This is a genomic window from Pseudomonas sp. ANT_H4, assembly GCF_008369295.1.
GTDB lineage: Bacteria > Pseudomonadota > Gammaproteobacteria > Pseudomonadales > Pseudomonadaceae > Aquipseudomonas.
The window spans coordinates 112,646-170,316 of record NZ_VOBG01000003.1; the positions used below are offsets into that span (position 1 = coordinate 112,646).

Annotated in this window: 52 protein-coding genes and 2 pseudogenes (2 of these 54 running past the window's edge); 19 read left to right on the top strand and 35 right to left on the bottom strand. The window is 60.4% G+C overall.

What is annotated here, in order from left to right; all coding sequences use genetic code 11:
* Positions 1–42 carry the 3' portion of a phasin family protein gene (locus tag FQ182_RS05150; protein ID WP_149411268.1) on the top strand. Its footprint begins 786 nt before the window's first position, so only the last 42 of its 828 coding nucleotides appear in the window; its start codon lies beyond the left edge, outside the window; its stop codon occupies positions 40–42.
* Between the two features lie 145 nt (positions 43–187).
* Here the strand turns inward: FQ182_RS05150 and FQ182_RS05155 are convergent, their stop codons facing one another.
* From FQ182_RS05155 to FQ182_RS05200, 10 genes are all read right to left on the bottom strand, one after another.
* The gene (locus tag FQ182_RS05155) at positions 188–811 is read right to left on the bottom strand and encodes a TetR/AcrR family transcriptional regulator (protein WP_149411267.1); all 624 of its coding nucleotides are present in this window, start codon (positions 809–811) and stop codon (positions 188–190) included.
* 33 nt (positions 812–844) lie between these two features.
* A complete protein-coding gene (gene phaC, locus FQ182_RS05160) occupies positions 845–2,527 on the bottom strand; it encodes a class II poly(R)-hydroxyalkanoic acid synthase (RefSeq protein ID WP_149411266.1) in 1,683 nt (560 codons plus the stop codon).
* A gap of 101 nt (positions 2,528–2,628) precedes the next feature.
* Positions 2,629–3,486: a poly(3-hydroxyalkanoate) depolymerase gene (phaZ, locus tag FQ182_RS05165; RefSeq protein ID WP_149411265.1), complete on the bottom strand. Its 858-nt coding sequence runs from the start codon at positions 3,484–3,486 to the stop codon at positions 2,629–2,631.
* A gap of 92 nt (positions 3,487–3,578) precedes the next feature.
* Complete coding sequence (phaC, locus tag FQ182_RS05170; RefSeq protein ID WP_149411264.1) at positions 3,579–5,258, bottom strand: class II poly(R)-hydroxyalkanoic acid synthase; 1,680 nt, start codon at positions 5,256–5,258, stop codon at positions 3,579–3,581.
* A 249-nt stretch (positions 5,259–5,507) separates the two neighbouring features.
* A complete protein-coding gene (locus FQ182_RS05175; protein ID WP_149411263.1) occupies positions 5,508–5,885 on the bottom strand; it encodes a gamma-butyrobetaine hydroxylase-like domain-containing protein in 378 nt (125 codons plus the stop codon).
* Positions 5,886–5,970: 85 nt separating this feature from the next.
* Positions 5,971–7,308, bottom strand: coding sequence for an ATP-dependent protease ATPase subunit HslU (hslU, locus tag FQ182_RS05180; RefSeq protein ID WP_149411262.1), 1,338 nt, complete (start codon positions 7,306–7,308; stop codon positions 5,971–5,973).
* Between the two features lie 37 nt (positions 7,309–7,345).
* Positions 7,346–7,876: an ATP-dependent protease subunit HslV gene (gene hslV, locus FQ182_RS05185; RefSeq protein ID WP_133101311.1), complete on the bottom strand. Its 531-nt coding sequence runs from the start codon at positions 7,874–7,876 to the stop codon at positions 7,346–7,348.
* Between the two features lie 144 nt (positions 7,877–8,020).
* Positions 8,021–8,713 carry an SPOR domain-containing protein gene (locus FQ182_RS05190; RefSeq protein ID WP_149411261.1) on the bottom strand — a complete coding sequence of 231 codons (693 nt, stop codon included), beginning with the start codon at positions 8,711–8,713 and terminating at the stop codon, positions 8,021–8,023.
* A 1-nt stretch (position 8,714) separates the two neighbouring features.
* Complete coding sequence (gene argS, locus FQ182_RS05195) at positions 8,715–10,451, bottom strand: arginine--tRNA ligase (RefSeq protein WP_149411260.1); 1,737 nt, start codon at positions 10,449–10,451, stop codon at positions 8,715–8,717.
* A gap of 167 nt (positions 10,452–10,618) precedes the next feature.
* Complete coding sequence (locus FQ182_RS05200) at positions 10,619–12,838, bottom strand: primosomal protein N' (RefSeq protein ID WP_149411259.1); 2,220 nt, start codon at positions 12,836–12,838, stop codon at positions 10,619–10,621.
* A 223-nt stretch (positions 12,839–13,061) separates the two neighbouring features.
* Here FQ182_RS05200 and rpmE point away from each other — a divergent pair, with 223 nt between their 5' ends.
* From rpmE to FQ182_RS05215, 3 genes are all read left to right on the top strand, one after another.
* Positions 13,062–13,301 (top strand): 50S ribosomal protein L31, encoded by a 240-nt coding sequence (rpmE, locus tag FQ182_RS05205; RefSeq protein ID WP_133101315.1) that lies wholly within the window; start codon positions 13,062–13,064, stop codon positions 13,299–13,301.
* Between the two features lie 10 nt (positions 13,302–13,311).
* A complete protein-coding gene (locus FQ182_RS05210; protein ID WP_149411258.1) occupies positions 13,312–14,130 on the top strand; it encodes a thermonuclease family protein in 819 nt (272 codons plus the stop codon).
* Positions 14,131–14,312: 182 nt separating this feature from the next.
* Entirely contained in the window at positions 14,313–15,581 is a 1,269-nt protein-coding gene (locus tag FQ182_RS05215) for a malic enzyme-like NAD(P)-binding protein (protein ID WP_149411257.1), read from the top strand.
* A 210-nt stretch (positions 15,582–15,791) separates the two neighbouring features.
* On the opposite strand, the gene FQ182_RS05220 is transcribed toward FQ182_RS05215, so the two are convergent.
* Positions 15,792–18,233 carry a penicillin-binding protein 1A gene (locus FQ182_RS05220; RefSeq protein ID WP_371923853.1) on the bottom strand — a complete coding sequence of 814 codons (2,442 nt, stop codon included), beginning with the start codon at positions 18,231–18,233 and terminating at the stop codon, positions 15,792–15,794.
* Between the two features lie 220 nt (positions 18,234–18,453).
* Between FQ182_RS05220 and pilM the strand changes: the two genes are divergently transcribed.
* From pilM to FQ182_RS05285, 12 genes and pseudogenes are all read left to right on the top strand, one after another.
* Complete coding sequence (gene pilM / locus FQ182_RS05225) at positions 18,454–19,107, top strand: type IV pilus biogenesis protein PilM (RefSeq protein WP_149411368.1); 654 nt, start codon at positions 18,454–18,456, stop codon at positions 19,105–19,107.
* Positions 19,107–19,652 (top strand): PilN domain-containing protein, encoded by a 546-nt coding sequence (locus FQ182_RS05230; RefSeq protein WP_149411255.1) that lies wholly within the window; start codon positions 19,107–19,109, stop codon positions 19,650–19,652. The genes pilM and FQ182_RS05230 overlap by 1 nt, the downstream gene beginning before the upstream one ends.
* The gene (locus tag FQ182_RS05235; protein ID WP_149411254.1) at positions 19,649–20,269 is read left to right on the top strand and encodes a type 4a pilus biogenesis protein PilO; all 621 of its coding nucleotides are present in this window, start codon (positions 19,649–19,651) and stop codon (positions 20,267–20,269) included. The genes FQ182_RS05230 and FQ182_RS05235 overlap by 4 nt, the downstream gene beginning before the upstream one ends.
* Positions 20,266–20,793 carry a pilus assembly protein PilP gene (locus FQ182_RS05240; RefSeq protein WP_149411253.1) on the top strand — a complete coding sequence of 176 codons (528 nt, stop codon included), beginning with the start codon at positions 20,266–20,268 and terminating at the stop codon, positions 20,791–20,793. Before FQ182_RS05235 ends, FQ182_RS05240 begins: the two co-directional genes overlap by 4 nt.
* 151 nt (positions 20,794–20,944) lie before the next feature.
* Positions 20,945–22,204: pseudogene (locus tag FQ182_RS05245) on the top strand (type IV pilus secretin PilQ); the annotation flags it as partial.
* 4 nt (positions 22,205–22,208) lie between these two features.
* Positions 22,209–22,727, top strand: a complete 519-nt coding sequence (aroK, locus tag FQ182_RS05250) for a shikimate kinase AroK (protein ID WP_149411252.1) — start codon at positions 22,209–22,211, stop codon at positions 22,725–22,727.
* A 148-nt stretch (positions 22,728–22,875) separates the two neighbouring features.
* Complete coding sequence (gene aroB, locus FQ182_RS05255) at positions 22,876–23,976, top strand: 3-dehydroquinate synthase (RefSeq protein ID WP_149411251.1); 1,101 nt, start codon at positions 22,876–22,878, stop codon at positions 23,974–23,976.
* A 10-nt stretch (positions 23,977–23,986) separates the two neighbouring features.
* Positions 23,987–25,525, top strand: a complete 1,539-nt coding sequence (locus FQ182_RS05260; RefSeq protein WP_149411250.1) for an SPOR domain-containing protein — start codon at positions 23,987–23,989, stop codon at positions 25,523–25,525.
* Between the two features lie 349 nt (positions 25,526–25,874).
* The gene (gene gltB / locus FQ182_RS05270) at positions 25,875–30,320 is read left to right on the top strand and encodes a glutamate synthase large subunit (RefSeq protein ID WP_149411249.1); all 4,446 of its coding nucleotides are present in this window, start codon (positions 25,875–25,877) and stop codon (positions 30,318–30,320) included.
* A gap of 32 nt (positions 30,321–30,352) precedes the next feature.
* Positions 30,353–31,771: an FAD-dependent oxidoreductase gene (locus tag FQ182_RS05275; protein ID WP_149411248.1), complete on the top strand. Its 1,419-nt coding sequence runs from the start codon at positions 30,353–30,355 to the stop codon at positions 31,769–31,771.
* 187 nt (positions 31,772–31,958) lie between these two features.
* Positions 31,959–33,026, top strand: coding sequence for a uroporphyrinogen decarboxylase (gene hemE / locus FQ182_RS05280; protein ID WP_149411247.1), 1,068 nt, complete (start codon positions 31,959–31,961; stop codon positions 33,024–33,026).
* Positions 33,027–33,138: 112 nt separating this feature from the next.
* Positions 33,139–33,489 carry a YgiW/YdeI family stress tolerance OB fold protein gene (locus FQ182_RS05285; protein ID WP_149411246.1) on the top strand — a complete coding sequence of 117 codons (351 nt, stop codon included), beginning with the start codon at positions 33,139–33,141 and terminating at the stop codon, positions 33,487–33,489.
* A gap of 28 nt (positions 33,490–33,517) precedes the next feature.
* On the opposite strand, the gene FQ182_RS05290 is transcribed toward FQ182_RS05285, so the two are convergent.
* On the bottom strand, positions 33,518–34,792 hold the full coding sequence (locus FQ182_RS05290) for an MFS transporter (protein ID WP_149411245.1): 1,275 nt from the start codon (positions 34,790–34,792) through the stop codon (positions 33,518–33,520).
* 124 nt (positions 34,793–34,916) lie between these two features.
* Between FQ182_RS05290 and FQ182_RS05295 the strand changes: the two genes are divergently transcribed.
* On the top strand, positions 34,917–35,810 hold the full coding sequence (locus FQ182_RS05295; protein WP_149411244.1) for a LysR family transcriptional regulator: 894 nt from the start codon (positions 34,917–34,919) through the stop codon (positions 35,808–35,810).
* Positions 35,811–35,897: 87 nt separating this feature from the next.
* Complete coding sequence (locus tag FQ182_RS05300; RefSeq protein WP_149411243.1) at positions 35,898–36,281, top strand: type II toxin-antitoxin system PemK/MazF family toxin; 384 nt, start codon at positions 35,898–35,900, stop codon at positions 36,279–36,281.
* A gap of 221 nt (positions 36,282–36,502) precedes the next feature.
* Here FQ182_RS05300 and FQ182_RS05305 read toward each other — a convergent pair whose 3' ends face one another.
* From FQ182_RS05305 to FQ182_RS05400, 20 genes and pseudogenes are all read right to left on the bottom strand, one after another.
* Entirely contained in the window at positions 36,503–36,967 is a 465-nt protein-coding gene (locus tag FQ182_RS05305; RefSeq protein ID WP_149411242.1) for a hypothetical protein, read from the bottom strand.
* Between the two features lie 27 nt (positions 36,968–36,994).
* Positions 36,995–38,220, bottom strand: a pseudogene (locus FQ182_RS05310) (beta-ketoacyl-ACP synthase).
* Positions 38,220–38,948, bottom strand: a complete 729-nt coding sequence (gene fabG, locus FQ182_RS05315) for a 3-oxoacyl-ACP reductase FabG (RefSeq protein ID WP_149411241.1) — start codon at positions 38,946–38,948, stop codon at positions 38,220–38,222. Before fabG ends, FQ182_RS05310 begins: the two are co-directional and overlap by 1 nt.
* On the bottom strand, positions 38,945–39,406 hold the full coding sequence (locus tag FQ182_RS05320; RefSeq protein ID WP_133101334.1) for a hotdog family protein: 462 nt from the start codon (positions 39,404–39,406) through the stop codon (positions 38,945–38,947). The genes fabG and FQ182_RS05320 overlap by 4 nt, the downstream gene beginning before the upstream one ends.
* Entirely contained in the window at positions 39,403–40,581 is a 1,179-nt protein-coding gene (locus tag FQ182_RS05325) for a beta-ketoacyl-[acyl-carrier-protein] synthase family protein (protein WP_149411240.1), read from the bottom strand. Before FQ182_RS05325 ends, FQ182_RS05320 begins: the two co-directional genes overlap by 4 nt.
* Positions 40,578–41,060 carry a hypothetical protein gene (locus FQ182_RS05330; protein WP_149411239.1) on the bottom strand — a complete coding sequence of 161 codons (483 nt, stop codon included), beginning with the start codon at positions 41,058–41,060 and terminating at the stop codon, positions 40,578–40,580. Before FQ182_RS05330 ends, FQ182_RS05325 begins: the two co-directional genes overlap by 4 nt.
* Positions 41,057–41,791, bottom strand: coding sequence for a class I SAM-dependent methyltransferase (locus FQ182_RS05335; RefSeq protein WP_149411238.1), 735 nt, complete (start codon positions 41,789–41,791; stop codon positions 41,057–41,059). Before FQ182_RS05335 ends, FQ182_RS05330 begins: the two co-directional genes overlap by 4 nt.
* Positions 41,788–43,035 carry an NAD(P)/FAD-dependent oxidoreductase gene (locus tag FQ182_RS05340; RefSeq protein WP_149411237.1) on the bottom strand — a complete coding sequence of 416 codons (1,248 nt, stop codon included), beginning with the start codon at positions 43,033–43,035 and terminating at the stop codon, positions 41,788–41,790. The genes FQ182_RS05335 and FQ182_RS05340 overlap by 4 nt, the downstream gene beginning before the upstream one ends.
* A 57-nt stretch (positions 43,036–43,092) precedes the next feature.
* On the bottom strand, positions 43,093–45,405 hold the full coding sequence (locus tag FQ182_RS05345) for an MMPL family transporter (protein WP_149411236.1): 2,313 nt from the start codon (positions 45,403–45,405) through the stop codon (positions 43,093–43,095).
* Complete coding sequence (locus FQ182_RS05350; protein WP_149411235.1) at positions 45,395–46,096, bottom strand: outer membrane lipoprotein carrier protein LolA; 702 nt, start codon at positions 46,094–46,096, stop codon at positions 45,395–45,397. Before FQ182_RS05350 ends, FQ182_RS05345 begins: the two co-directional genes overlap by 11 nt.
* Positions 46,093–46,518 (bottom strand): thioesterase family protein, encoded by a 426-nt coding sequence (locus FQ182_RS05355; RefSeq protein ID WP_149411234.1) that lies wholly within the window; start codon positions 46,516–46,518, stop codon positions 46,093–46,095. The genes FQ182_RS05350 and FQ182_RS05355 overlap by 4 nt, the downstream gene beginning before the upstream one ends.
* Positions 46,511–48,052 (bottom strand): histidine ammonia-lyase, encoded by a 1,542-nt coding sequence (hutH, locus tag FQ182_RS05360; protein ID WP_149411233.1) that lies wholly within the window; start codon positions 48,050–48,052, stop codon positions 46,511–46,513. Before hutH ends, FQ182_RS05355 begins: the two co-directional genes overlap by 8 nt.
* The gene (locus FQ182_RS05365) at positions 48,036–48,971 is read right to left on the bottom strand and encodes a glycosyl transferase (RefSeq protein ID WP_149411232.1); all 936 of its coding nucleotides are present in this window, start codon (positions 48,969–48,971) and stop codon (positions 48,036–48,038) included. Before FQ182_RS05365 ends, hutH begins: the two co-directional genes overlap by 17 nt.
* On the bottom strand, positions 48,968–49,702 hold the full coding sequence (locus FQ182_RS05370) for a glycosyltransferase family 2 protein (RefSeq protein ID WP_149411231.1): 735 nt from the start codon (positions 49,700–49,702) through the stop codon (positions 48,968–48,970). Before FQ182_RS05370 ends, FQ182_RS05365 begins: the two co-directional genes overlap by 4 nt.
* Entirely contained in the window at positions 49,695–51,365 is a 1,671-nt protein-coding gene (locus tag FQ182_RS05375; protein ID WP_149411230.1) for an acyl-CoA synthetase family protein, read from the bottom strand. The genes FQ182_RS05370 and FQ182_RS05375 overlap by 8 nt, the downstream gene beginning before the upstream one ends.
* Entirely contained in the window at positions 51,362–51,907 is a 546-nt protein-coding gene (locus FQ182_RS05380; protein WP_149411229.1) for a hypothetical protein, read from the bottom strand. The genes FQ182_RS05375 and FQ182_RS05380 overlap by 4 nt, the downstream gene beginning before the upstream one ends.
* Positions 51,904–52,158: an acyl carrier protein gene (locus tag FQ182_RS05385; RefSeq protein WP_133101347.1), complete on the bottom strand. Its 255-nt coding sequence runs from the start codon at positions 52,156–52,158 to the stop codon at positions 51,904–51,906. The genes FQ182_RS05380 and FQ182_RS05385 overlap by 4 nt, the downstream gene beginning before the upstream one ends.
* Before the next feature lie 9 nt (positions 52,159–52,167).
* On the bottom strand, positions 52,168–52,437 hold the full coding sequence (locus tag FQ182_RS05390) for a phosphopantetheine-binding protein (protein ID WP_149411228.1): 270 nt from the start codon (positions 52,435–52,437) through the stop codon (positions 52,168–52,170).
* Positions 52,415–53,227 (bottom strand): 1-acyl-sn-glycerol-3-phosphate acyltransferase, encoded by an 813-nt coding sequence (locus FQ182_RS05395; RefSeq protein WP_149411227.1) that lies wholly within the window; start codon positions 53,225–53,227, stop codon positions 52,415–52,417. The genes FQ182_RS05390 and FQ182_RS05395 overlap by 23 nt, the downstream gene beginning before the upstream one ends.
* On the bottom strand, positions 53,203–53,937 hold the full coding sequence (locus tag FQ182_RS05400; RefSeq protein WP_149411226.1) for a beta-ketoacyl synthase chain length factor: 735 nt from the start codon (positions 53,935–53,937) through the stop codon (positions 53,203–53,205). Before FQ182_RS05400 ends, FQ182_RS05395 begins: the two co-directional genes overlap by 25 nt.
* 349 nt (positions 53,938–54,286) lie before the next feature.
* Here FQ182_RS05400 and FQ182_RS05405 point away from each other — a divergent pair, with 349 nt between their 5' ends.
* Positions 54,287–55,057 carry a ParA family protein gene (locus FQ182_RS05405; RefSeq protein ID WP_149411225.1) on the top strand — a complete coding sequence of 257 codons (771 nt, stop codon included), beginning with the start codon at positions 54,287–54,289 and terminating at the stop codon, positions 55,055–55,057.
* Positions 55,058–55,168: 111 nt separating this feature from the next.
* Here the strand turns inward: FQ182_RS05405 and trxC are convergent, their stop codons facing one another.
* The 3 genes from trxC to mscK all read right to left on the bottom strand — a co-directional run.
* The gene (gene trxC / locus FQ182_RS05410; RefSeq protein WP_149411224.1) at positions 55,169–55,603 is read right to left on the bottom strand and encodes a thioredoxin TrxC; all 435 of its coding nucleotides are present in this window, start codon (positions 55,601–55,603) and stop codon (positions 55,169–55,171) included.
* A gap of 112 nt (positions 55,604–55,715) precedes the next feature.
* On the bottom strand, positions 55,716–57,179 hold the full coding sequence (gene selO, locus FQ182_RS05415) for a protein adenylyltransferase SelO (protein ID WP_149411223.1): 1,464 nt from the start codon (positions 57,177–57,179) through the stop codon (positions 55,716–55,718).
* A 48-nt stretch (positions 57,180–57,227) separates the two neighbouring features.
* Positions 57,228–57,671 carry the 3' end of a mechanosensitive channel MscK gene (mscK, locus tag FQ182_RS05420; protein WP_149411222.1) on the bottom strand. 2,940 nt of this gene lie beyond the right edge of the window, so the window shows 444 of its 3,384 coding nt (coding positions 2,941–3,384); its start codon lies beyond the right edge, outside the window — the gene reads right to left on this strand; the stop codon is at positions 57,228–57,230.

Consider the following 57,671-nt stretch of genomic DNA (forward strand, 5'->3'; position numbering starts at 1 on the left):
ACTGCAACTTCGGTAACCCCGACGCCTACCAGTCAGTCCTGATTTTCACGGGACACGCAAAAACGCCCGGCCTGCAAAGGCCTGTAGGAGCCGGGCTTGCCCGCGATAGCATTAACCTCAGTCTGACTGTGTTAGCGAGGTGACTGCATCGAGGGCAAGCCGGCTCCCACATTTGGCCGGCGCTTTTTCACAGATCTGCTTCATCCAGGTAGTGCAGTGCCAACCGCTCTGTCGCCAGCCGTGCCGGCAACAGAAGATGTGGCGCCACCAGCATCATGATCTGGTACACCACCACCCGCACCTCACCTTCGCGGTCGAGAATCCGCTGGTAATCCAGGGAAAACAGCAGGGTCATGGTGATCTGCTCCACCAGTTGCCCCAACGCCTGGGTATCGCTGACCAATTGCCCCCCCGTCTTGAGTCGTGCCAGCAGCGAGGCCAGCGTTCGTTTCAACGCATTCAGCAGGTTACGGATGCCCTTGGCCAGTTTCGGCAAGCGCCCCGCCAGGTTCGACAGGTCCTGGAGCAGAAACCGGTAGTGGGCCATGCGCTCCACGATCAGGTGCAGGAACAACCAGTAATCCTCAGCGGCCAGTTGCACATCCGGCGGCGGATCGAGCAGCGGTGCCAACTCACCCTGAAAACGCTCAAACAAGCCGAGCACCAAGGGCTCCTTGCCGTGGAAGTGGTAGTAGAGGTTGCCGGGGCTGATCCCCATTTCATTGGCCACCTCCATGGTCGATACGTTCGGCTCGCCCTTGTGGTTGAACAACTGCAAGGCACATTCAAGGATACGGTCGCGGGTTTTCATCCAGTCTTCTTAAGTAATCGGTGAGTCAAGTTATCAACGGACCCGCACATAGGTGCCGGGCGCAGCTTCCATTGGTGGGTAATTTTGGTTGCCCAGAGCAGTCAGCGTTTCGCGCTGGACCCCTGAGCGTTGCTGTATCCACTCCAGCCACTGCGGCCACCAACTGCCCTCGATGTGGTTTGCATCGTAGTACCAGGCGCGCGGGTCGCTGCTCAGCTTGATGTTTTCGACGAAGTTAGCCTTGGGGTTGCTCGGCGGGTTGAGGATGCTCTGGATATGCCCGCTGTTGGACAGCACGAAGCGTTTTTCGCCGCCCAGCAGCAAGGTCGAGCGGTAGACCGCGTCCCACGGGGTGATGTGATCGTTGATCCCGGCCACGCTGAAGCTGTCCACCGTGACCTTCTGCAAGTCGATAGGTGTGCCACAGACTTCCAGGCCGCCAGGGTGGCTCAGTGGGTTGTGCTTGAAGAAATCCAGCAGGTCGCCGTGCAGGGCAGCGGGAAGGCGGGTGTTGTCGTTGTTCCAGTACAGGATGTCGAACGCCGGCGGTTCCTTGCCCAGCAGGTAGTTGTTGATCCAGTAATTCCAGATCAGGTCGTTGGGGCGCATCCAGGCAAACACCTTGGCCATGTCCCGGCCGTCCAGTACGCCCTGTTGATAGGAGTGGCGCTTGGCGGCTTCCAGGGTTTGCTCGTCGGCGAACAGCGTGGCGGGGCTGTCGATCTGGCTATCCAGCAAGCTCACCAGATAGCTGGCGCTGGAGATGCGCCGCAGCTGCCGCTTGGCTTGCAGATGGCCTTGCAACGCAGCAATGGTCAGGCCGCCGGCGCAGGCGCCCATCAGGTTGACTTCGCGGGCGCCGGTGATCGCCCGGCAGATGTTCAGCGCTTCTTCCAGTGCCGCCACATAGGTGGACAGGCCCCATTCCCGATGCCGCACGTCCGGGTTACGCCAGCTGACCATAAACACTTGCAGGCTATTTTTCAGGGCGTACTGGACGAAGCTGTTGGCCGGGCTCAGGTCAAAGATGTAGTACTTGTTGATTTGCGGCGGTACCACCAGTAGCGGCTTGGCGTACTGTTTTTCACTCATGGGCTTGTACTGGATCAGCTCCAGCAACTCGTTGCGAAACACTACCGAGCCAGGAGTGGTGGCGACGGTCTTGCCGACCTCAAAGGCCTGCTTGGTGACTTGCCGAGGCAAGCCGTTGTTGTGCAGCAGGTCGTCAAACAAATTACTGACGCCGCGCACCACGCTGTTGCCGCCGGAGTTGAGCAGCTCCTTGATCGCCAATGGATTGAGCAGGGTGTTGGACGGCGATACGGCGTCGTTTATCAGGGAAAAGGCAAAGTGCGCTCGCGCCCGATCATCGGTGCTCAGGTTACTGTCGTCGATCCAGCGCTTGGTCTGCTTTTGCCAGCTCAAATAGGCTTGCAGGCTGCGCCGGTACAGCGGGTTGAGCTGCCAGGTGGGGTCGGCGAAGCGGCTGTCGTGGGGGTTGGGTTCATGCACGGTTTCCCCCAGCAACGCCCGGCCCAACTGCCCACCCAGGGCCAAGGCATGCCGCGCGCTATGTAGCGGGTTGCGCAGGCCATGGGCTGCAACGCTGCGCAGGGTCGACAGTAAATCCCGACCACGCAGGCCAGTGATCGCGCTTTGTGCATTGATGAACGCAGCAGGTGTGGGCACCGGGCTCGTCACGGGTCTGTCTCGCATGAGTCAACACTCCTTCGTCAATCCGCTAACGTGCACGCCAATTCAGAACCATAGTCGGTTCTGGCCAAGTTGCGCGGAGGATCGTCCTGACCCGATGCGCCTCAGGTGTTGCTTAACGGCGCCGGTTGCGGGTGGATCACCGCGGGCAGGCGCTCTTCCTGGAGAAACTTCATGATGATCGGCGCCACTGCTTCAGCGCGGGTAATCAGGAACAAATGACCGTCGTCGATGATGTGCAACTGAGCATTGGGGATACGCCAAGCCAGCATGCGCATGTTGACCAGCGGGATCAGTGGGTCGTCGTCGCCCGCCAGCACCAGGGTCGGCTGCTTGATCTTGTGCAGCCAGTGGATGCTGGTCCAGCCAAGGCCGGCGAACAGTTGCCAGTAGTAGCCCAACTTGCCGGCCGAACGCACTTTGCTGGCGTGTTCGGCGGCCAGTTTTGAATCTCGGCGGAACGAGCCGCCATAGATCATCGGGGCAATGCGCACTACATGAGACGGTTGGATGTAACGCCGTGGGCTTGCCATCAGCCACAGCACTTTCGGTTTGCCGGGCACCATGAACGCACCGGCGGCGGTGGCCGCGAGGATCAGTTTCTTGCAGCGTTCCGGGTAGTCATAGGCAAACTGCTGGGCCAGGGCACCGCCCCAGGAAACCCCAACCACGTTGACCTGGCCATAGTCCAGGTAATCGAGCATGCGTGCGGTGAGTTTTGCCAGGCCGGGAAAGCGATAGGGTCGTCTGGGCGTCGAGGAACCGCCGACACCGGGAACATCAAAGGCAATCACCTCCAGATCGGGGTCCAGGGCCTGGACGAACGGAAACACTAGCTCAAGGTTGGCGCCGATGCCGTTGAAAATCAGCAGCGGCGTCAAGTGAGACTTGCCCGGTCGCACCGCCGTGCGGATGGTCTGGCCATTCAGGTCGATGGTGCGGAAGATGAACGGTTGCGGCATGGGCTTACCCTGCGGGTGAGTGGAGGCAGCTTCAGGCCGCAAGCTGCAAGATGAGTGCAATCACCTTGCAGCTTGTGATTTGAGGCTTGCCGCTATCGTTCGTGCACATAGGTTCCGGGTGCCGCTTCAGCAGCGGCGTACGTTTTATTGCCTAGCGCCGCCGGTGCTTTTTTCAACTTCCCCGACCGCTCTGTCTGCCACACCTGCCAATGCAGCCACCACGAATCAGTGTGCTTGGTGGCATTTTCCTGCCAGTCCAGTGCTTTGCTTGGCATGGTGTCGCTGGTCTGGTAGCGCGACTTGGGATTGCCCGGCGGGTTGAGGATGCTTTGGATATGCCCGCTGCTGGACAGCACGAACTCGACCTTGCCGCCAAACAGCTGCGCCGACTTGTAGCAGGACTGCCACGGGGTGATGTGGTCGTTGGTGCCAGCGAGGGAATAGATATCGGTGGTGACCTGTTTCAAGTCAATCGGCGTACCGCACACTTCCAGGGCATTGGCGCGTATCAGCGGGTTGTTCTTGAACAACTCGATCAGGTCGCCATGAAACGCTGCCGGCAAACGGGTGGTGTCGTTGTTCCAGAACAGGATGTCGAAGACCGGCGGCTCGTTGCCCAGCAGGTAATTGTTGACCCAGTAGTTCCAGATCAAATCATTGGGGCGCATCCAGGCGAACACCTTGGCCATGTCCCGGCCTTCCAGCACGCCGGCCTGATAGGAGTGGCGCTTGGCCGCTTCCAGGGTCTGTTCGTCGACGAACAGCGCCACCTGGGTGTCCAGGGTGGTGTCCAGCACGCTCACCAACAGAGTCAGGGCGTTGACCTTTTTCTCCCCCAGCGCCGCGTAGTGGCCCAGTAGGGCGGTGCAGGTGATGCCGCCGGAGCAGGCCCCGAGCATGTTCACGTCTTTGCTGCCGGTGATCGCGGTGACCACATCGACCGCTTCTTTCAGCGCTTCGATATAGGTCGACAGGCCCCACTCGCGCTGGGCCTTGGTGGGGTTGCGCCAACTGACGATAAAAGTCTGCTGGTTATTGCGCAGGCAGAAGCGCGCCAGGCTCTTATCCGGGCTCAGGTCGAAGACATAGAATTTGTTGATCTGTGGCGGTACCACCAGCAGCGGGCGTTCGTGCACTTGCTCGGTGATTGGCTTGTACTGGATCAACTCCAGGACGTCGTTGCGAAACACCACGGCGCCTTCGGTGGTGCCCAGGCTCTTGCCCACTTCAAAGGCACCCATGTTGACCTGGCTCGGCATACCGCCGTTGTGGACCATGTCCTTGGCCAAGTGCGAGAGACCGTCCAGCAGGCTTTTGCCGCCGGTTTCGAAGAAGCGTTTGACGGCGGCCGGGTTGGCGGCGCTGTTGGTCGGGGCCATGGCTTCGGTCATCAGGTTGATGACGAAGTGGCCGCGGCTGATGTCCTGCTCCGATAGGTTGCTGTCGCCGATCCAGTCGTGCAGTTCCTTGCGCCACGCCAGGTAGGTTTGCAGATAACGTTTGTAGAGTGGGTTCTGGCTCCACGCCGGGTCGTTGAATCGACGGTCGTCGCTCTCGGGCGCAAGCTCGGATTTGCCAAATACCACGTTCTTTAACTCGGCGCCAAAGTGGGCGACGTGCTTGACGCTGTGCAACGGTTGCTTGATGGCCTGGGTCAGCACCATTCGAGCAGAAGCCAGTAAATCCTTTTTACGCAAGGCGATGATCGGGTTCAGCCCCAAGGTGTTTTCCGAGGCCTGGCGTTTCAAGTCATCGTTATTCTTGTTACTCATCTACGACGCTCCATTGTCCGAAAGACGAGTACCGGGTACCGCTGTGCACCCATTCTCGGCACACAACACAAGCCTGGTACTGCTGCTCGGGTCACCGTTAATACCGCATCATCAAATGCAGGGAACTTGCCAGTTACATTGGTTACCCGAGTTTAATTTTTTTCGCAAGCAGGCCAATCGCTGACCCTGAGACAGGGCATTCAAGCAGATGGAATTAGAAAATGCCCACTAATGAGCAGGAGGTGCGGGCTAGAGCATTAGTCTGACGACTGACTGACTCGGGTCGCGGGTTTTTCCGGCGACTTTGAGTTCGGCAAGATATTCGGTCCACAGATCATCCTGGCGCACGGCGAGCTGGTAGAGGTAATCCCAAGTGAACAGTCCGCTGTCATGACCGTCGTCGAAGGTCAATTTCAGTGCGTACTGGCCGGCAGGTTCAATCTTGCTCAAGCCGACATTGAGCTTGCCAAATTGCAGGATCGGTTTGCCGTGGCCCTGGACCTCGGCGGAAGGCGAATGTACTCGCAGTAATTCGGCGGGCAGGTGATAGACCTCATCCGGACCGTAGGTCAGGGACAGGGTCTTGGAGGCTTTGTGCAGGTTGATGGAGGTAGGTAGTTTGGTCATGGGAACGCCTTGGGCGGTAAGCTTTAAGCTACAAGCCGCAAGTTGAACACAATCAACTTACAGCTTATAGCTTGCCGCTTGAAGCTTACAGAATGTAACGAGACAGATCTTCGTTCTGCGCCAATTCGCCAAGGTGGCCGTTGACGTAGTCGGCGTCGATCTTGATGGCCTCGCCATTCTGGGTGCCCGCTATGTCGCCGGCACTGAAGGACACTTCCTCAAGCAAACGCTCAAGCAAAGTGTGCAGGCGGCGGGCACCGATGTTCTCGGTCTTCTCGTTGACCTGCCAGGCGATCTCCGCCAGGCGCTTGATACCGTCCGGCAAAAACTCGATGGCCAGGCCTTCGGTTTTCAGCAGCTCGCGGTATTGCTCGGTCAGCGATGCGTGCGGCTCGCTGAGAATGCGCTCGAAGTCGCCCGGGGTCAGCGCCTTGAGTTCTACGCGAATCGGCAGGCGGCCTTGCAGCTCCGGCACCAGGTCGCTTGGTTTGCTCAGGTGGAACGCGCCGGAAGCGATAAACAGAATGTGGTCGGTCTTGACCATGCCCAGCTTGGTGTTGACGGTGCAGCCTTCGATCAGCGGCAGCAAATCGCGCTGTACGCCTTCACGGGAAACGTCGACGCCACCGGAGTTACCGCGCTTGGCGACTTTATCGATCTCGTCGATAAACACGATGCCGTGCTGTTCGACCGCTTCCAGAGCCTTGGCCTTGAGTTCCTCCTCGTTGACCAGGCGCCCAGCTTCTTCGTCACGCACCAGTTTCAGCGCGTCCTTGACCTTGAGCTTGCGGCTTTTCTTCTTGCCCTTGCCCATGTTGGCGAACAGGTTTTGCAGCTGGTTGGTCATTTCTTCCATGCCAGGCGGCGCGGAGATGTCGACGCCGGAGATTTCGGCGACTTCTATCTCGATTTCCTTGTCGTCCAACTGGCCTTCACGCAGACGCTTGCGGAACAGCTGGCGGGTGTTGGAGTCCTGGCTTGGCGCGGCATCTTCGTTGAAGCCCATGCGTGCCGGTGGCAGCAGAGCGTCGAGGATGCGTTCTTCGGCGGCGTCTTCGGCGCGGTGGCTGACCTTGGTCATTTCCTGTTCGCGCAGCAGTTTCAGGGCAGCGTCGGCCAGATCACGAATGATCGACTCGACGTCACGGCCCACATAGCCGACTTCGGTGAACTTGGTCGCTTCGACCTTGATGAACGGCGCGTTGGCCAATTTGGCCAGGCGACGGGCGATTTCGGTTTTACCGACACCTGTAGGGCCGATCATCAGGATGTTCTTGGGGGTTACTTCAACGCGTAGTTCTTCGGGCAGTTGCATCCGGCGCCAGCGGTTACGCAGGGCGATGGCAACGGCGCGCTTGGCATCGTCCTGGCCGATGATATGGCGATTGAGTTCATGGACGATTTCGCGGGGAGTCATGGACATAATAATTGACGGTCCTCAAGCCTGAAAAGCCAGCGGCTTATTCGGCGAGGTCCTGCTCCTCAATGGTGAAGTTGTGGTTGGTAAAGACGCAGATATCGCCAGCGATACCGAGGGCGGTTTCAACGATTTCACGGGCCGACAGATCGGTTTTTTTCAACAGTGCGCTGGCTGCGGCCTGGGCGTAGCCGCCACCGGAGCCCATGGCGATCAGGCCGTCTTCCGGTTCTACCACATCGCCGTTGCCGGTGATGATCAAGGACGCGTCCTTGTTGGCGACGGCGAGCATGGCTTCCAGGCGGCTCAGGGAACGGTCGGTGCGCCATTCCTTGGCAAGCTCGACGGCAGCACGGACCAGATGGCCCTGGTGTTTTTCCAGCTGGCCTTCGAAACGCTCGAAAAGGGTGAAGGCGTCAGCGGTGGCGCCGGCAAAGCCTGCGATGACCTGGCCGTGGTACAGGCGACGTACTTTTTTCGCGTTGCCTTTCATCACGGTATTGCCAAGGGAAACCTGGCCGTCGCCGCCCATGACGACTTTGCCGTGGCGGCGAACTGAAACGATGGTGGTCAAGGGGAGAGTCTCCACGCAGCGGGGCGAAAATGCCCTGATGGAACTCATATGGGGGTGGCGGGGAGTATTTCAACCGTAGGACTTGTGGCGAGCGGGCTTGCCGCCTCGCCACAATAGGTGTTCGCCATAGGATCGGCGTTCCGATCAGCGGCTTTGGCGTTGCTGTAACAACAGGTTGCTAAACCCTGCGCCGGCCAGCTGTTTCTGAGCCACGGTCAACTGTTCACGGTTGCTGAACGGACCTACCAGTACGCGATACCAGGTCGCATCCTTCACCGTTCCCGATTCCACTGTCACCGCCTGCCCGAGCAGAATAATTTGCGCCCGCACACGATCAGCATCCGCCTGCTTGGGGAATGAACCCGCCTGCAGGAAGAACTTGGTCACTGGCGCTGCCTTGGTGGTAGCGACCGGTGGCGGCGGTGGCGGAGTGATCCCCGCCAGAGCAGCCTGGGCCCGTGCGGTGTCGATCTTCGCCGCTTCGGCCGGGGTTACCGGAACTTGTGGCGTAGGCAGGGTTTTTTCCGGTACGGCGTCTTGCGGAACAATCACTTCCGATTCCGGCAGCAGGGTGTAGAAGTCATATTTAGGCTTCACTGGCGCAGTAGGGCTGGGCGGTGTCTTGTTCGCTTCGGCGATCCTGCTGGCCTTCTGTTGCTCCTGCTTGACCCGTTTGACGTCATCGCCCTGGCCCGGCTCCAGCTTCATCAGAAACACAATAAACGCACCGACCGTCAGGCCGATGGCCAGCCACATCCAGCCCGGAATCGGTTTCTTTGCCGGTGCCTGGTAGCGGCTGGCGCCACGCTTGGGTGCAGGTTTTTTCTTGGCAGCCAACTTACATACGCTCCAGAGTTTCCAGGCCCAACAGTTCCAGGCCTTGCTTGAGGGTCCGTCCAGCCAGTGCGGCGAGGCGCAAGCGGCTTTGCTTTTGGGCTTCGTCGTCTGCGCTCAGGATCGGGCAGTTCTCGTAGAAACTGGAGAACAGCCCTGCAACTTCGTACAGGTAAGTGCAGAGCATATGCGGCGTGCCTTTCTCGCCGACGTTGTTGAGCACTTCGCCAAATTGAGCGAGCTTGGTGGCCAGCTCATGTTCCTGAGGCGCCTGCAGGTTGATCTGGCCTTCGACTTCGCTGAAGTCCTTGCCCAGCTTGCGAAACACACCGGCGACCCGAGTGTAGGCATACAGCAGGTACGGCGCGGTGTTGCCTTCGAAGTTGAGCATCAACTCGAAGTTAAAGCTGTAGTCGCTGGTGCGGTGCTTGGACAGATCGGCGTATTTCACCGCGCCAATGCCGACGACCTTGGCGATGTTACGCAGGTCGGCTTCGGCCAGCTCCGGGTTCTTTTCCTTCACCAGGGTGTAGGCGCGTTCCTGGGCTTCGTTCAGCAGGTCGATCAGCTTCACGGTGCCGCCATCGCGGGTCTTGAACGGACGGCCATCGGCGCCGTTCATGGTGCCGAAGCCCATGTGCTCCATGTGCATCGGGTGGGTGACGAACCCGGCCAGGCGGGCCACTTCGAACACTTGCTGGAAGTGCAGGGCCTGGCGCTGGTCGACGAAATACAGGGCACGATCAGCCTTCAGAACACCGCTGCGGTAGCGCACGGCCGCCAGGTCGGTGGTGGCGTAGAGATAGCCGCCATCGGCCTTGACGATGATTACCGGCAGCGGCTCGCCGTCGGCGGTCTTGAAATCGTCGAGGAATACGCACTGGGCGCCGTTGCTTTCCACCAGCAGGCCCTTGGCCTTGAGGTCGTTGACCACGTTGATCAAGTCGTCGTTATAGGCGCTTTCGCCCATCACGTCGGCCATGGTCAGCTTGACGTTCAGCCGCTCGTAGATTTCCTGGCAGTGGGACAGGGAGATATCGCGAAAGCGTGCCCACAGTTCCAGGCATTCCTTGTCGCCGGCCTGCAGCTTGACCACCAGGCCACGGGCGCGGTCGGCGAATTCTTCGGATTCGTCGAAGCGCTTTTTGGCGGCACGGTAAAAGTTTTCCAGATCGGCCAGCTCGTTGCTGGTGATTGGGTTTTCCTGCAGGTACGCCATCAGCATGCCGAACTGGGTGCCCCAGTCGCCTACGTGGTTCTGGCGAATCACGGTGTCGCCGAGAAACTCCAGAACCCGTGACACGCCGTCGCCAATGATGGTCGAGCGCAAGTGGCCGACGTGCATTTCCTTGGCGAGGTTCGGTGCCGACAGGTCGACGACCACACGCTGCACGGGACCAGCCTTGCGCACGCCGATTTTGGCGTCGGCAAGGCTCGCATCCAGGCGCGAAGCCAGGGCTTGGGTGTTCTGGAAGATATTGATAAAGCCGGGGCCGGCGATTTCGGCCTTGCTGACTTGCGGGTCGGCTGGCAGCGCGGCGATGATTTTTTCCGCCAGGTCGCGAGGCTTCAGGCCGGCCGGCTTGGCCAGCATCATGGCGATGTTGCTGGCGAAGTCACCGTGGGTCTTGTCTCGGGAGTTTTCCACCTGAATCGCCGGCGTCAGGCCTTCAGGTAAAACACCTTCGTTGACGAGTTGGGTGAGGGCTTGTTGGATCAACTGGCGGATGGCGTCTTTCATGGTGTTCTCTTTCGACCGCAAGCAGCGGCGCGCGATGCGCAGGTGGAAAAACTGGACATTATCCGTTGCGAGGGCGTGCTTGCCAACCGCTCAGACAGGTTGGCGGACCTTCAGGCTCTATCGGGAGAACCCAACCCCCAAGGAGTAAGCTTGCTCCTGCAAGGGGGTTAGTACAAATCTACCGGGTCCACATCCAGCGACCAACGTACTTGCCGCCCGCTGGGCATTTGCTCCAGGGCCAGCAGCCAACTGCTTAATAAACGATGCAACGGCGCGCGGGCGTTAGCCTGCAAGAGTAGCTGCGCGCGATAGCGACCGGCGCGGCGTTCCATCGGGGCTGGCACGGGGCCCAGTAATTCAATGCCGGTCAACCCCAGCTCACCGAGCAAACGTTCAGCCAGGCTGCACGCTTCATCGAGAAAACCCTCGGCCTGCCCAGGTTTATGGGCTTCAGCCCGCAGCAAGGCCAAATGGGAAAACGGCGGCAGCCCGGCGCAGCGGCGTTCGCTCAAGGCCTGTTCGGCAAACGCGAAATAGCCTTGTGCGGTCAGTTGAATCAGCAGCGGATGGTCGGCCAGGTGGGTCTGGATGATCACTTTACCCGGCTCCTCAGCACGCCCGGCACGCCCGGCGACCTGGACGATCAACTGGGCCATGCGCTCGCTGGCACGAAAATCCCCGGAAAACAGCCCGCCATCGGCATCCAGGATCGACACCAAGGTCACCCGTGGAAAGTGGTGCCCTTTGGCAAGCATCTGCGTACCCACAAGAATGCACGGCTGGCCCTTCTGGATAGTGGCGAACAGCTGATTCATCGCATCCTTGCGCGACGTACTGTCGCGGTCGACGCGCAGCACCGGATAGTCCGGAAACAGAATCCCCAGGCGTTCCTCAGCCCGCTCGGTGCCTGCGCCAACAGGACGCAGGTCGACTTTGCCGCACTGCGGGCAATTGCGCGGAACGCGTTCGACATGGCCGCAGTGATGGCAGCGCAACTCGCCGGAACGTTGGTGCACGGTCATGCGCGCATCGCAGCGGTTGCACTCGGACATCCAGCCGCAGTCGTGGCACAGCAAGGTCGGCGCAAAGCCTCGGCGATTGAGGAACACCAGCACCTGCTGGCCAGCGGCGAGGGTCTGGCCGATGGCTTGCTGCATCGGCCCGGAAATCCCGCTGTCCAGCGGACGACTTTTCACATCCAGGCGCAGGAAGCGCGGCTGCTTGGCGCTACCGGCCCGCTCATTCAGGCGCAGCAGGCCATAACGCCCGGTGTAGGCGTTGTGCAGGCTTTCCAGGGATGGCGTGGCCGAGCCCAGCACAATCGGAATGTTCTCCTGGCGCGCTCGCACCAGGGCCAGGTCGCGGGCGTGATAGCGCAAACCTTCCTGCTGTTTATAGGAGCCGTCGTGTTCTTCGTCGATGATGATCAGCCCGGGATTCTTCATCGGGGTGAATAGCGCCGAACGGGTGCCGATAATAATGTCGGCCTCGCCATCCCTTGCCGCCAACCACGACTCCAGGCGCTCGCGGTCGTTGACCGCCGAGTGCACCAGGGCGATGCGCGCATTGAAGCGCTGCTCGAAACGCGCCAGGGTTTGCGGGCCGAGGTTGATCTCGGGGATCAGCACGAGTGCCTGTTTACCGGCTTCCAGGGTTTCGCGGATCAGTTGCAAATAGACTTCGGTCTTGCCGCTGCCGGTGACGCCTGCCAGCAGGAAGGCATGGAAACTGTCGAATCCTGCACGAATGGCTTCATAGGCGGTGCGCTGTTCCGGGTTTAGCGGCAGTTCCGGCTGGGCCAGCCAGTGTTCATGGCGTTCGCCGGGGGCGTGCTTGCGAATTGCTACTTGGACCAAACCCTTGGCCAGCAGCAAGTCCAGGCTGTCCTTACTTAACAGCAGCTTGCTCAGTAACTGATGGGCGACGCCGTGTGGGTGCTGGGCCAGGGTCGCCAGGGCTTCGCGCTGGCGTGGGGCGCGGGCGATGCGCGGGTCGTCCAGGCGTGCGCCGGGTGTCATTGACCAGAACCGTTCCTGGCGGGCCTCGGCCAGTTCGCCCTGGCGCAACAGCACCGGCAATGCCCAACTGAGAGTGTCGCCCAAGCTGTGCTGGTAATACTGGGAAGTCCACAGGCACAGCTTGAACAATGAGGGTGGTAGCGGCGGGGTGGCGTCCAGCATGGCCAGAGCGGCCTTGAGTTTTTCCGCCGGTACTTCGCTGTGGTCGGCGACTTCCACCAGAATGCCGATCATCTCTCGCCGACCAAATGGCACCCGCACGCGCATCCCCGGTTGCAGCTGCGACCGCAGCACGCCGGTAGGTGCGCGGTAGTCGAACAGGCGGCGCAGGGGCGAGGGCAGGGCGAGGCGCAAAATGGCGTCGGGCACGCGGGGGTTCTCATATGACAGGCGGTGAAGAAGGGCGCGAGCCTAGCAGACGAGTAGGGTGTTGGGTATGGCACGGTTTTCTGATGAAAGGGGCCTTTCTGATGGAAAACGACTTATGGTGCCGCTTGCGCGTTTAAAAAGGTCTGGTAGAATCCGCGGCCTAATTACGTGCGGTATTCAACAATAGTGTTGACTGGCGGCACGCTAGCCTGAGGAATACACCATGAAAGCCGATATTCATCCAAATTACGTTGCCATCGACGTTACCTGCAGCTGCGGTAACAAGTTCGAAACTCGTTCGACCTTCGGCAAAGCTCTGCCAATCGACGTGTGCAACGAGTGCCACCCGTTCTACACCGGTAAGCAGAAGACTCTGGATATTGGCGGCCGTGTTGACAAGTTCAAGACCCGTTTCGGTGCTTTCGGCGCTGCTAAAGTTGCTCCTGCTCCAGCAGCAGAGTAAGGCAAACGACGTGGAAAGCCTGCCGGGCTTCTCCTCGTTGATAAAAAAGGCGTCCCTTGCGGGCGCCTTTTTTGTGTCTGCGATTTGGCTGGCGCCCGTTCAGGCCGAGGTATTTTGCCCCGCGCCGGCGGCTCTCGGTACCTTCGAGGTACAGCGGGTGGTCGATGGCGACACGGTTCGGCTCAAAGACGGCCGCAGCGTGCGCATGATCGGTGTCAACGCGCCGGAAACCGGCAAGAAAGGTCGTTCCGACGAACCCTTCGCAGTGGCCGCGCGTCAGCGTTTACAAGGTCTGGTAGATGCCAGCGCCGGTCGGGTTAGCCTGGTGCTCGGCCAGGAGAGCAAAGATCACTACGGGCGCACCCTGGCTCACCTCTATGGTGCCAATGGCGCGAACATGGAGGCGCAACTGCTCGCCGAAGGCTTGGGTTTTCAGGTGGCCGTCGCACCTAATGTTGATCTGGTCGCCTGCCAGCAGGCGGCCGAACGCAGTGCCCGACAGGCCCGCCTGGGGCTATGGCGTCAGTCGCCGGTGCAGAAAGCCTCAGCGATCGAGCGTTCCGGTTTCGCAGTGGTCAGCGGCCGGGTGAGCAAGATCGAGCGCAATCGTGGCGGAATCTGGATCGAATTGCAGGGCTCCATGGTATTGCGCGTTGCACCCAATCTGACGGGCCAATTTGACAGTGCTCTGCTCAAGCGCCTTCAGGGCCAGCAGATCGAAGTCCGTGGCTGGGTGTTGGATCGTTCCCGCCGTGGCGGCCTGAAAAACGGCCAGGCCCGCTGGCTCCTGCCATTGACCGACCCCGCCATGCTGCAACTGGCACAATAAGAAAAAATTGTAGACATTTTTTCGTATGATTGTGAACAGTTAAGCCCTTGTGTCCCGTGGCTCTTGGCCGAAAGTTGTAGGGCTGGGCCCTTGACACCCGTGACCGCCCAGTCTTGTAGGGGCTTTGCGACACGCGTATCCTCGGCGGTCCGTCGTCCAACAGTAAAAAGCGGAATGCCGATATGTCTGATTTGAAAACTGCCGCTCTCGAATATCATGCCTTTCCTCGTCCAGGAAAGCTGAGTGTCGAACTCACCAAAGCCACTGCTACTGCCCGCGACCTGTCGCTGGCGTACAGCCCCGGTGTAGCCGAGCCCGTGCGTGAAATCGCCCGCGATCCTGAACTGGCCTACAAATACACCGGCAAGGGTAATCTGGTTGCAGTCATTTCTGATGGCACCGCGATTCTCGGCCTGGGTAACCTCGGCCCATTGGCTTCCAAGCCGGTGATGGAAGGCAAGGGCGTGCTGTTCAAGCGTTTCGCCGGTATCGACGTGTTCGACATCGAAGTCGATGCCGAAAGCCCGCAAGCCTTCATCGACACCGTCAAGCGCATCTCCATCACCTTCGGTGGCATCAACCTGGAAGACATCAAGGCACCTGAGTGCTTTGAAATCGAAAAGGCGCTGATCGAGCAGTGCGACATCCCGGTATTCCACGATGACCAGCATGGCACTGCGATCGTGACCGCAGCCGGCATGATCAACGCGCTGGAAATCGTTGGCAAAAACCTCGCTGACGCCAAGATCGTCTGCCTGGGCGCTGGCGCTGCAGCTATCTCGTGCATGAAGTTGATCGTGAGCATGGGTGCCAAGCTGGAAAATATCTACATGGTCGACAGCAAGGGCGTGATCCAGTCCGAGCGTACCGACCTGAACCAGTACAAGGCGATGTTCGCCCATCCGTCCGAGAAACGTACCCTGGACGACGCCCTGAACGGCGCTGACGTATTCGTCGGCCTGTCCGGCCCGAACCTGCTGAGCGCCGAAGGCCTGAAGCTGATGGCGGCTAACCCGATCGTGTTCGCCTGCTCCAACCCGGACCCAGAAATCGCCCCGGCCCTGGCTCACGCCACCCGCGACGACGTGATCATGGCCACCGGCCGTTCGGACTATCCGAACCAGGTCAACAACGTATTGGGCTTCCCGTTCATCTTCCGTGGTGCCCTGGACGTTCGCGCCAAGCGCATCAACGAAGAAATGAAAGTGGCTGCCGCCAACGCCCTGCGTGAACTGGCCAAGTTGCCGGTGCCTCAGGAAGTGTGCGACGCCTACGGCGGTATCAAGTTGGAGTTCGGTCGTGAGTACATCATCCCGAAACCAATGGATGCCCGCCTGATCACCGTGATCTCCGACGCCGTGGCCAAGGCCGCGATCGCGACCGGTGTGGCGACTCTGCCGTATCCGAAAAACTACCCGCTCAAGAGCGTGGATGATGTGTTCAACGGCTAAGCCGTTGTAGCGCACCAACAAAAAGCCCCGACTCGCAAGAGTCGGGGCTTTTTGTTGTGTGGCTCAAATGCTGTTTCGATGTTCAGGTAAACCCTGTGGGAGCCAGGCTTGCCCGCGATGGCATCAGCTCGGTATGTCTGAAGCACCGCGCTGTCTGCATCGCAGGCAAGCCAGCTCCCACACAGGTCTCATCTGTCCGAGAGCCGGTACTTAGAACAAGTCGATCGGCGCCGCCTCATCCGCCGGCAGCGGGCTGCCTGGTGCGGTGCCATTGCCCAGCTCATTGACCGATGGTGGCGTGTCTTCGCTCTTGAACAGTTCGAAGTACGCATTCGGTGTGCCCGGCACAGCGGCGCGGCCACTGATCGGGTCTATCCGCAGGCTAAGAATGCCTTCCGGCTCGGCCTGGGTGTGGGCTGGCTTGTCCTTGAGGGCTGCGCCCATGTAGCTCATCCAGATTGGCAGCGCAACGGTGCCACCGAACTCGCGACGGCCCAGGCTTTCCGGCTGGTCGTAACCGGTCCAGACTGTGGTGATGTAGTCGGCGTTGTAGCCGGAGAACCAGGCATCCTTGGACTCGTTGGTGGTGCCGGTCTTGCCTGCCAGGTCCGTGCGGCCAAGGGCCAGGGCTCGGCGGCCAGTGCCGCGCTTGATCACATCTTCCAGCATGCTGTTGAGGATGTAGGTGGTGCGGCCGTCGACGATGCGCTCGGCCACTGCCGGTGTTTGCGGGGCAGGCGCAGCGCCTGTTGGGACTTCGCCCGGCATCGGTTCGATGGTGATACCGCCGTTGGCTGGCGCTGCCAAACCAGCCGTCGCGGCGACGCCATTGGGCACGCTCGGCGGGTTGGCGACGAACAGCGTCTCGCCGTTGCGGCTTTCGATCTTGTCGATCAGGTACGGCGTGATCTTGTAGCCGCCGTTGGCAAAGGTGCTCCAGCCGGTGGCGACTTCCATCGGTGTGAGGGTAGCCGTACCCAAAGCCAGGGACAGGTTGCGCGGCAGGTCCTGCTTATTGAAGCCGAACTTGCTGATGTAGTCGATGGTACGGTCGACGCCCATCGCTTGCAGCAAGCGGATCGACACCAGGTTGCGTGACTTGTACAGCGCCTCACGAACCCGGATCGGGCCAAGGAAGGTGTTGGTGTCGTTCTTCGGTCGCCAGACCTTGTCCATGTACTCATCGACAAACACGATTGGCGCGTCGTTGACCAAACTGGCGGCGGTATAGCCATTGTCCAGTGCGGCGCTGTAGACGAACGGCTTGAAGCTGGAGCCCGGTTGGCGCTTGGCCTGGGTGGCACGGTTGTAGTTGCTTTGTTCGAAGGCAAAACCGCCGACCAGGGCGCGGATGGCGCCGTTCTGTGGGTCCAGCGATACCAGGGCGCCTTGTGCCACCGGGACCTGGCTGAATTTCAGACTGTCGTCCTTCTGGCGCTGCACGCGGATCAGGTCGCCGACTTGAGCCACATCCGACGGCTGCTTGGGCATCGGGCCCATGCTGTTGGTGTTGAGGAACGGACGTGCCCATTTCATGCTGTCCCAGGCCACGTGTTCTTCGCCGGTGCGGGTCAGCACCTGCACGCCATCCTTCTTCACCTGGGTGACGATGGCTGGCTCAAGGCCGCTGATTGCGCGCTGTTTACCCAGTTCTAGGGTCCAGGCGCTGAGGGTCTTGCCCGGCAGGCGTGATTCGGGGCCGCGATAGCCATGGCGCTGGTCATAGGTGATCAGGCCTTCATGGACGGCGGTATTCGCCACTTCCTGCAAGTTGCTCGCAATGGTCGTGGTAACGCGGAAACCTTCGGTGTAGGCCTCGCTGCCATAACGGCCGACCATCTCGGCACGGGCCATCTCGGCAATGTACGGCGCACTCACTTCGGGCGTCGGCACGTGATAGCTGGCGTTCAGTTGTTCGGCCACGGCCGTTTCATAGGCGCTCTGGTCGATCTTGCCCAGCTTGTACATCCGCCCCAGGATCCAATCGCGACGCTCTTTGCTGCGCGCCGGGTTGGCCAGGGGGTTGAAGCGTGAAGGGGCTTTCGGCAAACCGGCAATCATTGCCATCTGCGCCAGGCTGGCGTCACGAATCGACTTGCCGTAATACACCTGTGATGCCGCTTCGATACCGTAGGCGCGGTTGCCCAGATAGATTTTGTTGACGTACAGCTCCAGGATTTCATCCTTGGTCAGCTGTCGTTCGATCTGCAGCGCCAGGAGGATTTCCGTGGCCTTGCGGGAAAAACTGCGTTCGCTGGTGAGGAAGAAGTTCTTCGCCACCTGCATGGTGATGGTGCTGCCGCCAGACTGAATGTGACCACTTTTTACCAGTTGCGTGGCTGCACGGACCAGGCTGCCGGGGTCCACGCCATAGTGATTGGCGAAGTTATCGTCTTCGGCCGACAAAAGGGCGTTGATGAAGTTGGGTGGAATATCGGCGAAAAGGATCGGGGTGCGGCGCATTTCGCCGAACTCCGCGATCAGTTTTTCATCGCTGCTGTAGACCCGCAAAGGAATCTGCAACTGGATACTTCTCAGGGTCTCTACGGAGGGCAATCCCGGACTAAGGTAGAGATAGGCCCCGCTGAGAACGAGCAGCAGCCCGCAGACGATAGCGACAATGGAGTACCCGAAAAACTTCAGCAGACGAATCAAGGCTTTTGGATTTCCAGAGAAAAGAATGAGTTAGGTGTCGGGGCATGCACGGCAAACGATGGGTCGCCCCGACCTGCAAATAAAAAGCGGGAAAAAACGCTGGGCATTAAAGCATTTTTCAGCTTGGGGCGTCATGGGCGCCTCTCAATCAAACCGACCGAATGCGTCAATTCAGGCAGTAGCCAGCCCTGAGACAGGGAAAGCTTTAGGGAGTTTTATGGTAAAGGGATTTTTCAGGCGAAAAACCGATACCGTTCTCGGTATCGACATCAATGATGCGCAGGTGAGACTGGTGGAATTGGCTCGCTCAAGCGTCGGTTACACAGTACGAACCTACGCCACCCAGTCTTTGCCGGGCCATGCAGTGATCGACAGCAATATTGTTGATCTGGAGGTTGTCGGGCAGGCGCTTTCCAAGGCACTGTTCCAGTCGCAGACGTCTGTCAGGAAGGCAGCCGTTGCGGTGGCGGGGCCGTCGGTCATTACCCGGCTGGTGGAGATGGACGCGGGGCTCGACGATGACGAGATTGCGCGTCGACTGCGGCTGGACGCGGATCAGTACATTCCCTATCCGCTGGAGGAGGTGGCAATCGACTTTCAGGTCAAGGGCCCCTCGATCAGGGGGGCGGGGCGTATCAATGTGCTGCTCGCCGCTTGCCTCAAGGAGCAGGTCGAGGCCCGTGAGGCGGTGCTGGCCCTGGCGGGGTTGGCGACGCAAATAGTCGATGTCGAGGCGTTTGCGCTGGAGCGTGCATCCGATCAGGTCGTTGCCAGCATCACGCCGGGCAGTTGGATCAATGGTACACAATGGGCTGCTGATGCCCAGAGATTGCGGGTCGCTTGCGGTTTGGCCCTCAGGAGTTTCGATTGATGACAAGAATCAACCTTTTGCCCTGGCGCGAAGAACAGGCTGAGCGGCGGCGCAAATACTTTTTGGTGTTTTTGCTGGTGAGCGCTCTTATTGCGCTAGCTACGGTGTGGTTGGCGGATCGTATTATCGGTCAGGCGATCGATCGGCAGGTGGCTCGTAACAACCACTTGAGCAAGGTAGTCACGGTGCTTGATTCGCGGATCAAGACTATCGACGAACTGCGCGAGCAACGGCGGCAGTTGATGGAGCGGATGAAGGTCGTGGAGGATCTGCAGGGTGATCGCTCTGCGGGCGGGCAACTGTTCGACCAACTGGCCCGTGCTGTGCCGGATGGGGTGCGGTTGCGAGAAATAACTGTGAGTGGGACCTCGGTCGAGATCAGCGCAACTGCAGCATCCAATCATGACGTCGCCCGCTTGATGCGCAGCCTGGAGTCCTCCAATGGACTGCAAACTCCCAGCTTGCGACATGTGCGGGCCGAAGAGGCTGGCAGTGCCTTTCAGTTGATGGTTGGCCATGGAGAGTCCGGCGAGGCGGGGCAATGAGCCTGTCGTCGAGCCTGCCAAGGCTGACAACCCTCGAATTTTCCACGCTGTACCATAACGCCGCCCATTGGCCCTTGCCCCGCAAGATTCTGCTGGGTATTGCGTTCGCCTGCCTGTTGCTGATGTTGGGCGACAGCCTCTACTTGAGCGCGTCGCGCGAGCAGTTGCATCGACAGGAAGCCCGGGAAGTGACCTTGCAGCAGCAATTTGCCGATAAGGTCGGCCCGGCCGCCAATCTGGAGGCCTATGCCCGCCAGCTTGAGGTCATGCGGGGTGCCTTCGCTGAGCAACTGCACCGGTTGCCGACGGCTACCGAGGTGCCTGGTCTACTTGAAGACATCACCCGGCTGGGCCTGACTGGCGGATTAGTACTCGAGGAAATCAGGCTGTTGGATGAGCAAGTTCAGCCGCTTTACATCGAACTGCCGATGCAGATCAGCCTCATCGGGGCTTATCACGACCTGGCGACCTTCGTCAGTAGTGTGTCGGGGCTGTCGCGAATCGTTACCTTGCACGATTTCGTCATCAGGCCTGCCGATCTGCAAGACGACTCGCCGCTGCGCTTGAACCTGCTCGCCAAGACCTATCGCTACAACGACCAGGGGGCATCGCCATGAGGTGCCTCAATGGTGTGTGCTGGTTCCTTTGCCTGGGGTCGCTGGCCGGGTGCGGCAATGGTACCGATGTGCAAGCGCTGGAAGCCCGTTTGCACGCGATTCGTCAGCAGGTACCAGCGCTGGTCGAGGAGCCTGTGGTCGCTGTCGTGGTGCCGCGCTTTGTCTACGATCCAGTGTTACTGCGCGATCCTTTCCAGCTGCCAAATGAGGTCCAGCCTGTCAGCCGTCCATCGGGCCGGCCGGGGCTGAAGCCAGACTCTGACCGCCCTCGGCAGTTTCTTGAAGGCTTTGCCATCGATGAGTTTGAGATGGTTGGCACACTGTCCAGTGGCGCTCAGACCTTTGCCCTGCTGCGGGGCGCTGCGGGGGTACACCGTCTGGCAGTCGGTGATTACCTGGGTTGGGACCATGGGCGGGTGATGGCCATCCATGAGGATCAAGTCGAGATCGTTGAACTCTTTCCTGATGGTGAGGGCGCGTGGCTGGAACGCTCGCGAACCCTTGCCTTGAACGTGCATTCATAACGGAATTCAAATAATGAAAAGGACTTTTTCGTCCTTCGGTGTGGCGCTATGGATAGCGTTCGCAGCACCGATGGTCAAGGCTGTGCCCAATCGGGTCGACCTGATTCACTTGCCACCTCCCGGTGGTGCGCCCCTCAGTACCGAGCGCAGCGCGTTCAGCGGCGATAAGTTATCTCTCAACTTCCAGAACATCGAGGTCCGAGCCGTCCTGCAACTGATTGCCGACTTTGCCGGCCTCAACCTGGTGGCCAGTGATGAGGTGCAGGGCTCGATTACCCTGCGCCTCAAGGATGTGCCCTGGGATCAGGCCCTGGATCTGGTGCTGCAAACCAAGGGGCTAGACAAGCGCCTGAAAGACAATGTGTTACTGGTCGCGCCTGCCGATGAACTGGCTGCGCGGGAGTTGCTGGCGCTGGAATCGCGCCAGCAGTTGACCGAGCTGGCACCGTTGCGTCGCGAGTTGCTGCAAGTCAATTACGCCAAGGCGGCTGAACTGGCCAAGCTGTTCCAGTCAGCGGCTGGCCTTGAGGGGGGGAGCAATGAGCGCGGCTCGGTGGTGGTGGATGATCGGACCAATAATATTCTCGTCTATCAGACGCAGGAGCGCCTGGACGAGCTGCGTCGTATCGTCGCGCAACTGGATATCCCGGTGCGCCAGGTGATGATCGAGGCGCGGATCGTCGAAGCCAATGTCGACTACGACAAAAGCCTGGGGGTGCGCTGGGGTGGTTTGATCCAGAACAAGGGCAACTGGAGTGGCGGCGGTATCAACAAAGCGCCATCGGGTGAGGGCGAGCAACCCGAGAACTCGTCCAGTTCGCCTTTTGTCGACTTGGGTGCGGTCAACGGTACAGCCGGCCTGGGCATCGCCTTTATTACCGACAATGTGCTGCTGGACCTGGAGCTGACGGCCATGGAGAAAACCGGCAACGGAGAGATCGTCTCGCAGCCCAAGGTGGTCACTTCCGACAAGGAAACCGCCCGAATCCTCAAGGGTACCGAGATTCCTTACCAGGAGTCCACGTCCGAGGGTGCCACCTCCGTGTCGTTCAAGGAGGCCTCGCTGTCCCTGGAAGTAACACCGCAAATCACCCCGGACGACTGGGTGATCATGGAGGTCAGGGTTACCAAGGATGAGCCTGACTACCTGAACAAACTTAACGACGTGCCGCCCATCAAGAAAAACGAGGTCAATGCCAAGGTGTTGGTCAGGGATGGCGAGACCATCGTGATTGGCGGCGTTTTCTCCAATACCCAAAGCAAAGTGGTAGATAAAGTGCCATTTTTGGGCGATGTGCCGTATCTTGGCCGCCTTTTCCGGCGGGATGTGGTTTCGGAGAAAAAATCCGAGCTGCTGGTATTCCTGACTCCGCGTATTATGAATAACCAGGCGATTGCTGTGAGTCGTTGATTCTGTGCGAAATTTGATTCTTGTTGGACCGATGGGGGCTGGAAAAAGCACCATCGGCCGTTTGCTGGCCAAAGAGCTGCGCCTGCCATTCAAAGACTCCGATAAGGAAATTGAATTGCGCACGGGTGCCAATATCCCGTGGATCTTCGATAAGGAAGGCGAATTGGGCTTTCGCGACCGCGAGCAGGCGATGATTGCCGAGCTGTGTGGCTGCGATGGCGTGGTATTGGCTACGGGCGGCGGCGCGGTGATGCGCGATGAAAATCGCCGGGCACTGCATGCCGGTGGTCGAGTCGTCTATTTGCATGCGTCTGTCGAGCAGCAGGTCGGTCGAACCGCTCGCGATCGCAATCGCCCGCTGTTGCGTACGGCCGATCCGGCGAAAACCCTGCGGGACTTGCTGACGCTGCGCGATCCGCTATATCGGGAAATCGCCGATCTGGTGGTGGAAACCGATGAGCGGCCGCCACGAATGGTGGTTCTCGACATTCTTGAGCGCTTGCAGCAACTGTCGCCCCGTTAAAGCCAGGCGCGAAATGCGCTATCCTCGGCGGCGCGTCATGACCGTCTGAGTTGTGGCGTAGAGCCATCAGGCAGCGTCAGATCGCTACGTTGCCGACAAACGTTAATGTAGGGCAAGACGCCTGCTTCCATCTTCAACGCGGGGACACATGCAGACACTTAAGGTCGATCTTGGCGAGCGCAGCTACCCGATCCATATTGGCGAAGGTTTGTTGGACCAGCCCGAATTGTTCGCACCGCATATTGCCGGGCGACAAGTGGCGATTATCTCCAACGAGACGGTTGCGCCGCTTTATCTTGAGCGTCTGAGTCGCAGCCTTGAGGCGTATTCGGTTATTTCGGTGATTCTGCCCGATGGCGAAGCGTTCAAGACCTGGGAAACCCTGCAACTGATCTTCGACGGCCTGCTCACTGCCCGTCATGATCGTCGCACCACCGTGGTTGCCCTAGGCGGCGGGGTTATCGGCGACATGGCCGGTTTCGCGGCGGCCTGTTACCAGCGCGGCGTGGACTTTATCCAGGTGCCGACCACGCTGCTGTCCCAGGTCGATTCGTCGGTGGGCGGCAAGACCGGCATCAATCACCCTCTGGGCAAGAACATGGTCGGTGCGTTCTATCAGCCCAACGTGGTGCTGATCGATACCGCTACCCTCAATACCCTGCCACCCCGTGAGCTGTCGGCGGGCCTGGCGGAAGTCATCAAGTACGGGTTGATCTGCGACGAGCCGTTCCTGACCTGGTTGGAAGAACATGTCGACGCCCTGCGCGACCTGGACCAGGTCGCGCTGACCGAAGCCATTTCCCGCTCGTGCGCTGCCAAGGCGCTGGTGGTCAATGCCGACGAGCGCGAGTCCGGTGTACGGGCCACTTTGAACCTGGGTCACACCTTCGGCCATGCGATCGAAACGCACATGGGCTATGGTGTGTGGTTGCATGGAGAGGCCGTAGCGGCCGGCACAGTGATGGCATTGGAGATGTCGCAACGCCTGGGCTGGATCAGCAGCCAGGAGCGTGATCGCGGTATTCGCCTGTTCCAGCGCGCCGGGTTGCCGGTCATTCCTCCCGAGGTGATGACTGAAGCTGATTTTCTCGAACACATGGCGATAGACAAGAAAGTGATCGACGGTCGTCTGCGTCTGGTGCTGTTGCGCCGAATGGGCGAAGCGGTAGTGACCGACGATTATCCGAAAGAGATTTTACAGGCCACGCTGGGAGCGGACTACCGCGCCCTGGCTCAGCTTAAAGGTTAATAAGATCCCGATGACTAGTTTGCATGCTGACGAGGCGTTTCTTGGCCATTACCAGTTAAATCACGACCCTTTTGCTCCACGGGTGCCTGGTTTCAAATTCTTCCCTGCCCAACGCAAGCCGGTGTTGGGGCAGTTGCACCACCTGGCGCGTTACAGCCAGCTGCTGCTGGTGGTCACGGGCCCGTTGGGCAGTGGCAAGACCTTGTTGCGTCAGGCGCTGGTGGCCAGCACCAACAAGCAGTCAGTGCAGAGCGTGGTGGTGTCAGCCCGTGGCGCCGGTGATGCGGCGGGCGTGCTGCGCCAGGTCGCCCAGGCCCTGGACGTGTCCAATGCCGAGCCGACGGCGATCCTCAAGCAAGTGGTACAACTGGGTCTGACCGGCCAGGAAGTCTACCTGCTGGTGGATGATGCCGAGCAGCTCGACGAATCCGCCCTTGAAGCGTTGCTGGCCCTGGCGGCCGGTACGCCTGAAGGTCGTCCTCATGTGTTCCTGTTCGGTGAGTCGTCGCTGATTGCCGATCTGGAGCAGTTGAGCGGTGAGGAAGAGCGCTTCCATGTCATCGAACTGCAGCCTTACGAAGAAGAAGAAACCCGCGAATACCTGGCCCAGCGTCTTGAAGGTGCCGGGCAGGGAATCGAACTTTTTTCCGCTTCGCAGATCTCTGATATTCACGAAAGCTCCGACGGCTGGCCTGGCACCATCAACCAGGTCGCCCGGGATGCCATGATCGAAGCCATGATTGCCAGCCGCTCAGCGGTAAAGCGTCCAAAGATGGGGTTCACCATGCCGAAGAAACACGTATTGGCAATTTCCGCTGTTGTCGTGGTTGCCGTCGCCGCTGCCTGGTTGATTCCAGGCCGCAGCAAGGCACCGACAACCGCGCCTGCCGAACAGGCACAGCTGCCATTGGGCAAACCAACCACTAACGGCGCGCCAGCCGTTGAATTTTCCGGCTCCGGCCAGCCTACCAACCTGCCGATGGTCGGCCAGCCGGTCATGCGTGGCCCGTTGGCGGAAGAAGCTGGCGCCATCTCCGAAGGCGACGACGGCGTGCCAGTGGAAGGCTCCAGCGCCACTCCGCCGACTGTTACCACCACCGCGCCACCCGCTGGCGTAGCACCGAGCCCCGCGCCTGTTCCGGCTCCAGTAGCCAAGCCGGCGCCTGCACCTGTCCAGGTGGCGACCGCCAAGCCTGCCCCGGCGCCAGTTGCTAAACCAGCACCAGTTGCCAAGCCTGCGACCGTAGCCAAGGCCTCCGCTGGCAGCAGCTGGTACACCAGCCAGCCGGCCAAGAACTACGTGGTGCAGATCCTCGGCACCAGCTCCGAAGCCAGCGCGCAAAACTTCGTCAAGGAGCAGGGCGGCGAGTACCGTTATTTCAAGAAAGACCTTAACGGCAAGCCACTTTACGTGATCACCTACGGCAACTTCGCCAGCCGTGATGCAGCTGTAACCGCTATCAAGGCCTTGCCAGCGAAGGTTCAGGCTGGTAAACCTTGGCCTCGTACTGTCGCCAGCGTCCAACAGGAACTGGCAGCAACTCGCTGAAGATTCGGCGGCCTTACCCAGGCCGCCTCTCCCGGCACCTCAAAAAAACCGCAAGTGCGTGCTGCCTTCCAGGCCGCGCGCTTTGTGGTGTCTGCGCACGTCGCTTTTGAGTCGTAGCGGTCAGAATTAAAAAAGTTTTGACTAGCACAGCATATCGCTTTAAACCTTTCATAAATGCGACATAGATTTGCGACATTTCGTCGCTAAATTTGTGAGCGTCTGTGTCGGTGTGTACAATGACCTCCCTTTTTCCCCCGCAAAGCCGGCGTACGTCCGGCGTGGAAGGTAACGGGTTGAATTGAAAAGAAATTTGCCTCGATCAAAGAGGCAGCCTGGTGAGAAAGTGTCTATGAAAGCAGGTCTGTACCAACCCGATGAATTCAAGGATAACTGCGGTTTCGGCCTGATTGCCCATATGCAGGGCGAGCCCAGTCATACCCTTCTGCAAACGGCCATCGAGGCCCTGACCTGCATGACCCACCGCGGTGGGATCAACGCCGACGGCAAGACCGGTGACGGTTGCGGCTTGCTGATTCAAAAGCCCGACCAGTTCCTGCGCGCAATCGCCAAGGAGCATTTCGGTGCCGACTTGCCCAAGCAGTACGCCGTGGGCATGGTGTTTTTTAATCAGGACCCGGTAAAAGCCCAAGCTGCTCGCGAGAACATGAACCGCGAGATCCTGGCTGCCGGCCTGCAACTCGTTGGCTGGCGCAAAGTGCCCATCGACACCAGCGTCCTCGGCCGCCTGGCCCTGGAACGTCTGCCGCAGATCGAACAAGTGTTCATCTCCGGCGACGGTTTCAGCGATCAGGACATGGCGATCAAGCTGTTCACTTCCCGTCGTCGTTCGTCCGTAGCCAACGCTGCCGACACTGACCACTACATCTGCAGCTTTTCCCACAAGACCATTATTTATAAAGGCCTGATGATGCCGGCGGATTTGACCGCCTTCTATCCAGACCTGAGCGACGAGCGCCTGCAAACCGCAATCTGCGTGTTCCATCAGCGCTTCTCCACCAACACCCTGCCGAAATGGCCGCTGGCCCAGCCATTCCGGTTCCTCGCCCATAACGGCGAGATCAACACCATCACCGGTAACCGCAACTGGGCAGTAGCCCGTCGCACCAAGTTCGCCAACGATTTGATGGACCTCGAAGAGCTGGGCCCGCTGGTCAACCGCGTGGGTTCCGACTCCTCCAGCATGGACAACATGCTGGAACTGATGGTCACTGGCGGCATCGATCTGTTCCGTGGCGTGCGCATGATCATTCCGCCTGCGTGGCAGAACGTCGAGACCATGGACCCCGATCTTCGGGCGTTCTATGAGTACAACTCCATGCACATGGAGCCGTGGGACGGCCCGGCGGGTGTCGTGATGACTGATGGCCGCTACGCGGTGTGCCTGCTGGACCGTAACGGTCTACGCCCGGCGCGTTGGGTCACCACCACCAACGGCTTTATCACCCTGGCTTCGGAAGTCGGCGTCTGGAATTACCAGCCCGAAGACGTCATCGCCAAGGGCCGCGTAGGCCCTGGGCAGATCCTGGCTGTGGACACTGAAACCGGGCAGGTTCTCGACACCGACGCCATCGACAACCGCTTGAAGTCCCGTCATCCGTATAAGCAATGGCTGCGCAAGAACGCTCTGCGCATTCAGGCGACCATGGAAGACAACGACCACGGCTCGGCTTTCTACGACGTCGACCAACTCAAGCAGTACATGAAGATGTACCAGGTCACGTTCGAAGAGCGCGACCAGGTGCTGCGCCCACTGGGCGAGCAAGGCTACGAAGCCGTCGGCTCCATGGGTGACGACACGCCAATGGCCGTGCTGTCCCAGCGTGTGCGCACGCCGTATGACTATTTCCGCCAGCAGTTCGCCCAGGTGACCAACCCACCGATCGACCCGCTGCGTGAAGCCATTGTCATGTCCCTGGAAATCTGCCTCGGCGCCGAGCGCAATATCTTCCAGGAATCGCCAGAGCACGCCTCCCGCGTGATCCTCAGCTCGCCGGTCATTTCCCCGGCCAAGTGGCGTTCGTTGATGACCCTGGAGCGTCCAGGCTTCGACCGGCAGATCATCGACCTGAACTACGACGAGAGCATCGGCCTGGAAGCTGCGGTGCGTAACGTCGCCGATCAGGCTGAAGAAGCCGCGCGCGCTGGTCGTACCCAGATCGTGCTGACCGACCGTCATATCGCCCCGGGCAAGTTGCCGATCCACGCTTCCCTGGCCACCGGCGCGGTGCATCACCGCCTGACTGAAAAAGGCCTGCGTTGCGACTCCAATATCCTCGTGGAAACCGCCACCGCCCGCGACCCGCACCACTTCGCGGTGTTGATCGGTTTCGGCGCCTCGGCGGTCTACCCGTTCCTCGCGTACGAAGTGCTGGGCGACCTGATCCGTACCGGTGAAGTGCTGGGCGACCTCTATGAGGTGTTCAAGAACTACCGTAAAGGCATCACCAAGGGCCTGCTGAAGATCCTGTCGAAGATGGGCATCTCCACCATCACGTCTTATCGCGGTGCTCAGTTGTTCGAAGCCATCGGCCTGTCGGAAGAAGTCTGCGACATGAGCTTCCGTGGTGTGCCGAGCCGCATCAAGGGTGCGCGTTTCGTCGACATCGAAGCCGAACAGAAAGCCCTGGCAGCCGAAGCCTGGAGCGCGCGCAAGCCGATCCAGCAAGGCGGCCTGCTGAAGTTCGTTCACGGTGGCGAATATCACGCCTACAACCCGGATGTGGTCAGCACCTTGCAAGCCGCTGTGCAGCAAGGCGACTACGCCAAGTTCAAGGAATACACTGCGCTGGTGGATAACCGCCCGGTGTCGATGATCCGCGATATGTTCAAGGTGAAAACCCTGGACACGCCACTGGCCATCAGCGAGATCGAGCCTCTGGAATCGATCCTCAAGCGTTTTGACTCCGCCGGTATTTCCCTGGGCGCCTTGTCGCCTGAGGCTCACGAAGCCCTGGCCGAAGCCATGAACCGCCTGGGTGCGCGTTCCAACTCCGGTGAAGGTGGTGAAGACCCAGCGCGTTACGGCACCATCAAGAGCTCGAAAATCAAGCAGGTGGCTACTGGCCGTTTCGGTGTGACCCCGGAATACCTGGTCAACGCCGAAGTGCTGCAAATCAAGGTTGCCCAAGGCGCCAAGCCAGGCGAGGGCGGCCAGTTGCCAGGCGGCAAGGTCAACGGCCTGATCGCCAAGCTGCGTTACGCAGTGCCTGGCGTGACCCTGATTTCGCCACCGCCGCACCACGACATCTACTCCATCGAGGATTTGTCGCAGCTGATTTTCGACTTGAAACAAGTCAACCCCAAGGCCCTGGTCTCGGTGAAGCTGGTAGCAGAAGCCGGCGTCGGTACTATCGCCGCCGGTGTGGCCAAGGCCTATGCCGACCTGATCACCATCTCCGGCTACGATGGCGGCACCGGCGCATCGCCGCTGACCTCCATCAAGTACGCTGGCGCGCCATGGGAACTGGGGCTTGCCGAAACTCACCAAACCCTGCGTGGCAACGACCTGCGCGGCAAGGTTCGGGTGCAAACCGACGGTGGCCTGAAAACCGGCCTCGACGTGATCAAGGCCGCAATCCTCGGCGCTGAAAGCTTCGGCTTCGGCACCGCACCGATGATCGCCCTGGGCTGTAAATACCTGCGCATCTGCCACCTGAACAACTGCGCCACCGGCGTCGCTACCCAGAATGAGAAGCTGCGCAAGGATCACTACATCGGCACCGTCGACATGGTGGTGAATTTCTTCACCTACGTCGCCGAAGAAACCCGTGAGTGGTTGGCCAAGCTGGGCGTGCGCACTCTCGAAGAGCTGATCGGCCGTACTGATCTGTTGGAAATCCTCGAAGGCCAGACCGCCAAGCAGCAACACCTGGACCTGACGCCGCTGTTGGGCAGCGATCACATTCCTGCCGACAAACCACAATTCTGCCAGGTGGAACGCAACCCGCCGTTCGACAAAGGCCTGTTGGCCGAGAAGATGGTCGAGATGGCTACTTCGTCGATCAACGATGCCAGCGGCGGCGAATTTGTCCTGGATATCTGCAACTGTGACCGTTCCATCGGTGCGCGGATCTCCGGTGAAATCGCCCGTAAACACGGCAACCAGGGCATGGCCAAGGCGCCGATTACCTTCCGCTTCAAGGGCACCGCTGGCCAGAGCTTCGGCGTCTGGAACGCAGGCGGCTTGAACATGTACCTGGAAGGCGACGCCAACGACTACGTGGGCAAGGGCATGACCGGCGGTAAGCTGGTGATCGTTCCGCCGGTGGGCAGCGTCTACAAGACGCAGGACAGTGCCATCATCGGTAACACCTGCCTGTATGGCGCGACCGGCGGCAAACTGTTCGCAGCGGGTACTGCCGGCGAGCGATTCGCGGTGCGTAACTCCGGTGCTCACACCGTGGTGGAAGGCACTGGCGATCACTGCTGCGAGTACATGACCGGTGGTTTTGTCGCCGTTCTGGGCAAGACCGGCTACAACTTCGGTTCGGGCATGACCGGCGGTTTCGCCTACGTGTTGGACCAGGACAACACCTTCGTCGACAAGGTCAACCACGAACTGGTGGACATCCAGCGGATCAGCGGCGAAGCGATGGAATCCTATCGCAACCACTTGCAGCATGTGCTGGACGAATACGTCGAGGAAACCAACAGCGAATGGGGCCGTAACCTCGCTGAAAACCTTGATGACTACCTGCGTCGTTTCTGGCTGGTCAAGCCCAAGGCTGCCAACCTGAAATCGTTGCTTTCCAGCACCCGTGCCAACCCGCAGTGATATGCGCCTGAAGAGTTTGATGAGGTTTTAACATGGCTGAACGTCTGAATAACGACTTCCAGTTCATCGATGTCGGGCGCAAAGATCCGAAGAAGAAACTGTTGCGTCAACGCAAGAAAGAGTTCGTGGAAATCTACGAACCCTTCAAACCCCAGCACTCGGCCGACCAGGCCCACCGCTGCCTGGGTTGCGGTAACCCGTATTGCGAATGGAAGTGCCCTGTGCACAACTTCATTCCCAACTGGCTCAAATTGGTGGCTGAGGGCAACATCCTCGCCGCCGCCGAGCTGTCCCACCAGACCAACACCTTGCCGGAAGTCTGCGGCCGGGTGTGCCCACAGGATCGTCTGTGCGAGGGTGCCTGCACCCTCAACGACGGTTTTGGGGCGGTGACCATCGGTTCGGTGGAGAAGTACATCACCGACACCGCGTTCGCCATGGGCTGGCGCCCGGACATGTCCAAGGTCAAACCCACCGGCAAACGTGTGGCGATCATCGGTGCCGGGCCTGCGGGGTTGGGCTGTGCCGATGTACTGGTGCGTGGCGGCGTGACTCCGGTGGTGTTCGATAAGAACCCGGAAATCGGTGGCCTGCTGACCTTTGGCATCCCTGAATTCAAGCTGGAAAAGACCGTGCTGAGCCACCGTCGCGAAGTGTTCACCGGCATGGGCATCGAGTTCCGTCTCAACACCGAGATCGGCAAAGACGTGACCATGGAGCAACTGCTCGAAGAATACGATGCCGTGTTCATGGGCATGGGCACCTACACCTACATGAAGGGCGGCTTTGCCGGTGAGGACCTGCCGGGCGTCTACGACGCTTTGGACTTCCTGATCGCCAACGTCAACCGCAACCTGGGCTTTGAAAAGTCGCCGGAAGACTTCGTCGACATGAAAGGCAAAAAGGTCGTGGTACTGGGCGGTGGCGACACGGCGATGGACTGCAACCGTACCTCGATTCGCCAGGGCGCCAAGTCGGTGACCTGTGCTTATCGTCGTGACGAAGCCAACATGCCGGGCTCGCGCAAAGAGGTGAAGAACGCCAAGGAAGAAGGCGTGAAATTCCTCTACAACCGCCAGCCGATCGCCATTGTGGGTGAAGATCGCGTCGAAGGCGTGAAAGTGGTCGAGACTCGTCTCGGCGAACCGGATGCCCGTGGCCGTCGCAGCCCCGAGCCGATCCCGGGTTCCGAAGAGATCATCCCGGCTGACGCCGTGGTCATCGCCTTCGGCTTCCGTCCAAGCCCGGCGTCTTGGTTTGAGCAGTTCAGCATCCAGACCGACAGCCAGGGCCGCGTCGTGGCTCCGGAACAAGCCCAGTACAAACACCAGACCAGCAACCCGAAAATCTTCGCCGGTGGCGATATGGTTCGCGGTTCTGACCTGGTGGTGACGGCGATCTTCGAAGGCCGCACTGCCGCTGAAGGGATCCTGGATTACCTGGGCGTCTGACGACGCCAGCTGCAAGTTTCAAGCTATTAGCTGCAAGCTCAAAGCCACGGTGCTTGCGGCTTGCAGCTTATAACTTGCAGCTGTTCCTCTGCGACTAATTGACCCGATAGACAAAAGGCACGGCGCATACCGTGCCTTTTACGTCGCGCTCTGAGAAAATGCCCGCACTTTTTATGCGGATGCCGACATGACTGCCCTCAAGAACGACCGTTTCCTTCGTGCCCTGCTCAAGCAACCTGTTGACGTCACCCCTGTGTGGATGATGCGTCAAGCCGGTCGCTACCTGCCGGAGTACCGCGCCAGCCGCGCCAAAGCCGGCGACTTCATGAGCCTGTGCATGAACCCGGAGTTCGCCTGCGAAGTCACCATGCAGCCGCTGGACCGTTATCCACAACTGGATGCGGCCATCCTCTTCTCCGATATCCTGACCATCCCTGACGCCATGGGCCAAGGCCTGTACTTTGAAACCGGCGAAGGCCCGCGTTTCAAGAAAGTCGTCAGCACCCTGGCCGACATCGAAGCCCTGCCGATCCCCGATCCTCACAAGGACCTGGGCTACGTCATGGACGCGGTCAGCACCATTCGCCGTGAGCTGAACGGCCGCGTGCCGCTGATCGGCTTCTCCGGCAGCCCGTGGACCCTGGCCACCTACATGGTCGAAGGCGGCTCGTCGAAAGACTTCCGCAAGACCAAGGCCATGCTCTACGACAACCCGCAAGCTATGCATCTGTTGCTGGACAAGCTGGCTCAGTCGGTCACCTCCTACCTCAACGCCCAGATCATGGCAGGCGCCCAAGCGGTGCAGATCTTTGACACATGGGGTGGCAACCTGTCGGCGGCGGCGTACCAGGAGTTCTCCCTGGCCTATATGCGCAAAATCGTCAGCGGCCTGATCCGCGAACATGAAGGTCGCAAGGTGCCGGTGATCCTGTTCACCAAGGGCGGCGGCCTGTGGCTGGAAAGCATCGCTGATGTTGGCGCGGACGCACTGGGCCTGGACTGGACCTGTGACATCGGCGAAGCCCGCCGTCGCGTGGGCGGCCAAGTGGCGCTGCAAGGCAACATGGACCCGACTGTGCTGTACGCCAAGCCGGAAGCGATCCGCACCGAAGTTGGCCGCATCCTCGCCAGCTACGGCAAAGGCAGCGGCCATGTGTTCAACCTTGGTCACGGGATTACGCCGGAAGTTGACCCGGAGCACGCTGGCGCATTCATACGGGCGGTGCATGAGTTGTCGGCGCAATATCACGAGTAACCAGGTTGCGATAACAAATAACGCCCGGCCTGTGCCGGGCGTTTTGCATTAAGTTTCAATTCAGGCGCGGTGTTTATGCTGACCCCATCGAAACCCAAATTGGATCACTCCCATGAAAACCCGTTACTTAGCTCTCCTGTTGGCCCCCTTGTTTAGCACCGCAGCCCTGGCGGGTGCTGGTTACACTGGCCCCGGTGCGCAATCGGTGGTCACTGTTGCTGGCGCCCAAGCTGCATCCGACGATACGCCTGTGGTATTGCAAGGTCATATCGTCAGTCGCCTCAAAGACCACGAAAAGTACGAGTTCAAGGACACCACCGGTACCATCGCTGTGGAAATCGATGATGAGGACCTGCCACCCGTTCCCTTCAATGAGAAGACCCAAGTCAAGCTGACCGGTGAGGTCGACAAGGGCCTGATGAGCCGTGAGATCGATGTTGACCGTGTGGAAATTATCAACTGACCACTGACACACATCTCCACAGGGCCGCTTAGCGGCCCTTTTCGTTTTTTGCCGGCAGTTTGCTCAGGTGCAATGCCACCAGCAAAGCAATCACCAGTAGGCTGGTGATAAAGCCGCCGATCCCGCTCCACCCCGCGTAGTGCCAGAAAATCCCACCCGCCGTCCCGGCAATGCTCGACCCGGCGTAATAACTGAACAGGTACAACGACGAGGCCTGGCCCTTGGCTTTCAGCGCGCGCCGGCCGATCCAGCTGCTGGCCACCGAGTGGGCGCCGAAGAAACCAAACGTGAACATCAACATGCCGACGATCACCAGCACCAGCGGCGTAAACAGCGTCAGGGTGATGCCGGCGAGCATCAGCACGATGGTGGCCCAGAGCACCCGCCGACGGCCCAGGCGGTCGGCCAGTGAACCGATTTTTGCCGAGCTATAGATGCCCGACAGGTACACCAGCGACAGCAGGCCCACTACGGCTTGGCTCAAGTCATACGGATCTGCCAGCAAGCGATAGCCGATGTAGTTGAACATCGTCACGAACGCGCCCATCAACAGGAAGGCTTCAAGGAATAGCCACGGCAGGCCGGCGTCCTTGAAGTGCATGGTGAAGCCGTCCAGCAGGCTGCGCGGGTTCAGGGTGCTGGCGCGGAAGTTGCGCGATTCGGGGAGGATTTTCCAGAACACCGTGGCCGCGATCAGCGCCAGGGCGCCGATGATCAACATCGCCGTGTGCCAACTGACGAAGTCGATCAGTACACCAATGATCAAGCGCCCGCTCATGCCGCCAATGGCGTTGCCACCGATGTACAAGCCCATGGCCAGGCCGATGTGTTGTGGATGTATTTCTTCGCTCAGGTAGGTCATCGCCACGGCGGCCAGGCCACTTAAGGACAGGCCCACCAAAGCCCGCATCAGCAAAATACCCTCCCAAGTGGGCATCAGGCCGCTGGCGATGGTGCACAGTGCGGCGCAGAATAGCGCGGCAACCATCACTCGCTTGCGCCCAAGGGTGTCGGAAATCGGACCGGTAATCAGCAAACCAAAGGCCAGCATGCCGGTGGCTACCGAAAGAATCAGGCTGCTCTGCGCGGCATTGATGGAAAACTCGTGGGACAGCGCGGGCATCATCGGCTGCACGCAATAGAGCAAGGCGAAGGTGGCGAAGCCGCCGGAAAACAGCGCCAGCACTGTGCGCATGAACATCGGCGTGCCTTTTTCGATGTACTGCTCATTGAGCTGCGCCACCACCTCATCCAGGGCGGTGGGCGGGACTTCTTGAGCAAGTGGGGCGACAGCAGATTTCACGCGGGACCTCGGGGCGGAAAAGCAGCCAGGGCTGGCAATGGGAAAAAGAATATAGCTGCCTAATGATTCTTTCCAATATATTGTTCGACCTGTTTGATAGCTTTTACGACCTAATAGGGTTTCCATGGAATTGCGCCATCTGCGTTACTTCATTGCCGTTGCCGAAGAGCTCCATTTCGGCCGCGCGGCTCAGGTGCTGGGCATCTCGCAGCCGCCGCTGAGCCAGCAGATCCAAGCGTTGGAACAAGAGATTGGCGCTCGTTTATTTGAACGTACCAATCGCCGGGTCGAACTGAGCGAAGCGGGTCGACTGTTCCTGCAAGAGGCGCGATTGGTGCTGGCCCAGGTCGGTAAAGCGGCGGACGTGGCGCGTCGTGCGCAACTGGGGGAGTTGGGCGAACTGAAGATCGGCTTCACCTCTTCTGCGCCGTTCAACTCCAGCATCCCACAGGCAATATTCGCCTTTCGCCAGGCCTTCCCGGCGGTGCATCTGAGCTTGCAGGAAATGAGCAGTACCGAGGTGGCTGAGTCGCTGGTGGACGAGTCGATCCAGGTTGGGTTGATGCGGCCGTTGCCGTTGCCGGACTCCTTGAGCGTTGTGGAGTTGATGCGTGAGCCGCTGGTGGCTGTACTTAACGCAGGTCACCCGCTGGTGGACGGTAGCGAGCGCGGTTTGCATCTGGCGCAATTGGCAGACGAGCCTTTTGTATTTTTCCCGCGCACCTATGGCAGTGGTTTGTACGCCCAGTTACTTAACCTGGCCCGCGACGCCGGCTTCAGCCCGCACTTCGCCCAGGAAGCGGGGGAGGCCATGACCATCATCGGTTTGGTCGCCGCCGGCCTGGGCGTCTCGGTACTGCCTGCGTCCTATCAGCGCATCCGTATTGATGGCGTGGTCTACCGCACCCTGCTTGATCAGGAAGCGGTGACGGCGGTGTGGCTGGTACAGCGCAAGGGCCAGCCATCGCCCATGGCCAAGGCGTTTGTTGAGTTGCTGAGGCGTAAGGCAGTGGTGTAGCGACGATCACATCTCAAGTAACGGAACCGTCTTAGTAGTTTGTTGTGGATTTACGCAGAATCGCTTCTTTTTAAGCGAGAGACATGGATGGCACTTCTCTACCAGCCTAAAGAAGGCAGTGTGCTGATTTGTGATTTTCGGGGCTATGAAGCTCCGGAGATCATCAAGGTCAGGCCTGTCATTGTGATACGCAAGCACAGGACCAATAAGTTGTTGGTAACAGTGGTGCCCTTGAGCACCACGGAACCGCGAACGGTGCTTGAGCACCATTTTCAGTTGGAAAGCCATTTGCAAGGAGCGAGTCCGGTCTGTTGGGCGAAATGCGATATCGTCGCTACCGTTAATCTAGGCAGGCTTGATCGGATCAAGAGCAAAGATCGGCATGGAAAACGCATTTACAAAATAGCCGAACTTACCAGTGAACAATTCTTGGCAGTGAAAGCGGCGGTGCGCAGTGCGTTGGGGTTGTGATGAGTGTCAGACGTGACGAGCGGCGATATGACACCAATTGCCGATTACCTGTTTTCAGGCATACTGGCCGGGTTCCCGAAAGGGGCTTGTGAGACTCTGAGGATCCTGGGCAACCAGCCATCGTAGAGCCAGGCAGGAAGCGGCGATGACAAGCCAACCTGTTTGTGAAGAGGGCGCCGAAAGGCGCCCTTTGTCGTTTCAAGGGGCAAGTAGCAAATGCCTCAATTCTGCTTCGAAGTCCCGGTCTCCTTGAACAGCTGCGCTGCCGGGCTCGTGTTGCTGCCACTCACACCCGTCACCCCATTGGCGCGCAAGCCGGCCAGGATGTCCCGATCCAGCATGCTGATCCAACGGTTGTAGTTGCGATGGATCTTGCCGTTCTTGTAGCCCAGGTCGCGGCTGTCGCGGTAGGTGATGGCGTAGCTGGTGCGGGTGTAGCGGATATCGATTTCAGCGTGGTACTGGTTGCGTACGGTGATCTCGGCCTGGATCAGTTGCGGATCAGCGCGCTGCACGGTCCATTCGCGTTTCTCCAGGGCCGCGAGGATCGCCTGTTTGACCTTTTCGTCGCTGGCCTGGACGTTGGCCGGGATGTCGGTCTGGGTGTTGAGCACCGGCTTGCTGGTGCAGCCAGCGGCGGTCAGCAGGGCCAGGGCGATGAGGGTGGCACGTAACAGGGAAGACATTCCGTTTCTCCAATCAGTTAAAAAAGCTTACTGCCAGCGGCGAAAGATCAGCGAAGTGTTAACGCCGCCAAAGGCAAAGTTGTTGTTCATCACGTAGTCGTTGTGCATTTCGCGGAACTCGCCGCGCAGGTAATCCAGTTCGCCGCAGCGTGGGTCCACTTCATCGAGGTTGAAGGTGGGCACGTACAGGTCGTGATTCATCATTTCGATGCTGAACCAGGATTCCAGCGCACCACAGGCGCCCAGGGTGTGGCCGAGGAAACTCTTCTGCGAACTGATGGGCATGCGGCTGCCGAACAGGTTGCTGGTGGCCTGGGTTTCGGCGATATCGCCCTGTTCCGTGGCCGTGCCGTGGCCGTTCACATAGCCGATGGCGTCAGGTGCCAGGCCGGCATCTTCCAGCGCCAGTTCCATTGCCCGGCGCATGGTGACCTGTTCGGGACGGGTGGTGTGCTGGCCGTCGGCGTTGCTGCCAAAACCCACCACTTCGGCGTGGATGTGTGCACCGCGTGCCAAGGCGTGTTCCAGCTCTTCAAGTACCAGCATGCCGCCGCCTTCGCCGATCACCAGGCCGTCGCGTCCACTGTCATAAGGACGCGGGCTGGTTTGCGGAGCGTCGTTTTTCAGGCTGGTGGCGTAGAGCGCATCGAACACCATGGCTTCGGTGGGGCACAGCTCTTCGGCGCCGCCGGCGAGCATCAGCGGCAGGCGGCCGAACTTGATGGCTTCATAGGCGTAGCCGATGCCCTGGCTGCCGCTGGTGCAGGCGCTGGACGTGGGAATCAGGCGCCCGGTAAGGCCGAAAAAATGCTGATATTCGCCGCGGTGGTGTGGGGCATCATCCGCACGTAGGAGTTGGCATTCAGCCCTTGCGCCACCGAGTTGAGCAGCATATTGCCGAAGGCCTTGATCTCATCGGTGCTGCCGGTGGATGAGCCGCAAGCCACACCCATGCGACCGTCCTTGATCGACTCGTCGCCCAGCAAACCGGCGTCCTGCAACGCCTGTTCCGCTGCCCACACCGCCAGGCGCGAGACCCGGCCCATGCTGCGCAGCTGCTTGCGAGTCCAGTGGGCCGGCACCACGAAATCATCGATCGGCCCCGCCAGCCGTGTATTCAACTCGGTAAACCGATCCCACTCATCCATGCGCCGAATACCGCTGCGCTTGGCACGAAAGTTCGCCGCGATGCTGTCCCAATCCCTACCCAGGGACGTGATGCCGGCCATGCCGGTGACGACCACACGCTTCATCAACACAGGCCTCCGTTGACGGCCAGCACCTGACGGGTGATGTAACTCGCCTCGGCCGACATCAGAAAATTCACTGCGCCGGCGACTTCTTCCGGGGTGCCCATGCGCTGGGCCGGGATCATCTTCATCAGTTCTTCCAATGGCACGTTTTCGTCGAGCATCGCTGTGTCAATCAGCCCAGGGGCCACGCAGTTGACGGTGATCTTGCGCTTGCCCAGTTCGATGGCCAATGCCTTGGCGGCACCGATCAACCCGGCTTTCGAGGCGCTGTAGTTGACCTGGCCGCGATTGCCGATCAACCCGGAAACCGACGTGATGCAAACAATCCGCCCCGCTGCGCGTCGACGAATCATCGGCATCATCACCGGGTGCAGCACGTTATAGAAACCGTCGAGATTGGTGCGCATCACCACGTCCCAGTCGTCTTCCGACAGGGCGGGAAACGCGCCATCACGAGTCAGCCCGGCATTCAGCACGACGCCGTAGTAGGCGCCATGTTCTTCCACGTCTGCTTCCAGAGTCGCCTTGCAGCTGGCGCGATCCGATACGTCGAATTGCAGCACCCGAGCATTGCGGCCCAAGGTCTCGATTTCGTCTCGGACGGTGTCAGCCTCGGCCCGGCCGCTTCGGCAATGCAGCACAATGTCATGGCCGGCCTTTGCCAGGCGCAGGGCAATGGCGCGGCCGATGCCACGGCTGGAGCCGGTGACCAGTATGGATTCAGTCATGAAGGGACTCCTTCGGATTCAGCTAAATAAGTAGCCGCCTGTGGCGGTCGAAATACGTTCAGGCGCGCACTGGCCTGGATACCGGGCCCGGTGAGGTGGCATTCGAACACACCCATGCCGTTGTCATCTTCCAGGGAGCACAGGCCGTGGATGGTCAGTTCGCTGCCAGCCGGAAAACGCTCCACATTGCATTCAAATTTTCGGGTGCCCAAGAGAAATCCCAAGCCGACTTCATCACCGTTCTGCCGGGCGCGGCAACCGGCCCAGGCGGCGACGCTTTGCGCCATCAGTTCGACGCCAACCCAGGCGGGCAGGCTGCCGTCGTCCAGGTTGAACAGGCCGCCTGGTGTGACGGTGAGGCGGGTATGAATCTGTTCTTCATCGAACGCCAGGACCTGATCGATCAGGATCATGTCACCGGCGTGAGGCAGCAGTTCGGCGAGCGGCCAATCGATCATGGGGCGTCTCCGATAATCAGGCTGACGTTGTTGCCGCCGAAGGCGAAGGAGTTACTCATCAGGCAGCGTTTTTCCAGGGTGTCACCAGGCTCGACCCACTTTAAAGCGGGCAGCGCCGGGTCGGCCTGACCGTCCCAAATGTGAGGCGGCAAGGCGCGGGCGGTGTTCTCGGCGCACAGGCTCAGCCAGCAGAACGCTGCTTCCAGCGCACCCGCGGCGCCCAGGGTATGGCCGCTCATGGGTTTGGTCGAGGAACAGGCCACCCCAAAGGGGAACAGGCTGGCCACGGCCAGGCTTTCCATGGCGTCGTTATGCTGGGTCGCGGTGCCGTGCAGGTTCAGGTAGCCGATCTGCTTGGGTTGCAGTTTCGCGCTGGCCAAGGCCTTGCTCATCGCCTGCAGCGCACCTTTGCCGGTGGGCTCCGGTGCGGAAATATGGTGGGCATCGCAACTGGCGCCGCTGCCCAGCAGGGCGATGGGCGCCGGGGTCTTGCTCATCAGGAACAGCACCGCCGCCTCACCGATGTTGATGCCATTGCGGTTCACCGAGAACGGATTGCAGCGCTGCGCCGACACCGCTTCCAGGGATGAAAAACCATTGAGGGTCAGCTTGCACAGGCTGTCGACGCCACCGCACAACACCGCATCGCACATGCCCAGGTCCAGCAGGCGCTGGGCACTCATCAATGCGCGGGCGCTGGAAGTGCAGGCGGTAGAAATGACGTAGGCCGGGCCGCTCAGTTGCAGCCAGTCCGTGAGGAAGTTGGCCGGGGCGCTGAGTTCCTGTTGCTGGTAGTCGTAGTCGCTGGGGAACTGCTTGTCCCGCAGGTAATGAGCGATGCCGTGGCTGGCTTCGTCGATACCCGAAGTGCTGGTGCCGAGAACGATGCCGATGCGCGCCGCACCAAAAGTCTCGATCGCCTGTTGGATCTCATCAAAGATCTGCAACGCGGCTTCCAGCAGCAGTTGGTTATTACGGCTGCTCTGCTGGCCCAGTTCTGGTGGGATCGTCGCCAGTTCACCGTGTACGCCGGCCACCGGCAGTATGCGCTCGGGCACCCAGCCACTTTCCGCGCGCATGCCGGAGCAGTCTGCGGCAAACAGGTTGCGGCTGACTTCACCCTTGCCACGGCCCAAGGCGCAGATCACGCCGAGGGCATTGAGGTAGGCGGTCATGGGGCAGCCTCCAGCGGGGTGATGTGGTAGTTCAGGTCCTGGCCGGGCAGGTTCACGGTGAACACCTGAGGCGATTGGTAAATGATCTGCCAATGGGGCTTGAGCACCCTGATATCGTCGAACTCACGGGCGCCAGGATAGTTGCCGGGCACTTCATTTGCCGGGGTCAGGGCAAACAGCAACGCGGCAAACAACTCCCGCGCCTGAGGGTTGGGCGGCAGCAAACCGTCCGCCTGCCAGGCGCCGTCGATCAGCTTTTGCCGGGCCTGGGGAATGCCCAGCGGGTCCATCATCGACCAGCGAATCGCGCCGTCTTCACGCTGGATCACCAGCAGCCAATCCTGACGCTGGCCGTTCTGCTCGCGCTCTACATGCAATTGCAGGGGCAAGGTCAGGGTCGGATTCTTCGCCGGCAACGGCGGCTGGCTGGCGCAAGCGCTCAGCAATAAAACACAGCCCATCAGCAGCGCACGGATCATTGCTCGGGGCCCGCGAGGGGTTTGCGCGCGACCACGTTAACCAGGGTTTCTTCCCGCTCGCCGAACGGCTTGGCCCGGCGCAGTCCCCAGCGTTCCAGCAAGCCGAAATCCGTGGAGCGGCTCCACCACAGGTACGGATAGGAAACGTTTTTCAGCTCGAACTCGAAGCCCTGTTCGCGAATCATCTCCAGGTACTCGGCAGCGCTTTTCTGCACATGCATCGGATGGCGGAACAGCCAGCGAATGACCCACGTGTCGATGTACGCTTCGGTGGACTCGGCAAACAGCAAATAACCGCCGGGCTTGAGCACTCGATAGAACTCGCTCAGTGCGCGCTGCTGCTCCACCAGGTGATGGAAAGTCTGGTGACAGAACAGAATATCGACACTGGCATCGGCCACATCCAGCGTTGCGCAGTCGCTGCCGATCAACTCGATGGCGAGGCCCTGGCGCGTCGCTTCAGCACGGCTCAAGTCCAGGCTGTGGGGATCAGCGTCCAGACCGATCAGGCGCTCGGGGGCGAACACTTGCTGCAAATACTGGAACGACTTGCCCTGGCCACAACCGGCATCCAGCAGCACCGGCGCAACCGGCAACGGGTCGCTGAACAAACTGCGCAGGTCGTTGATTGCTACCCGCAGCACATGGTGCTGCCAGGTGTGGCTACGCAGGAACCAGAAGCCGAACCTGGTTTCCTCGACGTAGTTTTTGCTCAGGTATTGGCTGCTCATACCCCATCTCCCGCGCAGATTTGCGAGAGCATCCGCAGCCGGCGCTTGGGCTCGCTGACAAACGGGTTGCGCTCATCCCAGGCATATCCGGCGAGGATCGAACTGATCATCCGACGAATGTCCGGTGAGCTGGTGGGATGGAAAATCACATCCTGGAACGTTCCCGCGTACCAGCCCTCGACGTAGCAACGGAAGGTGTCGACTCCACGCTTCAACGGCTCGGCAAACTCGCTTTGCCAGTCGACCGTTTCGCCTTGCAATTGTCGGTGCAGCAAACCGGCGGCCATGCTCGCCGACCGCATGGCGATGGTCACGCCGGAGGAAAATACCGGGTCGAGGAATTCCGCCGCGTTACCCAGCAAAGCAAAGCCTGGACCATGCAAGGCTTTGACGTTGGCCGAATAGCCGCCGATGGTCCTGGCCTCGGTATCCCACACCGCGTTTTTCAGCACTGTGGACAGGCTTGGGGTTTCGTCGATAAAGCTGCGCAAGCAAGCGTCGAGGTCTGCATCGCGGCCGTCGAAATGCTCCTTGGCCGCCACCACGCCTACCGAGCAACGGCCGTTGCTGAACGGGATGGTCCAGAACCAGATATCGCGCTTGGTCGGGTGTGTGGTGACGAGGATCTTGCTGCGGTCGAAGCCCGGATGTTCGATACGGTCCTCGACATGGGTAAATACCGCCTGGCGTAACGGGAAGTTCGACGGCGCCTCCAGGTCCAACAGGCGCGGCAGGACGCGGCCGTAACCGCTGGCGTCCAGTACGAAACAGGCCTTGAGGTGGTACTCGCTGCCGTTCTCCCGGCGTATGTGCAGGTAACGGTTGCCTGCGGCAAAGTCGACGCCGACGAGGGTCTGGCCGTAACGAATTTCCACGCCCTGCAACGCCGCTTGATCCGCCAGCAGCTTGTCGAACTCGCCGCGCTGCACCTGGAAGGTGGTGGGTTTGCCGTTGCTGAAGGTGTCGCCAAAATCAAAGGCGCTGTAGCGCTCGCCCCAGGCAAACGCGGCACCGGTTTTCACCTGGAAACCGGCAGCGTTGACCGCGTCGAGCATGCCAGCTTCTTCGATAAAGTCGATGCAGTGGGACAACAGGCTTTCGCCGATGGAAAAGCGCGGGAAGTGCTGGCGCTCGATGATCAACACATCATGCCCGTTACGTTTAAGCAGAGCGGCAGCAATGGCGCCGGACGGACCGGCACCAATCACCACCACCTGGCGACGTTCCATTTCAACTGTGGACACTGTGGCTCCTTGCCGGTTGGGCAATCATCAAATTCAATTCAAAGGTGTTGGTGGTCATCATTGCGCATGTTCCTGACGCCCGGCCCACGGCGCCAGCATAAAACTGAACGCCAGGCCCAGGCTTACCGACAGGCCGAAGTTACTCACCGCTGGCGTGCTGGAAATCGCCAGCAGGCCGAATGACAGCCACGTGGTGACGGCCGCCAACAGCGTGCCCAACAGGCTCACGGCGGCGCCGCCGATCTGCTCGCGCATCAGGATCGCGTAGTCGACGCTGATGGCGGTCACCAGCAGCAGGCCAAACAGGCTGAACAGGGTCAGCGGTTGCCCCAGCCAACCGAGGCTGGCCAGGCTGCACAGCGCAGCGAGCAGCGGCAGGGCAACAATGCGCAAGGCGCCACCGAAGCCGAAAGGCAGGATCAGCAGCAACACGATCAGCACGCAGGACATCAATTTCAATTCGGCAGCGCTGATTTGAGTGGCGGCGAAAACCTGGTTCAAGTCGTCGAGGCGGTCCACCAGTTGCACGCCGGGTAAGTCCAGGGCCTGCACCCGCAGCAACGCCGAGTTGTTCAGGCCTTGCAGGCTGACCATGGCTGCCACGCCATCGTCGGTTGCACCGAGCCACAGCGTACGCCAGGGCTGCGCCAGAGGGCCGATCAGCGCCGCGTCGATGTCTTCGGTGGGCAGGGCTTGCAGTTGCGCCAGTTCCGCTTGCAGGGCGCTGGCCGGTACGCCTAGGTCCAGCAGCGGTTGCCAGAATTGCGGCAGCTTGTTCAGGGCTTCGCGCACTTGTTGTTGCTCGCTTGGCTGGTTGACCAACTGATTGAGCGCCAGATAACCCTGAAGCTTATCCATGTTCACCAGTTGATCCAGACGCTGGCTCAGCGCCGTCTGACGCTCCAGCAGTTGCTGCTGATTGTTCGCACGCACCAGGAAGAATTGGCTGGTGGGTTGATAGCCGGTAATCCGCGCAATGGCCTGGGCTTCCTCCAGTAATTGCGGCGGCGCGCCGATCCATTGGCGAATATCGTTTTTGCTGTTCAGCTGCCATAAACCACCGGCGCAAAACAGCAACACCAACACCAGCAACACCGGGCTCGGCAGGCGCTTGAGCAACGACTCACGCACCCCCAGCAGAAACTCGGCAATTCGCAGCGGCCACTGGGCCGGGCGCAGATCCATGCCCTTGAGCAAGGCCGGCAACAGGCACACCGCCGACAGGTACGCACCCACCAGCCCAGCGGCGGAGAACACGGCGATCTGGGTCAGGGCCGGGAATGGCGTCCAGGCCAGCGCCAGGTAACCGATGCAACTGGTGGCCAGGCTCAGGCTCAAACCCGGCAAGGTCAGGCGCAACGCTGGCCAACTGCGCCAGGGTTGCAGGCTCCAGCTCTTGGACAGGTAATGCAGCGGGTAATCCACCGCCACGCCAATCAGGCTCGACCCCAGCACCAGGGTCATCACATGCATATGGCCGAACAGCGCGACACAGGCCACCGCACCAAACAGCATGCCCACCAGCACCGGTACAAACGCCAACAATACCCGCCAGCGGCGGAACGCCAGCAGCAACAGCAAAAGGATGCCAACGGTGGCGCCGCCGCCGACCCAGGTCATCTCCCGGGTTGCCTGCTGCTGACCATTGGCCGCGTACAGCAGGCCGCTGGCAGCAAGCAATTGCACGCCTTGCTTACTGGCCTGTTCGCGGCTGGATTGGAGCAAGTCGGCCACTTGAAGCGGCAACTTCATGTCGAAGGCATTGCCGTTGGTGCGCGCCCGCAGCAGCACCCAGCTTTTGCCGTCGGCATCGGCGATCAACGCGCCGCTGCCAATATCCAACTGTACCGAACCGTGTTGCGGCTGGCTGTTCTGGATGCGTCCGGTGAGGCCGAGCCAATCGTCCTGGCTCGGCACCAGGCTGAAACCGGTAAAGGGATCGAACAGCGCCTGCACCCGTTGCTGAATAAAGGCGTGTGGCTGCTCGATCAGTTGCTCGCGGTCCTTGGCCGAGAGCATCGCCAGGCGCCCTTGCAGCAACTGCTGACGCAAGGCCGGCAGATCTGCCTGGAGGTTCCATTGGACCTTTTCAAACAGGCTGCTGGCTTGCCAACGCGCGCCCAGTTGTTGGGCCATGGCCACCGCCTGCTGGCGGTCGGCATGGCCCACCAGCACCAGCATTTCGCGGTTCAGTGGCTCCTGCATGCGTTGTTCGGCGCGCAGCTCCAATGCATCCGGCGCGGTGCCGGGCACCAGTTCCATGAGGTTGGCCGACAGTGGCGCACCCTGGCGCCATTGCCAGCCGGCCAGGGCCAACACGGCCACCAGCAGGATCAGGAACAGGCGCGGTAGCCAGCGCTCACTGGGCAAAGTCGTGTTGCTCCGCGTCGCTCAAAGATTGCGTGCTGGTGCTGTCCTGCATGCGCAGTACGGTGCTGTCGCCCTGGGTTTCCAGTAGTTCGATTTTTTGCACCAGGTCGCCGCCGTCGATATTGATCTGGGTGAATACCTGCTTGAGCAATAACGAGCGCGGAATCAGCGTTAGCTTCCACTGTGTGGCCTCGCCTTGCAGTTGCAACTCGAAGTCGCGCTGCAAGCCGCTGCTGTCGCCCTGTAACACGGCGAGGAACAAACGATTCTGCTCGGCCCCGGCGCTCTTGTTGGGCAGCGGCTGCCAGCCGTTGGCATCGCGCCTGGCAATGCCTTGGGCGCTGATGCGGTAGTCCTGTTGCAGAGGGGTTTTCAGCAGCCAAAGCAAACCGTGGTCCTTGGCCAGAACAAAGGAGCCCTTGCTGGTCAGAGGCTGTGGCAGGGCGCGCAGGTGTTTTTCCTGGAGGAAGTTGCCGTGGATCACAGAGGGCTTTGCCAGTTGATCGCTGAGCTGTTGCAGGTCGAAGGCGTGGGCCAAGCCAGGAATCCCCAACAGCACACACACCACCACTCCTGCAGGAGCGAGCTTGCTCGCGAAAAACGCCAAGGCACCGCGTTTAAACAGGATGCCAGCGTTATCGTTGACGACCTTCGCGAGCAAGCTCGCTCCTACAGAAAACGGAGAGATCATTTCAGGGCCCTTTCGACGGCTTCGACAAACACTGTCGGCGACGCCAGTTGCATCTCGCGACTGGCAATCTCCACTGCCACTTGTACGGTGCTGGCGCGGGTCAGGCGTTCGCCGGTGGTGACGTCGCTGATCAGGTAATTGACCTTCAAGCGGCTCTCCCACTCCACCAGGCTGGCGCGCACATTGATGGTCTGGCCAAAGGTGGCGCCGCGTACATAGCGCAGCTGCATATCGATTATCGGCCAAGCGTAGCCCGACTCAAGCATGGCCGTGTAGTTGTGGCCGATCTTGTCCAGCAAGGCGCAGCGGGCGACTTCCAGGTATTTGACGTAATGGCCGTGCCAGACCACGTTCATGGTGTCGATGTCGAAAAACGGCACGAGGATTTCGGTGTCGCTGTGCAATACGCCCTGGCTACGCATGCAGCCTCCAGTGTTGCTCGGCGATGCGTTGTAGGCACAGGCGCAGTTCACCTTCTAGGGCGCGGTCTTCGATCACGGGCGGGAAATCCTTGGCAAGTTCTTCATGCATGGCGGCCAGCGCTGGTGGTAGCGGCCGGGCATCTTCGGCCTGGGCCCGCAGCCACACGCCCTGGTTGGCTGCGAGCAAGGTGGCGGCGGCGACCTGCTCGGTCAGCTCCAACACACGGATGGCATCGCGGGCGGCGATGGTGCCCATGCTCACCTTGTCCTGGTTGTGGCACTCGGTGGAACGCGAGAACACGCTGGCAGGCATGGTGTTTTTCAGCGCTTCGGCGGTCCAGGCGCTGGTGCCAATCTGCACGGCCTTGAAACCATGGTTGATCATCGCGCGGTCAGCAGGGGCACCGGACAGATTGCTCGGCAGACCATGGTTGTAACGCACGTCTACCAGCAGCGCGAGCTGACGGTCCAGCAGGTCGGCGACGTTGGCGACCAGTGTCTTGAGGCTGTCCATGGCAAAGGCGATATGCCCGCCATAGAAATGCCCGCCGTGCAGCACGCGTTCGGCTTCGGCGTCGATGATCGGGTTGTCGTTGGCGCTGTTGAGTTCGATCTCGATAAATGAGCGCAGCCAGTTCAGGCTGTCGGCCAGCACGCCCAAAACGTGGGGTGCGCAGCGCAGGGAATAGCGGTCTTGCAAGCGGTGCAACGGCGCGGTTGGCGCGTCGATGGCCAGGTCCTTGCGCAACCAGGCGGCGACTTGCATTTGGCCGGGGTGCGGCTTGGCGGCGAACAGGCGTTCGTCGAAGTGCTCCGGGTTGCCTTGCAGCGCCACCACGTTCAGCGCGGTGATGCGCGTGGCCAGTTGCAGCAGGTAATCGGCGCGGGCGAAGGCCAGGCAGGCGAGGCCGGTCATGACTGCCGTGCCGTTCATCAATGCCAGGGCTTCTTTGGGGCGTAGCACCAGCGGCTCCCAGCCCAGTTCGCGGTGTACATCGGCAGCCTGGCGGCGCTCGCCACGGAACATCACTTCACGCTCGCCGGACAAGGTCGCGGCGACGTAGGACAGCGGTGTCAGATCACCGCTGGCGCCCACCGAACCTTCTTCCGGAATCAGTGGCAGCACGTCGTGTTCGAGAAAGGCGTGTAGACGTTCCAGCAGCTCGACGCGCACCCCGGAAACGCCGTGGCACAGCGACTGCAAACGCGCCGCCAGCACCGCACGGGTTGCTTGCGCATCCAGCAACTTGCCCAGGCCACAGCCGTGGAAGGTGTAGAGGTGACGGGGCAGCGCTTCGACATGCTCCAGCGGCACCGCTACCACGCAGGAATCGCCGTAGCCGGTGGTGACGCCGTAGATCACGCCTTCCTTGTCCAGCAGGGAGTCGAGGAACTGCGCGCCTTTGGCGATGCGCTGGCGGTACTCGGCATCGTCTTGCAGGCGAGTCGGCGCCTGACGGTTGGCGAGGGCCAGCACGTCTTCGATGCGCAAAGGGAGTTCGCCGAAGGTTACCGGCTCAAGATGCGTCGTCATCGGTCTTCCAGAAAGGGTAAAAGTTGAACCATTGTTGGGGCGCTTCCAGGCAGAACTGGCCCAGGCGTTCGGCGTAGCGGGCGGTCCATAACGCGATCACCTGCTGGCGGTCGCTGCGTTTCCATTCGATCAGTTGGGCGAAGGGCTCGATGATCAAGCGATAGCGCCCCTGGTGTTTCAGGCACATCAGCAGGTTGACCGGGCATTTCAGCAATCCGGCCAACAGCCACGGGCCCTGGGGGAAGGCGGCGTTATGGCCGAGGAAATCCACCCGCGCCGTGCGCCCGCCATGCAGCGGCACACGGTCGCCAGCAATCGCCAGCCACTCGCCGTCGTCCAGGCGCTGGCTGAGCAGGAGCATGATCGCCGGGTCCAGCTCGCTGACCTGGATCAGCCGCAGATTGGTCGCCCCGGCTTCGCCCAGCAGGCGGTTGAAACGCTCGGCGTGCTTGGTGTGCACCAGCACGTTCATGGTGACTTTTTCGCCCAGTTCGGCGAGGGCCCGGCACACTTCCAGGTTGCCCAGATGCGCGCCCACCAACATCTGCCCGCGTTCGCCGCGTAGTTGTTGGCGCAGTTGGGCCGGGTCGATGATCTCGATCTGTTCCAGGCGCAGCTTGCCGTTCCATACGTCGAGCTTGTCCAGCAAGGCGTCGGCGAAGGCCATGAACTGGCCGAATACCCGTCGACGCGTGGGGCGCAAGTCGTCACGCCCGCTCCAGTCGGCCAGGCGCTGCTGGTATTGCCAGGCGCTCTGGCGGGCGGTGCGGCCGAACAGGAAGAAGTACAGGACTATACCGTAGAGAGCCGGAGCCAATGCTCGGCGCCCGAGTACCTTGGCGCCGAACGCGGTGAGTTTCATCAGCCAGAAACTGCCGCGCTCTTCACGGTCGGCCCAGTGTTTGCTGCCCTGGGTCATGCCTGCCACCGCCGCCATAGGATCATCGGCGCGCGCACCAGCATGCCGAAGAACAACCGGGTGTGCATGGACGAAATCAGGGCGTTGTCGTGGAACATGCGAAAGTGCGACAGACCATCGGCGGGGTAGTGCACTTTGGTGGGCAGCCAGCGCATTGGCTGGTTGCGCCATGACAGGCGCACCAGGATATCGGAGTCGAAATCCATGCGCTTGCCGATCCTGGCCGAGTCCATCAGCGCCAGCACCGGCGCCAGCGGGTACACGCGAAAGCCACACATCGAGTCGCGAATCTCCAGCGACAGGCTGTTGATCCACACCCACACATGGGTCAGGTAGCGGCCGTACAGACGGCCCTTGGGTACGCTGTCGTCGTATTCGGGGTAGCCACAGATCAGCGCGCGCGGGTGGGTGCGCGAGGCGTCGAGAAAGGTGCCGACTTCCCGCAGGTCATGCTGGCCGTCGGCGTCTACTTGCAGCGCATGGGTGAAGCCCAGGCGCGCCGCCTCACGGAAGCCGATCATCACCGCGCCGCCCTTGCCTTGATTGGCGGGCAAGGTGACCAGGGAGACATTGTCGAGGGTCGCCAACTGCGCCAGCACGGCAGCGCAGGCCGGGCTGCTGCCATCGTCCACCAGCAGGCACGGCAGGCCGCTGGCTAGCAGGGTACGGACCACGGCGGGCACGGCGGCTTCATGGTTGTAGACCGGGATCAGGGCGCAGGGGTTATGCAAGGTCGGGCTCCAGGAGAATTCGGCCACTGGAGCAGGCGGCGGTGTCATTGCGGTAGGTAAAGTACAACTTGCCGCGTTGCTGATCGAAGCGCAGGTGCAGTTCGATCCGGTCATCAGGCCGGACCAGTTGCTGGAACTTGAGCACTTCCATCCCGACGAATTTTTTTGGCAGGTCGAGCAATTGCTGGCCCAGGCTCAGGGCCCAATCTACCTGGACAACGCCTGGCAGCACCGGGGTTTGCGGGAAGTGGCCGCTGAAGTAGGCCAAGTCCGGCGGGATCGCCAGTTGCAGGGTCCACTCACCGTCGGTTTCGACTTTTTCCAGTACTTGCGGTGTCTTGGGCCGGGGTGCCAGCAGCAAGGTTTCCACATCGGCCTGGGGCAACTTGCCCTGGGAGTTGAACGGTAATTGCCGCAGCAACCGCCAGCGGCGCGGCAGGGCCAGGGCTTCGCAGTGTTGGCTCAGGTGCTGGCGCAGGGTTTGGGTGACGGTGCGCCGGCCTTGATTGCGCAAGGCATGCAGCCCTTGTGCGCTGAGCACCACCAGGGCGCCGAGGGAGGCGCGGTTTTCCTGGACCACGCCCAGGCGGGTTTCAGTCACCCAGGGGTGGTCCATCAACGCCTGTTCCAGCATCGGCAGGGAGATACGTTTTTCTTCCAGCTTGACGATCCGGTCCAGGCGGCCCAGCAGTTCGAAGCGGCCGTCGGCGTGGATCCTCGCGGCGTCGGCGGTGTGTTCGATATGGCCGGCTGGCAGGTATGGCGAGGCGATGCGCAAGGCGCCGTTGGCATCTTGGCTCAACTGCACATCGGTAAACGGCTGCCACAGGGTTTGACCCTGGCGCCAGGCGATGCCGCCGGTTTCCGAGCTACCGAGGATTTCCGTTGGCCATTGCTGCAAGCGTTGTTGCAGGATGCTGGCCGCATCAAAAGGCAGGGCTCCGCCGGAGGAGAAAACCCGCTTGACCGCGCTCAAGGCCGGCCAGTCGAGGTTATCGCCCATGCGCTTGAGCAACGCCGGGCTGGCGACCCAGGCAAAGTGCGGATGCTGGCGGCTGACCCGCTGCAAGTCTTCCGGGAATGCCAACTGTTGACGCACGAAGGTTCGCCCGGCGCACAGCGGCCACAACACTCGGAACAGTAAACCGTAGATGTGCTGGGTGGCGACGCTGGCGATGATGCAGGCCTCGCCCAAGCCGGCACCCCAGAGGGATTCCAGCGCCTGGACCTCATTGGTCAGTTGGCGCAGGGTTTTGTTGATGCGCTTGGGCTCGCCGCTGGAGCCGGAGGTACACAAGCTCAGGCTGCACGTGTCCAGGTCCAGTGCAGCGGCGCTAAGGGGGGCTTGGTAAAGCGCGTCCAGATCCGCAGCCTCGGTCAGCCAAGCGTCGACGGCATCGGCCCAGCGTTGGCGGGTCTGGGGTTGCAGGTCGGCGGGCAGCAATACACTGACCCCGGCGCGCCAGGCTCCCAAGAGAGCAATCGCCAGCAGGCTTGCGTCTTCCAGGTGCACGGCTAAACGCTGGATGCCACGAGCTTGCAGCCCGGCAGCCAGGCTCAGGGCTTGCTCGCATAACTGTGCGTGATTCAGATCAGGCTCGGCAGTGACCGGGCGCTGGGCAACAGGCTCAAGCAGCAAGTGCTCAAGATTCAACCAATTCATACGCGGCCTCGAACCCTTTGTCGTATCAGCCATTCCACGGCAAACAACAGCCCCATCAGCCCGTAAGCGATCAGCCCGTTGTACAACGTCCACCAACTCAGCGGCGCCCACAGCGTAAGGGCAGCGGCCAGCAGGCCGTTACCCAGGAAAAATACACTCCACACCACTGTGACTTGGCGGGTATACACAATTGCGTTCTCAGGTAATTGCGGCTCGCTCATGCGTGCCAGGCGCTCGACCATCGGCGGCCCATATTTCAGGCTCAAGCCAAACAGCGCCAGCATGAAGCCGCTGACGAGGCTCGGGTACCAGCGCAACAGTTTCGGGTTGTCGAACCAGGCCAGCAACAGGCAGAACACAATCGCGACGACGGCCATCCATCGTGCGCCCGGGTTGCGTGCGCCCGTCAGCGCCCGCAGCAACCACAGGCTGGCCAACAGCAGGCCGAATTGCCACGGTGCAAAATGCTCCGTGCCGAAATACACCGCAAAAGGGTACAGCAGCCCCGCCAGCAACAGGCCAAGGCCGATCAGCCGGCTCATGCGGCCGGTTGAACCAGGCGGTAGACCGCCTCGACCACGTCGCTTACGGTACGCACGGCCTTGAACTCTTCGGCGGCTATTTTCTTGCCGGTCTGGCGCTTGATATGGTCGATCAGGTCGACCGCATCGATGCTGTCGATTTCCAGGTCCTGATACAGGTTGGCGTCCAGGGTGACGCGTTCAGGTTCCAGTTCAAACAGTTCCACCAAGGCATCGCGCAGGGTGTTGAAGATATCGTCACGAGTTTGCATGGTCCGGTCTCAAGCTGCCTGTCTGGCCGTGACGAACGCCGCGAGGCTGGCCACGTTGGTGAAGTGATTGCGAGTGTCCTTGGCGTCGGCATCAATCTTGATACCGTACTTTTTCTGGATCGCCAGGCCCAACTCCAGGGCGTCGACCGAATCCAGGCCCAGTCCTTCGCCGAACAGGGTTTGCTCGTCGCCAATGTCGTCCACGCTGATGTCTTCAAGGCCCAGGGCCTCGATGATCAGCGTTTTTATGTCGTGCTCAAGGCTGTGTTGGTCGCTCATCTTCGGCGAGCTCCTTAATAAAATACTGATGTAGGTAATCGTTGAGCTTGCGTGAAGCCTGGGGCGCGGGGCCCTGTGCGGCAAACGTCTGTGGTTCTATATCGGCACCCACCCGCAAACTGAAGTGGAAACGGCGTTTAGGGATGCGATACCAGGGTTCGGCCTTGGTCAGGGTGGTGGGGCTGACCTTGATCACCACAGGGGTGATGATTGTCGCACCCCGCAGGGCAATGGCGGCACCCCCGCGATGAAAGGCCGGCATCTGGCCCGGCGAAGTGCGGGTGCCTTCGGGAAAGATGATCAGGGTCTGGCCTTCCCGCAGGGCGCCTGCGGCGGCATCGAGCATGTCGGCGCTGCCGTCATTGCTGATGTAGCCGGCGTCGCGCACCGGCCCGCGAGTGAACGGGTTTTGCCACAGGCTTTGTTTGACCACGCAGTTGGTCTGGCGCATAAGGCCGATCAGGAACACCACGTCGATCAGCGACGGGTGGTTGGCGATGATCATCTGGCCAGGGCGGCCCAGGTTCTCGGCGCCTTCGACGCTGTAGGTGAGAATGCCCAAACGATGCATCAGGCGAATAAAGAACCAGAACAGCCAACTAATGGTGTGGCGGGCACGCCGGCGATGTTGTTGAGCGTCCCCCGGCAAGCAACTGAGCAGCGGAAACACCAACAATCGCAGGCACAGGCCGCCGACGCCAAACAGGGTAAAGCTGGCCGCCGTCGCGAACAGCCGCCAGTAATAGGCATCCCGGGGCTTGCCGGTCATCGCTTGCATTGCCAGCTCCATACTCGGTTTTTCCAGGCATGTTGGCAGGCGCCCTGTTCGGTGAGCAGGGTGCGCAGCAGGTTCAGGGCGTGGGGCCACTGAGCTTTTGTGAGAGGCGTTGTGGTGGATTGGACCGTGGCGGGCAGTAGCTCCAGCTGCCATTCGTCGCCTGGGGTCAGCAGCAGGCCGAGGGCATAAGGAAATGGCACGTCGTCGATCCAGCTGGCGTAAGCCTCAGGCGGCTGCTCTTCGGTGATCACCAGCAGAACCGCCGGTGCGCCTTCGTTGAGCAGGGCTGCGGCTTCCAGCATGCCGTGTTCCAGCCCATCGCCTGCGGCGGCGAGGGCCGTCATCTCACTGGTTTCATTGCGCAGGATCGACCACAGGCCAATCACCGCGTTGTGCACCGACAGGCTGAACTGGGTGGGCGACAAGGGTTGGTCATTGGCCAGGTCGCTGAGAATATCGAGGGTGCGCGGGGTTTCGCCGTGACGGGAAACAAACACCAGCGGCAAGTCTTGCAGGCCTTGCGCCAAGGGCCAGCCGACGCTGAAAGCCATGCGCGCCAGGCGGCTCAGGCGGCGGCGTTGCATGGCGGGCAGGAACGACACATCGGGCGCGGCATCGCTGGGGGCGAGCAACACCGGGTCCTGGCACCATGCGCGCCAGTTGTCCACGCTGTCGAGCCCGGGGGCCCAGGCGCGCCATTGGGCGATGTTGAAGTTGATCACTGAGAATATATCCCGCCCCTGCGGGCTTCCTTGTGCAGAAATTGGCCCGCAAAACCGGGACATGGCGCAATGGCCGAGTGGCGCGCATTATCCCGGTGCTGTGGGGTTCTAGCAAACGTTGGTAAAGAATTGTTCATGGGGCATTACAGATTTACTGAAAAGACTTATGAATTGTCGATGATGAGGGGGTGTCCTGACTTGTCGGACCTTTCCTTTTCGAACAGCCGTGACGCAATACGCTTAGTGTGTGATCCCGTCTGCGATGCTGTAGTGCATGGATGATCAAGGTAGCTAACGGGCGCTTTTGCCCACTACACTCGGGCATTAATTGATACATGGAGGTTTTGTCATGCGGCGTGTGGTGTTCAATCAGAAAGGCGGTGTGGGCAAGTCCAGTATTGCCTGCAACCTGGCGGCGGTCAGCGCCAGTGAAGGCTATCGAACCCTGTTGGTCGACCTCGATGCCCAAGCTAACTCGACCCAGTACCTCACCGGACTGACCGGCGAAGATATCCCCATGGGCATTGCCGATTTCTTCAAGCAAACCCTGTCCTCCGGGCCGTTTTCGAAGAAAGGCAAGGTGGATATCTACGAAACCCCTTTCGACAACCTGCACGTGATCACCGCCACGGCGGAACTGGCGGACTTGCAGCCCAAGCTTGAAGCCAAACACAAGATCAACAAGCTGCGAAAGCTGCTGGATGAGTTGAGTGAGGATTACGATCGGATCTACCTCGATACCCCGCCGGCGCTGAATTTTTATGCGGTTTCTGCGCTGATTGCCGCCGATCGCGTGCTGATCCCCTTCGATTGCGACAGCTTCTCCCGTCAGGCGCTGTATGGTCTTCTGGCAGAAATCGAAGAGTTGAAGGAAGACCACAACGAAGGCCTTGAGGTGGAAGGGATTGTGGTCAACCAGTTCCAGGCTCGGGCGAGCCTGCCGCAGCAGATGCTGGATGAGTTGATTGCCGAAGGCTTGCCAGTATTGCCGGTGTACTTGGGCAGCTCGGTACGCATGCGTGAGTCTCATCAGGCGAATATGCCGCTGATCCACCTGGACCCACGGCATAAGCTGACGCAGCAGTTTGTGGCGTTGCATAACCTGCTGGAAAACGCCTGATCGCGCAGACGACATAAAACAGTGTGGGAGGTTGCTTGCCTGCTCACCGCGGGCAAGTCGAAGCGTCGCACCGCCGGCTCCCACACTGACCGAGCAGGGTTTGAAATAGGGCTACACGCCCTGACTGCGCAACCAACTCATCAACTGCGGCAACGGAAACGCTCCGCTCTGACGCGCCACTTCCCGACCATTTTTGAACAAAATCAAACTGGGAATCGAGCGAATACCCAGCTGAGCGCAAAGCTGCTGATTGGCCTCGCTATCGAGCTTGGCCAATCGGCATTTTCCCGTCAACTGCCCGGCAGCCTGTTCAAACACCGGCGCAAACGACTTGCACGGCCCGCACCAGTCGGCCCACACATCCACCAGCAGCGGCAAATCGCCCTTGATCTGGTTGGCGTAGTCGCCCTGTTTCAGCTCAAAGGGCTTGCTCAGCAACACCGCTTGTTTGCAACGCCCGCACTTCGGCGCATCGCCCAGGCGTTCGTTGGGGATGCGGTTGAGGCCGTTGCAATGCGGGCAGGGGATTACGAGAGGATCGGACATGGTGGGCTCCGTAGAAATGGCCACTGGGTTCTATTTGGAGTCAGGCATGGGCTTTATCAAGGTGCGGTATCAATGACGCATGCGCTGGGTGAGGATGTCAATTAAGTCGAAGTTATGAAGAGCAACTGATCTCCAAATGCTTGCCCCAATCCGGTGGTCGTTGCGCGTATTGCTCCATCCCCGGCTGCTCTTCAAAGGGCTTGCTCAGCACCTCATGCAGCCGGCGAACTTCGGTGTAGTCCCCTGATTCAGCAGCCTCGATGGCCTTCTGCGCCAGGTAGTTGCGCAGGATATACAGCGGGTTCACTGCGTGCATCCGCTCACGCCGCTGTTCTTCACCGCCATTGGCTTCCCGCGCAACACGAGCCTTGTACAGATCAGCCCATGCATCAAAGCCCTTGAGGTCCATGAAGTCATCCCGTAACCGCGCCACGGCCAGCGCAGCGGATTCATCCCCCAGTCGGCGGAAGAACAAGGTGTAGTCAACGCCACTGCCTTGCATCAGTTGCAGCAGGCGCTCCACCAATGTCTGGTCATCCTCTTCGGGGCAGGTAAAGCCTAGTCGACGTCGCATCAGGTCCAGGTAGTGGGCCTGGTACAGCGGCAGGTACAGGCCAAGGGTTTCCCGCAAGGCGTCGACGCTGATAAACGGCGTCAATGCCTGGGCCAATGCACTGAGGTTCCACTGGCCAATCGGCACTTGATTGCTGAACGAGTAACGCCCCTGGTCGTCGGAATGGTTGCAGATGAACTGCGCGTCGAAATCATCCAGAAATGCGAACGGTCCGAAGTCGAAGGTGATGCCAAGGATCGACATGTTGTCGGTGTTCATCACGCCATGACAGAAGCCGTAGGCCTGCCACTTGGCGATCAACTCGGCGTTGCTCTCGACAATCTCGCGGAACATCGCCAGATACGGCTCGGGCTGTTCCTGGCACTTGGGGAAGTGCAGCGACAAAACGTGTTCAGCCAATTGCTTCTGCAGCTCGGGCTTCTTGGTGTAGTAGAAATATTCGAAATGCCCGAAGCGTACATGGCTCGGCGCCAGGCGCAGAACCATGGCGGCGCGCTCCTGTTTCTCGCGCCATACCGGGGTGGTAGAGCCGATCACGCACAGGGCGCGGCTACTGGCAATGCCCAGGGCGTGCAGCGCTTCAGAGGCAAGAAACTCACGAATCGACGAGCGTAATACTGCGCGGCCATCGCCCATGCGCGAGTAAGGCGTCTGCCCGGCGCCCTTGAGGTGCAAGTCCCAGTGTTCGCCGGCTTCGTTGTAGACCTCGCCAAGCAGCAGGCCCCGTCCATCCCCCAGTTGTGGGTTGTAGGAGCCAAATTGATGCCCGGAATAGACCATCGCCCGTGGTTCCGCCTCGGCCCATAGCTTGTGGCCGCTGAACAGTTCGGCGAACACCGGGGTTTCGGCAATAGTGGGGTCAAGGTCGAGCAGGGCCATGGCGGCCTTGCTCGCCACGACCAAGCGCGGCTCGTCGATGGGCTCGGGCAGCACATGGGTCGAGAAGCCGTCGCCCAGACGGGCGAAGCGGTTGTCGAAGGTCAGTTCGTCGAGAGCTTTCAACGGCCATCTCCAGCAGAATGTCCGAGCATTCTGCTGGGGATAGCACGGTTAGTCGAGTTTACTGGTTGGCGGTTGCGGCGCATCTTCAACTTTGCCGAGTGTTGGCTTGGGCGCGTCCTGGTCGCTGACGGGCGCCAGGATGGTCTTGTTGTCGTCTTCCACCGGCACCAGCTTGTATTCCTGGCCATGGAGGTTTTTCAGGTAAACCTCCATCTGCCTGAATGAGATATTGATGTGCTGCTTCTTGAACTCGCGGTTGATAAAGCGGTTGACCTCATCGAGCACCGGGTTGCGGTCCCCCAGGTCACGCACGTGCATGCGCAACTCGTGGTCGAGGGTGCTTTCACCGAAATTCAGGAAGTACACGAGAGGTTCCGGTTCCTTCAGTACCCGCGGGTTTTCCCTGGCGGCCTTGAGCAGCAGTTCTTTCACCAGATCCAGATCGGAGCCGTAGTCCACGCCCAGTTTCAGGGTGACCCGGGTGATGGTGTC

Coding starts and splice junctions, on each gene's coding strand:
- FQ182_RS05235 (WP_149411254.1), top strand. CDS start 19,649: ATGAGCCTGTCGTCGAGCCTGCCAAGGCTGACAACCCTCGAATTTTCC.
- aroB (WP_149411251.1), top strand. CDS start 22,876: ATGCAGACACTTAAGGTCGATCTTGGCGAGCGCAGCTACCCGATCCAT.
- rpmE (WP_133101315.1), top strand. CDS start 13,062: ATGAAAGCCGATATTCATCCAAATTACGTTGCCATCGACGTTACCTGC.
- hslU (WP_149411262.1), bottom strand. CDS start 7,308: ATGTCCATGACTCCCCGCGAAATCGTCCATGAACTCAATCGCCATATC.
- FQ182_RS05175 (WP_149411263.1), bottom strand. CDS start 5,885: ATGACCAAACTACCTACCTCCATCAACCTGCACAAAGCCTCCAAGACC.
- FQ182_RS05405 (WP_149411225.1), top strand. CDS start 54,287: ATGCGGCGTGTGGTGTTCAATCAGAAAGGCGGTGTGGGCAAGTCCAGT.
- FQ182_RS05395 (WP_149411227.1), bottom strand. CDS start 53,227: ATGGAGCTGGCAATGCAAGCGATGACCGGCAAGCCCCGGGATGCCTAT.
- FQ182_RS05380 (WP_149411229.1), bottom strand. CDS start 51,907: ATGAGCCGGCTGATCGGCCTTGGCCTGTTGCTGGCGGGGCTGCTGTAC.
- FQ182_RS05330 (WP_149411239.1), bottom strand. CDS start 41,060: ATGATCCGTGCGCTGCTGATGGGCTGTGTTTTATTGCTGAGCGCTTGC.
- hemE (WP_149411247.1), top strand. CDS start 31,959: ATGACTGCCCTCAAGAACGACCGTTTCCTTCGTGCCCTGCTCAAGCAA.
- FQ182_RS05230 (WP_149411255.1), top strand. CDS start 19,107: ATGACAAGAATCAACCTTTTGCCCTGGCGCGAAGAACAGGCTGAGCGG.
- argS (WP_149411260.1), bottom strand. CDS start 10,451: ATGAAAGACGCCATCCGCCAGTTGATCCAACAAGCCCTCACCCAACTC.
- FQ182_RS05390 (WP_149411228.1), bottom strand. CDS start 52,437: ATGAGCGACCAACACAGCCTTGAGCACGACATAAAAACGCTGATCATC.
- gltB (WP_149411249.1), top strand. CDS start 25,875: ATGAAAGCAGGTCTGTACCAACCCGATGAATTCAAGGATAACTGCGGT.
- FQ182_RS05260 (WP_149411250.1), top strand. CDS start 23,987: ATGACTAGTTTGCATGCTGACGAGGCGTTTCTTGGCCATTACCAGTTA.
- trxC (WP_149411224.1), bottom strand. CDS start 55,603: ATGTCCGATCCTCTCGTAATCCCCTGCCCGCATTGCAACGGCCTCAAC.
- FQ182_RS05325 (WP_149411240.1), bottom strand. CDS start 40,581: ATGACCGCCTACCTCAATGCCCTCGGCGTGATCTGCGCCTTGGGCCGT.
- FQ182_RS05240 (WP_149411253.1), top strand. CDS start 20,266: ATGAGGTGCCTCAATGGTGTGTGCTGGTTCCTTTGCCTGGGGTCGCTG.
- FQ182_RS05335 (WP_149411238.1), bottom strand. CDS start 41,791: ATGAGCAGCCAATACCTGAGCAAAAACTACGTCGAGGAAACCAGGTTC.
- FQ182_RS05365 (WP_149411232.1), bottom strand. CDS start 48,971: ATGACCCAGGGCAGCAAACACTGGGCCGACCGTGAAGAGCGCGGCAGT.
- FQ182_RS05355 (WP_149411234.1), bottom strand. CDS start 46,518: ATGCGTAGCCAGGGCGTATTGCACAGCGACACCGAAATCCTCGTGCCG.
- FQ182_RS05215 (WP_149411257.1), top strand. CDS start 14,313: ATGTCTGATTTGAAAACTGCCGCTCTCGAATATCATGCCTTTCCTCGT.
- FQ182_RS05285 (WP_149411246.1), top strand. CDS start 33,139: ATGAAAACCCGTTACTTAGCTCTCCTGTTGGCCCCCTTGTTTAGCACC.
- FQ182_RS05350 (WP_149411235.1), bottom strand. CDS start 46,096: ATGATCTCTCCGTTTTCTGTAGGAGCGAGCTTGCTCGCGAAGGTCGTC.
- FQ182_RS05300 (WP_149411243.1), top strand. CDS start 35,898: ATGGCACTTCTCTACCAGCCTAAAGAAGGCAGTGTGCTGATTTGTGAT.
- phaC (WP_149411264.1), bottom strand. CDS start 5,258: ATGAGTAACAAGAATAACGATGACTTGAAACGCCAGGCCTCGGAAAAC.
- FQ182_RS05155 (WP_149411267.1), bottom strand. CDS start 811: ATGAAAACCCGCGACCGTATCCTTGAATGTGCCTTGCAGTTGTTCAAC.
- phaZ (WP_149411265.1), bottom strand. CDS start 3,486: ATGCCGCAACCGTTCATCTTCCGCACCATCGACCTGAATGGCCAGACC.
- hutH (WP_149411233.1), bottom strand. CDS start 48,052: ATGACGACGCATCTTGAGCCGGTAACCTTCGGCGAACTCCCTTTGCGC.
- FQ182_RS05305 (WP_149411242.1), bottom strand. CDS start 36,967: ATGTCTTCCCTGTTACGTGCCACCCTCATCGCCCTGGCCCTGCTGACC.
- pilM (WP_149411368.1), top strand. CDS start 18,454: ATGGTAAAGGGATTTTTCAGGCGAAAAACCGATACCGTTCTCGGTATC.
- phaC (WP_149411266.1), bottom strand. CDS start 2,527: ATGCGAGACAGACCCGTGACGAGCCCGGTGCCCACACCTGCTGCGTTC.
- FQ182_RS05295 (WP_149411244.1), top strand. CDS start 34,917: ATGGAATTGCGCCATCTGCGTTACTTCATTGCCGTTGCCGAAGAGCTC.
- FQ182_RS05275 (WP_149411248.1), top strand. CDS start 30,353: ATGGCTGAACGTCTGAATAACGACTTCCAGTTCATCGATGTCGGGCGC.
- FQ182_RS05385 (WP_133101347.1), bottom strand. CDS start 52,158: ATGCAAACTCGTGACGATATCTTCAACACCCTGCGCGATGCCTTGGTG.
- FQ182_RS05320 (WP_133101334.1), bottom strand. CDS start 39,406: ATGATCGATTGGCCGCTCGCCGAACTGCTGCCTCACGCCGGTGACATG.
- FQ182_RS05375 (WP_149411230.1), bottom strand. CDS start 51,365: ATGAATTGGTTGAATCTTGAGCACTTGCTGCTTGAGCCTGTTGCCCAG.
- fabG (WP_149411241.1), bottom strand. CDS start 38,948: ATGACTGAATCCATACTGGTCACCGGCTCCAGCCGTGGCATCGGCCGC.